The following is a 57,671-nucleotide window of genomic DNA, read 5'->3' on the forward strand; positions in this document are numbered from 1 at the left end:
GCAACTTCATTAGGGATTTATTAATAATGGGTATGAAATTCTGGTTTATCATTTCTTATGGTAGGGTTTTACGTAGTGTATCTAAATGAGGTTTTTTAGTAATTTTAATGTCTTCTTTGATAAGCCTGACCTATAAATGGCTTTATCTCATCTAAAGTTTATTTATAGTTAAAATCTATCTGCTATCACTTTTAAAGTAATTGCCATTCTTGCTAATTCAGTTGCTGATAGAGAATTACTACTAGTATATTTTATTTCTCTCAAAGTTGAATAAAACACCTTAATGTGAGGATAAAGCTTGCTCATTTTTTCATAATAAAAAGAAACATCATCCAGATTTACTCTATTTTCTTCAATATCTAAAAGAGGAATTGCATCTAGCCTGCCTGCCGAACAATAATCTACGAATGGAAGAAGCGTTGAGAGTACTTTTTGCATGAGAGTGCGTCCATAATTTAGCCCGATAATTAATATGAAAGCTAATTTTTACTTTACGTCGCTTTGCTTCTTTCATTAGTTGTAGTGTAAGTATTCCCCAGTTGCTTGACATAGCCGGAGTAATTCCTGAAATATGTAATAGTTCCACATTATGAAATAAATTATCCATTGACCATTCTAAGATATCCATTTCCGAGAAGCTAGAATTGGCGCGATCATAGATGACTGAGGAAGTACGTTCACCAACACCATTTTCCAAAAAACAGAACCCCAGTCTAGGACCATCGAAGATTATTAAATCAGTTGCCACCCCATAATGCTTAAAATGTCTTTTTACAGCTAGCCCCAAAGAATTATCAAGCACCTTGCTAGCAAAAAATAAACTATGGTTAAAATTAGCCAGACTAATCGCTACATTGGCTTCACTACCACCATAATGTACTTGGAACTGATTTCATTCACTTAATCTAGTATCCATACTAGTTGATAACCGTAACATCACTTCACCTAAGGTCAAAACTCCACCCATTTTATTTGTCTCCTCTGATATCCTTAAGACGTTGTATATATTGTTTGGCCAAATTCGTAATTTCATCAAAACCACCGGTTTTAGCAGGTGCTAATAAGTTTCCCCCCACTCCAACAGCAATACTTCCACTTGCAAACCATTGATCCATATTTTCCAAGCTTACACCACCGGTAGGCATGACATTAACCTGCGGTAACGGGGCTTTTATTACACTTACAAAGCTAGGACTAAACGCACTGCCTGGAAAAAGTTTTATTATATCCACACCTGCTTTTAAAGCATTGGATATTTCCTTTATACTCATACACCCTGGAAGATAAGGTATCTGATATAAATTACAACATTCTGCTGTTTTCTGATCAAAGAACGGACTTACAATATATTCAGCTCCAGCCATAATAGCAAGTCTTGCTGTAGTAGCATCTAAAACGGTACCTGCTCCTATTACTATTCCTTCACTGTTTGTATACTTGTCTTTCAATTCACGAATTATTTCTTCTGCATTTGGAATTGTAAAAGTTAATTCTAATCCTGTTATACCTCCCTTAACGAGGGCCTCTGATGTTCTAAAGGCCTCATTTTTTGAATCTGCTCTTATAACAGCAATTACACCACTATTAATTAATTTATTTAAAGTTGCGATCTTTCTCATATGTCCTCCCCTGATAAGTATCTTTTCTATAAATATCTAAAATAAATGCTTGACCACCAAAAGGAAGCCAAGCATTTATTTTCGTGTAATAGATAAGGCTATTTGTTTATAGGCATTTTGATTGGTTCAGAAGTCGCGCCTATCATTACTTTTTTTATAAAGAGGCGTTTAATAATTTATTTAATAATTTTTTAAAAATTCGTTTTCAATCAATATCTAAAATGGAGATGAAATTTTTCATAATGGATGTAACTATCCAATTCTCTTCAAAGTGGCATTGTTAAATGTATTACCACTATGAGATTTTTTCACAGAAAAATACGTAATGAGAAAGGAAGTACTAATAGCTATTACGATGCCAATTAAAGCATACGGAAAATATGGACCTACATATGCAACTAAACTTACGATACTTGATAGGATATATCCATATATCCTAACACCCATCATAGCAAAGAATGTCGCGGCTACTGCGCTGCCGATCGTACAGCCTATAAATGCTTTTCGATTCTTAATCAGCACACCAAATAAAGCTGGTTCTGTAATACCTAACAGGGCAGAAATAGTTGCTGAAAGAATAATAGATTTCTCTGATTTACTAGTAGTTGTAAAGAACATCGCAAACGTTGCACCTGCTATAGCCATATTTGTCATAAACATCATCGGCATTAGCATGTCAAATCCTTTATCTGCGAAGTTTTGGAGTGCGATGGGAGTCATTGCATGATGCACACCAAATACAATTTCAATTGGTCTAAGACCGCCCATGACAACACCAGCTAAGATTGGAGAAATATTAAATAAAGAATCTACCATAAACGCTAATCCCTTACCAACGTAACTTCCTAATGGTCCAGTTACGATTAACGCAAAAGGTAAAGAGATAAGTAAGGTAAATGTAGGAGTGAAAACAGTTCTCAGAACATTAGGCATATACTTATCAACATTTTTTTGAATATAACTTAGTGCCCAAATTGATAAGATAATCGGTATAACATTACCTGCATAGTTAATGACTGGTACTGGGAGCCCTAAAAAATGAATTTGACTTATTTCACCCAATTTAGCAGCATCATTTAAAGTTGGGTACATAAAACCAGCTGCAATAGCAATGGCGAGATACTGATTTGTTTTAAATATTTTGGATGCTGAAGCCGCTATGAAAAATGGTAAGAAATAGAAAACGCTACTTGCAATCAAGTCTAAAATTTTTACTGTTTCAGTATCCGTTGATAGTACTTTTAATGCAATGAGACCTGCTATAATCCCTTTGACCATCCCAGCACCAGCAATAGCCGGAACAATTGGACCAAATACACCTGAAACAACATCCAATAAGCGTGAGAAGAGGCCTTTTTTCTTTTGATTAGCATGGTCATTTTCCTGCACATCATCCATTCCTAGCTCTTCTGCTAATGTAGAATAGTATTTCTGTACGTTTGTCCCCATGATGATTTGATATTGATCGCTTTGTAGCTGTTCACCAATAACCCCATTTAATTGTTTAACCTCATCATGCTCAATTAAAGAATTGTCATATAAATCAAAACGCAACCTAGTCATACAATGCCAAGCTTTCCTGATATTCTTTTTTCCGCCTACATGTTGGATAATTTTTTTTACAGTTTCTTTTTCTTTCATGTTTTCTTCATCTCCTAGAGAAAGAAATTAATAAATTCAAAATCTTTAGATATTAAATTACAATTCGAATTGACATGCCAATGATAACACAGTAAAAATTAATTTGAAAACGCTTCAAAAAGGACCAAAAAAAAACAAGAAACCTTATTCTATCAGAGGTTTCTCCATGTATTTAAAAATAATTGGTACGGTAAATTTTATAAATAAACCTGCTTCCCATACCAAATTGACGCTGTTGTTTTTATTATGTTTTAATTTAAGTATAAATTGCTTCGAGTTGACAATTGCAATTTAAAAAGAGAGGAAGAATCACAGTTGGAACCTACAATTATAACGGATGTAAAATCATTTGTGACTAATCCACATAGACATAACCTTATTGTCGTTAAAATAGAAACAAATAAAGGTATTCATGGATATGGGTGTGCAACTTTTCAACAACGACCTTTAGCTGTACAGGCCATTATTGATGATTATTTAAAACCTCTACTAATAAATCTTGATGCGAATCATATTGAAGACATATGGCAGATGATGATGGTTAATTCTTATTGGAGAAACGGTCCTGTTATTAATAATGCTATTGCTGGTGTAGATATGGCTTTATGGGAAATAAAATCCAAATTAGCCGATATGCCACTTTATCAATTATTTGGAGGAAAGTCCAAAGAGGCTATTGCCGCCTATACGCATGCTGATGGATTGTCACTAGAAGAACTTTTTTCAAATGTTGATTCACTAATCAAAAGAGGATATAAGCATATTCGTTGTCAATTAGGGCTATATGGTGGCAAGAATCAAAATATGCACTTAACACAAGAGTTAAGTGCAGGAGTATACTTTGATCCAGACATCTATATGAAAGATGTCGTGAACATGTTTAAATCTTTACGTGAAAAATACGGTTATGATATTCATTTTCTTCATGATGTTCATGAAAGGTTATTTCCTAACCAAGCACTACAATTAGCAAAAGATCTTGAACCATTTAAACTTTACTTTTTAGAAGATATTTTACCTCCTGATCAAAATGAATGGTTATCTCAATTACGAGCACAGTGTACTACACCCTTAGCAACTGGAGAATTATTTAATAACCCAACTGAGTGGAGAAATCTGATTGTAAATCGTCAAATTGATTTTATCCGCTGCCATGTGTCACAAATTGGAGGAATCACACCTGCACTAAAACTAGCCGCGTTATGTGAAAATTTTGGTGTTCGAATTGCTTGGCATGGACCATCTGATATGACTCCTATTGGAGTTGCGGTAAATACGCACTTAAATATTCATCTTCATACGGCAGCAATACAAGAGATACAAGAACCAGATGAAACGACGAAACGAATGTTTCCTAACTCCGTTGAAGTAGTTGATGGATATATTTATCCTATCGAAAGAGTTGGAATTGGCGTAGATTTTGATGAGGATATGGCCAAAAATTATCCGGTTATTTATCGCGAACACGAATGGACACAGGCACGTATTCCAAATGGAGCTATTCACACACCATAAAGAACAGAGCTTTTTTCTATCATTACCTCTAGAGCACTTACGCTCTAGAGGTGTGTTTAACTAAAAGAAGCTATAGTATATGAGTATATGAATGAAGAAAGCCATTTTATTGAGGTATAAAATGATGAAAAAACGAGATTTTATTGCTAATGATATTCTAAGCAAAATTTATCAAAATAAATACAAAGCAGGTGAAAAGATACCTACAGAAAGGGATCTTGCAAAAAATTATGAGGTTTCGCGATATACAATTCGAGAGGCCTTGAAAAAACTTATGAATATTGGATGCATAAAAATCATTCAAGGATCCGGTGTTTTCGTACATGAAACAAAATATAAAAGCCCATTAATTTACAATTCTCTAACAGAAAAAAAATTCAAAGATATTCAATCTAAAATCATCTATTTTAAAAAAGTTCCACCTGATAATAACTTAGAGAAAATTTTTGATCTAAGTGGTAATCAAACGGATTTATGGGAATATCAACGAGTGCGAATTGTGGACTATCAAAAAGTACAAATTGAGACCACAAGATTACCCTTTTCTTACTTTCCCAAGCTTAATGAAGAAGAAGTGAAAAAATCCGTCCATGATTATGTACAACAATGTAATTATAAAATATCTCACTTTATCACATCCTATAGTTCTGTAAATGTAAATAAAGAGGAAGCTGATATTCTTAATTGTAAAAAAGGAAGCGCTGCGATGAAAATTATTAATAGAGGAATCCTTCAAAACGGCAAAGTATTTGAATATAGCGAAATAATTAACTTGGATTATTCTGTTACCTATTTTACACCATTTAATCCTTATAGTCATAAGAACAGAAAGAATTAAACATTGCTAATAACCCTCTCGTTCCGTTTGAGATGACGGTCTGATGGAAAAACAGATAAAAAAACCTCTAACTTTCCGAGGATAAAATCTGATTTATAAATGAGTGGTTGACACTAACGGATACAAACGCCGTGTTTTTGATAATCCAAACTAGAGTCACTTTTAAGAGGTTCTATCACACAAACAATGAGGCACAGATCCCAATTCTATCAACCTCTCATATGAAAACTCATTTCATATGAGAGGATGAAAAGGATAATTGACAGAGCTCGATTTCATAATATCAAATTTTTAAAATTAGGCTTAACCAGCAAACTATATTTATTTCGTCCTCATTTTTGCTTTCATAGTCTATAAAATTTTTTAAGAGAAGTTTAATTCAACTCCTCTTAAAAAATTGCAGTTATTTATGATACGGTTCACCGTAACGTTGGATAGGGTAAAATAAAATAAAGGGTAGAGGGGAACATCTGTATTACCTTCTACCCTTTCAATATACATTTGACTTGTTTCCTACTACGGCCTAAACATGAATTAGTGGTATGCCACTAAATTGGTCATCTGATGTCGCTCTCATTAGTCCTTTTAACTGGATAGGTGAATTTGTTTTGCTCTTTACATTCACTTTCAATGGAAATGTTGGTGTTGTACTCCTACTTACACCTATAAAAATTGCATTAGCATGTGTACCGTCATTTAATTGAATATTTGAAGTGAAACTATTATTATACATACTTTCGTTTGTAACTTTGAATTCTATTTCGCTTTCATCGTTATCTAACAATATAAGATATCTTGAGATCGGCTCTGCATAAGACTCAGCTTTAAATTCTATGTTTACTTCACTAATAGAAAGCTTTGTTACATACCCTCGTACATTTTCGTATCTTTGTAATCCAGGACTATATGTATTTCTCCCATTAACAACATCAACCATTTGTCTAACTGCATATTCAAGTCCTTTTCCATATACATCAATGTACAATGTTTGTAATAGTATAATGGGCATGAGACAATCATCCAATTTTACAGGTATGAATTTTATACCCGTATTGTTACTTGCTCTCATCAACATATTCTGCCATTCGAGCTGAACCATACTGCTTTGTAAACTGTTTTTGGATACAAAGAAAAAAAAGAATTTACATTCTGATAGTCCTTCAGTCATCTTATCAATGATCCCATCACCTGGCTGTATTGACCAGCTATCGTAAAATATATTTTCTTGACCAAACGTGTTAACAAAGATTTGTGCTATTGGTTCAATTATTTGTTTGTCACTGTGTGTATGACTAAAGAATATCATTGAGTTCCCCAACTCCTGTCCCATATCATTTTGCGCTAGTATCGCACGTAAAACAATAACCTCGCTCATATTCTCTGTAGTTATGTTCATATTCAAGTAATGCTTCTTCTCTATTCTTTAAATGTAGCCAGCCTCCATCACGGAGTAAGCCATTCAACTTTTTATATCTGGAATTACCCTTAGGTATATATGAACAATCATCTTCATGGATCGTGACTTTTTTAGTGGGTATATCAACATTCAACCACATAATATCCCCCCTCCTTATTTATTCAGGTGCTTTATCTTTACCTTCTTCACTTGCTTTTTTCATAATTGTATCTAGCTCGTCTGTCCCTTTTTTATCAATATAATATGCCTGTGCTGTTTTCCCAATTGCATACGTACCTGAGAAAGCCAGTGTGCCGCTCACTGCACTTCCCGCCCCTGGAAATACAAGGTTAAGGAGTTTGCCTCCTTGTTGAGCAAAAGTTCTCAATCCATAACCAAGAGCGCCGACACCACCAATACTAAGTAAAAATTCCTTTGCAGTATCCTTATCAATATCAGATCCACTTAAATACGCAATGAATATTACTAGTATTAATTGTATTGGTACTAGTATCGCTATGTCACTAAACGGAATTGGAGTAAGAGCTATAGTAGAGCTTGCAATAGCAAAACCATTGATAATCAGGTTAGATATTTTTCTAATTGCGGTATCAATCCTTGTTGTCATCATTAAATATATGGAAGCACGAAAATCTATATTATTTTCCAAAAAATCTATTAATTCACCAATATTGTACCTTCCATCAAAATCAATTGTAAGTTCTTGTTGTTCTTGGACGCTTAATAAATGTGGGTCTTCTTTGTTCCATTCTATATAAGTCGATACAGGTATTACCGTTGAACAAGCAACATTTAAGTTCTTGAGTAATTTTTCCATTTGTACTTTTTTATCTTGTATATTTCTTAATTTTGAGCTTGTATATTTTTCGGGCTCTTTTATCCTTGATGGTTCTAAGTCATCAACGTGAGTGAGCACAGTAACCAATGGAATTTCTGTACCGATTTCTTTATATAGCTTCTTAATATAATCTACATCTTCATCCATTCTCGCCCGCTCTGTGGCATCCGATAGAAAAAGAACAGCATCTGGGTCAAAATCCTCGATTGCATTTTTGAAATCTTCCTCTGCCGTAGTTTCTTTTTCATTAGTAGATTCGGCGATCCCCCTTGTATCTATAACTTCAAAAAGTATATCCCCCTCAATTTCATAGTTATATCTACTCAATTGATTCGTTCCGATTTCTACTGGGCTAGTTTTAGCAATGTATTTTCCAAATATCGCATTAATTAAACTGCTTTTTCCAACACCCGTTCTACCTACTAGAATAAGTCTCGGAGGTCTTCTTTCTTTAAATCCAGCGATAACGTCGTTTATTTCTTTATTGCTAAAAATGATTTTCTTCACCTGTTCTTTAGCACCTTCAGGAAGCTTTACAGGAAGTGTTTCTATTAGATTATCTAGGTCGTCATATAGGTTTATTATTCTATTTAATCTTGTTTCAAAAAGTTTCTTATCTATCATTCAAATGCACCCTCCACATTCTTATAATATAGCTCAATATTACCGCACAATAATTACCAATAAATAAAACTTTTTTAGTCAACATACTTAGGCCAGAAATTAAGGAGAGGAATTGACCTCTCCTGCTTTTTATTTATTTAGACTATCCAGGATCACATTTCTCCAAGCTTTTGCGTCAACACCATTAAGATCATCTGTAACAATAAGGCGTTGAGAGAATCTATGTTTCTCGTACCATTTCTTTTTCTTTTCCCAATGCTGACGGTAGCTTGGAACATTTAACATACCAAGATGTTCGATATACCATTCCTCACCGCTGTACTGAAGGGTAAAGTCTGGTCGATAGAATGTTCCATCGTCTGCATATAAAGGAACATCGTATTGGAAAGGAATGTCCTCTTCAAACAGGATGTTAGCAATAATGACTTCATTTTTAGATTGAACCATATGGTCAGAAAGAGTTCGATGTATCTTCCCTTCTTCATACCATTCATCCATATTAAAAAATTCTAATGGGATAGGCTCAAATTCGAAAGTTGATGAGTTAATCTTAATTAGCTCAGATGCTTCTTTCCTGCTCAAACTTAGTAATGGTGATATATCTTCCTCTACGAACAGTGTTGTATGCACTTGAGCCCTTGTAATACCTGTATAAAAGAGTTCCTTTGAAAGTAAACGTTTCTTACTTTTCGGCAGCACAAAGTAGACTCTTTTAAATTCACTTCCTTGGGACTTATGAACCGATATCGCATAAGCTAATTCCAGATTTTCTTCTACGGCCGACTTTGAATCAAAACTTACTCTGTAATGTTCCTTTCGATTGAATAGAACTTGGAACTGTTTTAACCTAAACTTATTCCATAGCCATTTCTTCTTGTCGAATGGATGAACATGGACAAAGCCTAACTCGCCATTAAATACTTGAACTTTTTCATTTGACTTTGTTAGCATATTATAGGCATAGTAAGGGTTTGACTTTGGACGGTTTTTATACTGAATAACTTTGTCAAAATAGCTAACGCCACCGAGGTTGCCTTTGTTTGTTTTTATAGAACCATTAAACACATCTTGAATTAATTGATTAATTGCCTCCGTGCCAAATGCTTCTCCTCTGTAGGGCGAGATGATTTGAAATGCCTCTGCACTTTGATTCCCATCTTCCTGATTAAGCACCCTAAAGTCTTCCCATAGCCGATCTGGGTCTACCTTTTCACCGCTTATTTCCTCGATATCACTAATAATTGTTTGGTATATCTTCCGTTTAAGTTCTTCTCCGTCATTCCAGTATACAACGCTTAAATCTTTATCAATTTTCCCACCTTTTTGTACTTTTTGTAATACTTCCTCAGAATTGATTTCCTTTTCCACATTAGAGCCTTCGGTATAGAGACTGGCAAGCTTTAAAGATATACCGCCGCTTTCTAGCTGCCTGCAATTCGTTTTTAACATTCCTACTGATTCAGGAAATTTATTTTTCAACCAATGTAATATGTCTGCAAAAGGCTTACCCACTCCTATTGGTGGTAGCTGATTGACATCTCCAACAAAAATCAGCCTTTGGACAGTATTCAAGTTTATCGCTTTGAACAGAGTAGCCAACAAATTGACGTCTATCATAGAAGCTTCATCGATGATATATGTGTTTACGTTTGTCTCTACTGTTCCGCCACTTCTCTTAAAAGTCATATTATTATTTAACCAGCCACGCTTGGCTAAGAATGAATGAATCGTCTCGGCAGCCTTGCCTGTTCTCTCCCTTAATCGATCCGCTGCTTTCCCTGTCGGAGCTAATAACTGAAATGTAGTTCCTTCACCGTGTGCTTTCATTATTCCATTAATAATAGATTTAAGTATTGTTGTTTTCCCTGTCCCTGCTTCTCCATGAATAATTGATATTGGCTGTCTAAATATTTGACGACATATCTCAACTTGCTCATTTAATATGCTCTTATATTGATCTGGAGCTTTTTCAAGAATTGGGCTATCAGGGCTGTATAGCATATTCTCCCAATCATCATCTGTAACTGGATACTTGAGGGTTATTTTAGACCGTGATAGCAAAGTGCGGATAACCTTTTCAATTTGTCTTTCTAGTTCATGAACATGTTTTCGATATAAATAAATTGACTGGTCTGTCTTTCTTATATAGAGGCTTTTGGCCAACTCATCTTCATCTACTTCTATATGCCGCATTGTAAAAGAATCTTTTTTATATTCAGGCATGTGTGAAAGGCTTTTGTTTAACTTGTTTAAAATCTGTTTCGCATCTAAGAATGCATGTTGGTTAAACTGCTTTAGCACTTCACAACAGAGTGCTTTTAGTCTTCTTGGGTCATCTGTGTCCATTAAACTTTCTTCCCCTAAGTCTGGAGAAGGAAAAATTCCGTGGTCAATCTTATAAAATGTTATTCTATCATCCGTGTCATCACCGATATATTCTTCGTTTAGTAAATATGGATTTTCAATTATTTCACTTAGAGATGAATATATCCCTGATTCTTCTCTATTCTCACTAACAATTCTTTCAATCTGCTCTTTTGACAGATCGAAACGGGGAAGAACGTCTTTAAGCATAATCCGCTCTTCGTCTTCTTTGATTTTCCAATGTCTTTGTATTTTTTTCAATTCCGCTTTATCAATATTTAAAGAGGCTGGCGTCTCAGCTTTTCCCTCAAGCATGTCAAAAAGCGTTTCTTTGATCTCCCTGATATCTGTTTTGGCGATTTGTGTTTTTATATAGGGAATTGCTTTTGAAAAATTTATGTAGTTCATAGCTGCTGGTAATCCAGGCAAAAGGCCTCGGTGTTCCCATAGCTCATTTATTAAACTACTTAACCAATTTATTCTTTGATTCCAATCTTCAGTGGTATCACCAATCTCTTTAAGAGTATGAGCAATATCTAAAAAACGCTCGATTAGGCCTAAAGCTTCGTCATCACTGAATTTCCGTGTACCATATTTGAAGTTCCGTTGATTTTCGGGAATAAAAGCTAACTTTGAAAGGATTTCTTCATTGTCCATATAACGGTGATAAGGAATTCTCATACCCTCTTCAGCATAATTGGATTGAATGACACGTCCCCACACAAAACCTCCGAATCTATTCAGACTTTCCTCACTTTGGTTTTCGTAGGTCATTTCATCTCCAATTTTCTTTAAGCGAGCCACACCAACCAGGACATATTTTTTATCTTCACCGCTAAAAGGGTTATCATAGTTTGCATAATAGAAAATTAATGACGTACCTTGCTCTAAATCGGCAAAATACTCCCTCATATTTTTAGCTCTTAATTCAGGATCAAATCTTCCATTGCTTTTAGCACTCTCATCATACATAGCCTCATATGGCCATGTACTAATAGAGTATGGTGGCATAGTCCACTTTGCTGTTTTGGTATTATCGTTAAAAAATCCTGGTGGTTCATTCTCCGCAGTAATTTCACGGTCACCAAAAGCATTAATACTATACGAGCATGGGAGAACTTTTGTTAACTCCGCTGCATGCTCTCCGCTGTTTTCTTCTTCCCATTCTAAATTACGTTGACTGGCAATTACATCTCCTGGGTAAGAGTACCTACCCACACAATAAACATTCTCACTCGGATTATTGCATACTCTTCCATTCCATCCATTATCATGCCAGGCAATTCTTACAGATAAGTGATTAGGCAATGAAAACTCCCCCTCATATTGCATCTATTCAAAAAAAATAATCAATATGTTCAATAACACCAGAAATCTCCTTATATTTCCTATTTTACTACAAGTATTTGGTTAGTTCGATTGAATTCTTCATTTAATTTCCATTCTTGGCCTTATAAATACGAAAAGCAGCCCAATGTTTCTTAGGCTGCTCTGTAATACGGAATTGTATGATACTGTAATCATTCTTTATTCAGATACTCTTCTATTTTCATTTTCACTTTTGTTCGAAGGTTCTCATGACCATTTTCAATCTTTGATAAGGTTTCTAGACCAATGCCTAGTTTCCGTGCTAGCTCTCTTTGTGTTAGGCCTTCGGCTTTCCTTTTACAAAAGACGTCCATTGCTAATGATGAAGGCAACTCGTAAGCATCGCTGTCATCATCCCAATCTGGTTCCCAGTCGCCATTCCCTTTATTAAACTCCATGTCCAGGTATTCCTCTATTCCCACTAGCGCTCTGAGTTCTTCTTCTGTTTCATACATGAAACCATGGCATAAATTGCTCTTCATATCATCCGCACCTTTTAGTCAAATTACAAACAGAGTGTATTGTGCTTATCTCGTCTGTTAATTTGAGTAGAACCATTGGGCACAGATAATGCAAGGGTAAAATATGGGTCTATATTCCCATTTTGAATTTTTCATAGCTATTAGCGAGCTTGTATGTGACCCCGTTCTCCAATGCCGCAAAGTGCTTCCGACCACATGTGATCTTCCCATCTTCTTTCAATCGCAGATCCTCCTGGTCAGTGCTCCCCTTTGTTTCAACAACGAAAAATAGAGTTTCTACTCCATCTTTTTCAACCAACACTGCCCAGTCAGGGTTATAATTGCCCAGCGGTGTATCTATTACAAATGATGAAGGGAGCTTAACAAACAACTTAACGTCTTCATCATTGTTAAGCTTTTCTGCAAATGCTCGCTCCACATTGGAATCATAGCGAATATAGTTATAGATAGATTTATCATGTGACACTTCGACTGCATTAGCCTTCATGTAACCGACAAGCTCTTGATGCTCGAATAAAGATTGTTGATAAAATGCATGGTCACCTATACGCTCATATTTAATGCCATCCACAATTAACTTCTTCTTTTCTCTGTTAATGATTTTCATCACAGCTTCCATGAATGCTTGTGGATTTTTTTCAAAGTCTTTCAAGCGTTTGGAGCCAATTAAGATGTCAACAAGTGTACGTCTTTTAAGGTTGGTCTGTTCCTGTAAATAACGGAGGATGTCTGGCAGACGCCGTTTCTCTTCAAGCGCTTCATATACACGCATAGTCTGCCCTTCACCAGACACCCCTGATTGGTCCACTTTCAATAGGGCGTTTTCTCGTTTAATTTTCCTTGCCTTAAATGCATCCAGCTTTTGTATCGCATCTATACAACGGCTCTTAAGTGTATCGGAGTCCAAATCTACTGAGTAAGTCGTTTTGTATTTTATCTGGTTCCACAGTTGATTAAACTCGTCGCTTAGGAGAACTTCTTTATTCAGCTTAATATCCACTTCGTCTTTCTTATTGAAGATTGGCAGCTTCTTTATGGAACTTCTTATGATTCTTTCAATATCCTGCTTTATTTCCTTAAATTCATCTGGAACATCGAAAGTTTCAGCTGCAATTGCTTCCTTCAGCTTGTTCTCAACTTTTCCTTTTTTATCAAGGAATTTTTCTTTAACAAGGAAGGAATACACTTTGGTAGAATAGTCATAGCCTATTTCCTTGGACTCTCCAGTGACCTCATCTGTCAAAGTAATTGAAGAGAAAGATTGTTCTTCAAGGTATCCAAACTTAACACCTGTCTCATCTTCCATTTCCTTCTGAAGCGATTCTGCAAATTGTTGGTACGATTCATTTGCTATTACTGTGAGGACATTGATATTTTCATCATATTGTCTTTGTCCATCTTGATTCACAGATAAGCGCAATCCACGACCAATTTTTTGCCGCTTAGTAAAAGGGTCCTTGGTTTCAACTAAAGTGCATATTTGGAAGACATTTGGGTTATCCCATCCTTCTTTAAGGGCAGAGTGGGAAAAGATAAATCGCAACGGCGTCTCAAAGCTTAGTAGCTTTTCTTTTTCTTTCATGATGAGTTCAAATGCTGATTCATCATCTTTATTCGACCGCAGGCTGCCATCTTTCGCAACTTTACTGTCTTTATAGTTTCCACTCTTATCCTTTGAAAAGTATCCGTCATGAACCTCTTCAGCACTTTGGTTCGAAATATACTGGTCTTCTTCAAAGAGCGATCGATATTTAGGTAACCTAATAAGGGAAGCATACTCTTCTTCAAAAATTTCGGCATACTTTCCTTTTTGCCAAGGTTGTCCTTTTGGATAAACTCGATAGTTTTCTACTTTGTCTATAAAGAAAAGAGTAAGTACTTTGATTCCTTGGTAGACAAGCCTTTTTTCCTTATCCAAATGAGTGCGAATAGCTTCTCTTATTTGATATCTCTTAAGCAGATCATCATCAATACCACCAATTGATTCTCCTAGTTTCAATGCCTTACCGTTTTCAAATTCAACCATTTCGTTTCCAGTATAACAATCGATACCTTCTACAATATATCCACGGTAGAGTTCCCGCTCACCAGATAATAGATATAAGTTGTTCTTATTGTTAGGATTTATTTCTTTTTTCACCCTGGTAACAGAACCATTTTTCTTTTTCTCATCTATTTCCACAGTGGCCTTATATCCGTTTGTATTGGAGACACTCAACAGCTTAATGTATGGGTCGTTATAGTCGTCATCAGAATTGACGGATAGTACTTCAATTTTCTTAACAAGCTTCTTCTCATAAGCATCAACGGGGTCTAGCTTGTACATTAGATTGTATGTGTCCCTATGAGTAGCAGAATACCGCAATTTACAAAGTGGTTTTAATGAAGCGATAGCTTCCTTTGCTTTATCAGTGTTATCAACACTTTGTGGCTCATCAATTATAACGATAGGGTTTGTTTCTTGAATAAATTGGATAGGCTTTTTGCCATTCATTGTGTCTCTTTCACGGTGAATAAGGTTAGCCTTGTTTTCCTTTTCTGGGTCATCAAAGCTTTTCTTAAAGGCGTCAATATTAATAATCATTACTTCAATATTGGAGCTTGTTGCATATTCACGTACCTGTTCCAGTTTGGAAGAATCATATTTAAAGTAGTTACAATGCTGCCCAGGATACTCGTTTGCAAAATGCTCTTCTGTCATCTGCAACGATTTGTATACCCCTTCACGAATTGCCACACTAGGCACAACAATGATGAATTTTGAAAAACCATACATTTTATTTAACTCAAAAATACTTCTAGTATAAACGTATGTTTTTCCCGTTCCTGTTTCCATCTCGACTGTAAAGTTCCAGTCTTGAATACTTGTACTCTTTTTAAGATGATTTCTCACCTGTACCTTTTGAACATTTTCAAGAACTTCCGTTTCAGACAACTCCAGCTTGTTTCCGATTCCTAGCTCTGTAATTTCTTGTCCGACAATATCGCCCATACTAACGGTAAAGTTAGACACTTTTACTGTTTGGCCTTCAAAGATATCCGTAATGGAATGAATGGCATCAAGCTGATATTGTTGTTCATCAAATTTAATCTTCATGTTACCACTCCTTTTTAAATCACTCTAATATCTTCTACACCATAACGCTTAAGGATTTGTTGGGCATTTGTACGTACTCTATCGTCTATAAACCCTTCATCATAGAATACAATTCGGGCTGGTTTTTCTTTTGCCATTTCTTCAATTTCATACAATGTTAAATCTCTTTCTAAACAAACTAGTAAGTAGCCTAATCCAATAGTAAATACAGTCTTTCCTGCAATTTTAGTTTCCTTAATTGGAACTGTTAAATCGATACCATATTTGAGTAAAACCTCGTATACAACATCTTCCTGAGAACGCCCCTCTTTTATTGGTTCAACGAAGTCAAGTAAGCTTCTTTCTAAATTTAGTGACTCTTCATCCCATGTTTTGAGGTTAGTTTCATCCAATTTAAAACATTTAAATCCACTGTCTATTTGCACCACACTATTATTGTGGATCTCATTTTTTATCTTCTCAGCTACACGTCGTATCCGTTCTTTACCTATTTCAGACATATTTAATGGTTTATTTAACAAAGTTAAAAAATCATATGCAGCTTTTTGATCTTTGTTTTTATCGTCCAACAACTCAGGTAGTTGCACCAAAATAAATCTTCTACTTTGACCATCATCAATATTTTGTTGAAGAGTTGCATGTGCCGTTGAACCTGAACCAGCAAAAAAGTCTAGTATTATATCGTCATTTTTAGCATTAGATATTTGTATTAAATTTTTTATTAATTCAGTAGGTTTAGGATTACTAAATATATTTTTTACACCCATTAATTCATATGTTTCATTATTTGCACCTTGATTATGACCGAAATCTTTTGCATCCCACCAGTTATTTGCACATTGTCCCTCTTCTTCTCGTTCAAACTTATAGTATTTTTTTCTTGGAGAACCATCTCCGTTCTTTGGAAAATATATTCTATTGTCATCTAACAACCTTTTATAATTACCATAATCCCCCATCCACTCTCCATCATAAACTACACCTGTTGGTGTAGTAATTACATACTTAGACCCATTCTGATCAGAGCCAACTTTCCAAGGTTTTGATGCCCACTCTCCCCTTGGGTCATTGTCTGGATTACTAAATTCACCAGTAAGGCCGATTTTGCCAACTCCAGATGCTTTTAATTCTGATTTGTTTTTAGCATATACAATTATATGTTCCGCAACTAAACCAATCAGTTTTGTTTTATCGTTAGGTTGGTTATGTCTTCTTCTCCAGTGGATGTGACCTTCAAAATTTTCTTCTCCAAATATTTCATCACATATCTTCCTCAAATTGTGAATTTCTTTATCACTTATACTAATAAAGATTACACCGTCTTCTTTAAGGAGATTTTTTGCGATTTTTAATCTTGGATACATCATATTTAACCATTTAGTATGAAACCTGCCATATGTTTCGGGATTGGATTTCATATTTTCATTATTTTTTATTTTATAGTTTTTAAGATTATCAGAGTAATCATCTTCATATATGAAATCATTTCCTGTATTGTACGGAGGATCAATATATATCATTTTAACTTTATTCCTATACGAGTTTTGCAATACTCTAAGAACCTCGAGATTATCGCCCTCAATATATAAATTTTGGGTATTACTCCAATTTACGCTTTCATCTTTACAAGGAAGAAGTGTACCCGTTGTTTGCTTTTGTGCTAGTTGAATCGCTTCTGTTTTACCATTCCAGGTAAATTCATACCGTTCCTTTTCTTTTTCTACATTTTCACCAAGAGCAAGACGTAACCTATCAATATCGACTTTGTCTTCCGTAAATACTTCTGGAAATAATTCTTTTAGCTTTTCAATATTTTCTTGTACTACATTGAATGTTTTTCCTTCTAATTTCTGCAATTAGCACAACTCCTTAATTTGTTGTAATTGAGTATTGATTTGTTGTTCTTGTCGCTTTATCTTCATGTGCAAATCCATCTTTGCACCAAAATCAAGTTGCCCTTTCTGCTCCTGCTGCAATTGTTCAACTTCCTTACGATGTTTCTGAACATTACTAAATATGTTGACCGCTTCTTTGCGATTGTCTGAACTGGTTGGTATTGTCCCTATTAACTGAATTAATTCTTCACATATTATCCATTGATGAATATCCTCGTAAATGCTATGTAGGTTTTCAAAAGATAAATATGAAACGACCAATGAGTTCAGTAAATTGGAATATGCGGTATTTTCTTCCCTCGGGTTAAACCAGTCGGTAATGGTGGGTTGTTCGACAACAACTTTAGTCTTGTCATTTTTATTAAGTCTTTTGTGACTGGTACTCAAAAGAATCTGACCTTCTGAAGAACCCACTATTAATACGACTGGATTAGGGATAGACTTATGAACAGCACCAATAATCCTATTTATATTTTTGTCCGTTCGAAGCTCAACGTATATCCATACTACTTCTGCATAATTGAATTCGTCATCTTGGTAGATTGGGATATTCATACTCTGTTGATTCATAACACTTAATAGAAAAATCCCCTCTATCTGGGAAGTGAACATTTCCTTCTCGGTTGTGGAAAGGTCCGCTTGTGTAAAAAATGCTTTCTTTGGTATCTTACGGTTTAGCACAGCACGTTGAGGTATCTGCAACCGATTAATCAACCATTCCCTCATTCCATCACCTACTTTATCACTAAAAATGAGATTAATTCAAAGTCTTCCGAGGTTGTAGCTGTATCCTGTAAAAGACTAGAAATTCCGAGACTGAACAATGACTCCATACCTTGCTCTTCTACAATACCGAGAACAAATTCGACTGCCTTGTCTAGTAGATACTTGTAAGTAGACATGTCGTTCATATCCTCTGTTTCTTGTGCGAACTGATGAATCAACTCGTTGAACACGTCCCCTTGACCATTAGCAACTTTACGGAAGAGATCCAGTATCTGCTTTGTCTTTAAATGTCCTAGTCGAACCTCTCCATCCATATTCATATACACCAGATAATATGGATAAAGTGCGCTTGTTTCTTTTACTGGTGCTGCTGCATTGCGTTGTTTGATGCAGAATATTACCCCTGGTTCGGTATCAGAAGACGGAGCCAACTGAAGCGATGTAACTGCATGTAATCCTAGAGGGGCTGTCTCAACTTTCTTCTTATTGGTATCCATGTAATCAAGCAAATCCATTTTAAAGTCGTTCAGGGTCAAATCTGTGATAGAGATTCCTCCAGAAATGTCTTCCAAATCAACAACCTCTTCTTGTAACTGCTTCAGTTGCTTTTTACGGTATTCCAAATCGTTCATTTGCTTCTTTTCATCGTATTCTATTACGTTCTCTTCACCCGTTGCTGAAATATCAAGGAGTACCATTCTGCCACTGACACGTGCTTCTAAATTAATGTACTCATCAAGATCCATGTTCGGCCAGAAGTTCACCAGTTGGATAACATCATTCTTAGAGCCTAAACGATCGATTCGACCAAACCGTTGGATGATTCGGACTGGGTTCCAGTGAATGTCATAATTAATAAGGTAATCACAGTCTTGCAGGTTCTGACCTTCCGAAATGCAGTCGGTAGCAATCAAAATGTCGATCTCATCCCGAATTTTGGAATCTATTTTACTTCTCTCTTTGGATACGGGTGAAAAGTGGGTTAAGATTGCGTTTAAATCTTTCTGGACTCCTTTGAGTGTGGTCTGATTGCCTCCAGAACCTGTTACAAGGGCAGTATTTATCCCATGCTGTTTCGACACCCATTGTGATAACTCACCATATAAATAGCTTGCTGTGTCGGCAAAAGCTGTAAAAATTATGATTTTCTTATTTTCGCCATTGATGGGATGAAGGAGCTTATGGTCAATCATGGATTTAATCTTATTCAATTTGGCATCACGTGGAGCTTGAACTTTTGCTGATTCAATCAGTAGCTGCTCAAGTTTCTCCTTATCATCATGTAAATCTTGCTTCCACTTAATGCGGTCGATATCTTGAAGGAGTACTTTTACTTTCGAACCTATTAGCATGTTTTCCACATCATCATCGTCAACATCGATTTCATTTATATTAATATCGGCATTGGAGTATTGCTGAATATTATCAAGCTTAAGTAACAGATCATCGATTTTCCTCAAAAGAGAAGCTACTGTCATACCAAATGAGTGAATAGAGCTTTCCATCCTTTTAAGTAAGTTAACCCTCATTAAGTGAACTAGACTGCGTTCACGGTCAATTTGTTTAAATACTGAACCGCCTTTTACTTTCTTATCATATTTACGACTATACTCCTCTTGCTTTTCAGGCATTACATACTTTAATGGTGAGTACGCACTTAAATTTAATCTGTTAATGAGCTTATTGACTTCCTTTATTTTAGGGAACTCATTGTACTCATCAATATCGGCATATACATTACTTGGCTTTAATCGTTGTGGGAACTTCCCAATTTCGGACATATCATAGTATTTTTCGATATGTTTTCTTGAACGAGCGATGGTAACTGCATCAAGCAATTTGAAATAATCAAAGTTCAACATTTCCAGGAGATTATCTGATTTTCGCTCTTCTTCATCTAACTTGAGCCATTTATTGAAAGAAAGTTGTGCTTTTCTTAACGTTTGTTCGATACTTTCAATACCTGCTGATTCCAGAGCTTCATCTTTACCTTCCGTAATAAAAGCAACTTGGTTTTTCAAATCATTCATTTTGTTATTTACAGGCGTCGCTGATAGCATTAAGACCTTTGTCTTAACACCTGCTTTAATGATTTGATTCATCAATCTGGAATAGCGAGTTTCCCTGTCATTTCTTGCCTGGTTATTCCTGAAATTATGTGATTCATCAATAACAACTAAATCGTAGTTACTCCAGTTCACAGTAGACAAATTAATATCCCCTGACAAACCGTCTGTACGACTCAAATCGGTATGATTTAACACATCGTAGTTGAAGCGATCAGTAGAGAGGACATTCCTCTTATCATTTTGAGTGTAAATCAGCCAGTTTTCTCTTAATTTTTTGGGGCACAAGACGAGTACTCGGTCATTTCTTAACTCGTAGTACTTAATAACAGCCAGGGCTTCGAACGTCTTCCCCAAACCTACACTATCTGCAATGATACAACCGTTATGCTTTTCCAATTTATCGATAGCTCCGAGAACACCATCTTTTTGGAACTTATAAAGCTTATTCCAGATTGTGGTGTCTTTAAAGCCTGTTTTTGATTTTACAATCGCATCCTCATCGAATTCTTCCAGGTAGTCACTGAAAATATTATATAGCGTGACATAGTAAAGAAACTCTGGAGAGTGATTTTCATAAATTGCTGCGATTCTTTCCAGCACTTCCTCTTTTACCTCTTCAACGATAGCATCGTTCTTCCACACTTCATTGAACCACTGAATATACTGCTTTGTAGATAGAGGTTCGTCCATTAGTGAATTCATATGAAGACTGGGTGAGTATGTATAGCCTAACCCGCTGCTGGTAAAATCCGAGCTTCCTTGAATAGCCACAGATGAACCATCTTTATTTTCAATATGGAACAAGCGATTCTGTGTTAATGGTGATGTCAAGGACTTCATCTTTACTTTTGAACTTATCCAATCAGCACATTCTTTAGCGATTTTCGCCTGTGTAAGTTCATTCCGCATCTTAATTTCGAGTTCTGAACCAGACAACTTTTTCTCTCGATCTGACTTATCAATGTCTGTAGTGCCTTGTGTATGTTTTTCTGAAGTAAAGGTAGGGTCGATAAATAAAAACCGTACCTCATTCACCTTCATTAATTCCTTCTTTAAAGCCTTGAACGCATATATCGTAAAGTAGGATGACATGATCGCTACCTTGGCATCTTTTTTAAAATATGGTTTCAATGCATCTCCCACAATACCAGACCTTTTGTTATCTAACATTTTTCCTATCATCCTTACACCTCCAAAAAATAAAAATATAACTATTCTACTACTTTTATTCTACAAGACTTTCTATCAAGGATAAATCAATTTTACAAAAATAGTAATCTCTATTCTAACCGATTTGTAATATGTAAAAAAATGTAAACCTTATATAGTGAAAAATATTGAAATTTTTTGACCCCAGGCAATGTATTGTATGAAAGGTTTGTACGTTGATTGGTGCCCACCCGTTCCTTCGAAAGGAGGTGAAGCTTCTGTTGCCATCAAGAAGGAACGATTAACTATTGAAAGGAGGTGAGTCAAATGGAAAAGCAGCATAAAAATACTGTAAAGTCATTAATTGTTAAGAATGGTTACTGGACTGGCTTTCTTGTAGCTAACAAAGTGAATCCTGTTCATGTTAAGGGTTGTTGGCAATTAGGATTTAGAGTAAAGGTATCTAGCATAGAAGAACTTGATAAAGCCATTAATAGGTTTGCGTACTACAACTGTAATCGTGAATTAGGGAATCGTGTATCCTTCTATAAAAAGTAGAAGGCTTTTCTTGTAAGGAAAATCGAAATGTGGGAGTGAACTTACAATGCTTGGAGAAAATGGTGTCTATCGTAATGTGATACCCATTAGGGAAAGAAATGTAAAAGTGAGTCTAGTACCAAGTCTAGCTATCTCCTTAGCTGAAGCTAAAGAAAGAATAGATCTGCTAGAGCAATTTGTAAAAGAAATGATGAAAAAAGGCTTGGATTACGGAATGATTGAAGGCTTTCGGAAGCCCACGCTTTTAAAACCTGGGGCAGAGAAGCTTTGTGACATCTTCGGTTTTTCCAAACATGTAGACATTATTAACCGTATGGAAAACTGGGAGAAAGGAATTTTTGCTTATGAAGTGAAAGTGACTCTAGTTAGCAAACAAACAGGTTATATGGAAGCAGAAGGGATTGGGACTTGCAACAACAAAGAACAACCTTTTATTGACCAAGACCCTTTTAGCCTTGTAAATACACTACTTAAGATGGCTAAGAAAAGAGCGTTGATTGATGCTGTACTCTCAGCTACAAGAGCAAGTGGACTATTTACACAAGATATTGAGGACTTATCTATGGAGAACCCAATAAACAAAGGAGGTGAGGCACCAGCCACTGATAAGCAACTACTAATGATTTTCAGAACAGTATCAGAGTTGAATATGCGTCCAGAAGTCGCAAAAGAAATGATGCAAATGATGTTTCAAGTTGATCACAGCACTAAGCTCACAAAACAACAAGCATCCTCTTTCATACAAGACTTGTTACTGTTGAAAATCAAACCTTAATGGAGGTGAGAATGTATGGAATCAGTTAATACCTTGAATCAATGAAGCTCTATGAGTGCAGCACGCATTCATAGGGCTATTTTTTTGCAAAAAAAAGATGAGCCGCTGGAATGGACTCATCAGTAACAATATCAACTAGCTATATCATACAGAAAAAATCTATATCAATCAATTGGGGAGGCGTTCATTCGTCTCTCCTTTTTCATTTCAATTATTAGGAGGAAAAAAATAATGACTACTCAATTCGATAAATTTACATTTAAACTATTGCTGGCTACCACAATCCGTGAAAAGGATGACAGCTACATCGTTAGTGAAATCTTTACCCGCTTCCCTTCAATTCAGGAGTTATTGGATGTTACTGAGGAAGAGCTTCTATCTATTAAAGGTATTGGAAAAATCAAAGCTCAGCAAATTATCGCAGCATTAAGGCTGGCGAGATTAAATCCAACTACGGCAGAGGAAAGATATGCTATCCGTTCACCACGGGATGCATACGATTACCTTAAAGACATGCAGTATCTGACTCGTGAGGAATTCGTTTGCTTAGGACTGAACACGAAGAATGAAATATTGTTTAGACAAACAGTCTTCACTGGCTCTCTTAACGCATCAATCGTTCATCCAAGAGAAACCTTTCTGCCATTAATAAAAAGAAGTTGCGCTAGTTGTATTGTGGCTCATAACCATCCATCAGGACAGCCAGACCCTTCAAGGGAAGACATTGATGTTACGAAACGTCTTGCAGAGGTCGGAAAAGTAGTCGGAATTGAATTGCTTGATCACATAATAATTGGTCATGAAAAGTATGTCAGCTTAAAAGAAAAAGGTTATTTGTAAGAATTATTGTGGGGGCTATCTATATCCAGTTAGCCCTCTATAAATAATATGTCAGCGAAGAATATCTGATTTCTATTAAAATTACACCACCCTTCATACAATCTCCTTCCAAAAGTTGCATAAACCGCTATGTGACAGGACTTTCTAATCCAAGATCACTTTATTACAGAATGTCTTTCATGGTACATCTAAGGTGGGGCTTGCTACTGTTCTAGTGAAAAAGTGCCGATTAAACCTATTAAAATGATAAAATAATGCCGATTAAAAATCATCTATAAACCCTTCTATAACAATGAATCTAAGGTTAAAATAGCCTTTTACCCTTTTAGTATTTATAACTATTTATGCATGCTGTCCTTAAACTGAATCATCTTGAGCAGAGAACATCCTTTTGTTAGCTTATTCAAATTAGAAAAACCCACCACCAAAAAGTAACTGCGTGGTAGAGACAATAGGCATGAGCGTAAAAGCGAAATGCCACTTACCAAACGTAGTGAAGGTAATTCAGATATTACATGCGTGATTCCACTAGAGAACTATACATCCATGATGGTGAATGGGAGTGGATACGACAATGAATCCATCCAGCCTTATAAAATGAAAGTTACTTCGTTCTAGCCAAGGAGCTCTTCTTTTAAAGATGCCGTTTGCCCACATAGAGTGTGGAGGACTGGTCTATGCCCCGCAGTTGTTTATCCATTAAGGCAGCAACCATATCCTCTCGCTAATTGTGGAGGATCTCTAACTCATTGTGCAGTTGTTTAGTTTATTAAGTGACCTTCTTTGAATGGGCTTTCTTAGCAATATCACATCTTTCAATTAATAGGTTCATCTTTGCTTTAATGTCTCTTTCTGAGTCATATTTCATTTGTCGGTGTAGATTAGCGAAATATCCCATCACTTTTGCATAGACATCTCCTTCTTCATTTCCTCTGGAGACAAGCTGTGGATGGATGTAGAAAATCTTCTTTGTTAATGGGCTTCCTGCTGGTCCGTCTTCATATAGTATGCCTGCATTTCCTAGCGCTTTAATATAGGCTTTCGTTGTCTGTTCACTGTCACCCATTCGTTGAGCTATGTCTTTAACCCTGAGTGGTACCAATTTATCAGGATTCTTTTCGTATGGGTCCTGAGCTATTATGAGCGTGTTAAAGTCAATGAAAAGACTTAACTTCAATAGAAATCCCAACTCTTTAGCATCCAATTTATCTTGAATATAGCGCCCAGTTTTTTTGTAGAGCCGTGTAAATGGAGCTTTGTTTCCTTTCGTGTTACCTATTCTTACGAACATTGGATTAACAATGTACTCTTGATCTTTCTTAGAACCACTCTTAATGATTAACCCAAGTTCCTCTAATCGATTAAGTACCTTCCGAAGTTGACGGTCCCCAAGACCAGTAATGGTTCTTAGCTCTTTCAGTTTCATTGATTTTCCATCTTTAATTAAGACACCATCTTTGTCCCATTGAAGATAGAGCACCAATTTATAGAATGTCCCTACTTCTGCATGATTCATCTGAAAATACAGGTCGTGAACTGTATGGAACTCTATAACATGTTCATATCTTTTCTTGAACTTTTTCTGAAATCCTGCTATTTGGTTTTTATTTCGAACATCATACTTGCTACCAATTTCTTTACGGGCTTGTTCAGCTGTAAGAGCTCCATCTACTGCCTGCTCTAATATTTCTGTAAGTTGTGACTTACTCATAAGATTTCCTCCTTTCCTGGACAAGACTAAGTGCATGCCTTTGTATAAAAGATATCAAGTTATATCCGTTTAAGCAAGTATTATTAATATTACTTGCAATAACGCATTGGCAGTGATAATCTTGAAACAAATACAAAAAAGGAAGTGATTTCATGACGGATTTAAAGATGTACAGAGTGGAAGAAAATGATTTAATGTATCTCAAAAACGAAAACTTAGGTGGGCGTTTAAAGTGGATAAGGGAGAAAGCAAATGAATATAACAGTCCTTTATTCACGGTTTATCGACTTGCAGAAAGCATTTCAGTCGCTCAATCAACAATATCCCGTATTGAGTCGGGTACTCAACCAAGAGTCGATCTACTCGAAAAGATTGCTGCACAATTAGGAGTCTCTATCGCTGTGTTTACAGATTCCTATTACGAAGATGGGGGAAAACCTTTTACCATTTGTGAAAAGAAAGACAGTAATCTACAAGGTTCAACAAAGAGAACCTTTAGCTTGCTCGACACTCAATATGAGGCAACCCTTTCATTATCAATAAAAACACATGAAGGGCTTGACTATAAAAACATTGAAGAAACAGTTTTTCTATCCCCAATTGAACATGAGGAATTCGCTGATGAAGTGAATGCACTTATTTCAAAGGTAAGAAACAGACGAAAAAACTGGAAGACCAAACAGGCTTCTTTTGAAAAGCTGTTTAGCAGAAAGGAGGAATAGATATGGCAGCAAATCACTCATCAAATCATACTAACAAGCCAATAGCCAAAACCCCTGATACTACTAATTATCAGGAAGAGCTTTTTATGAATGCGTTCATTAAAATTGCCAAAAAGGGGATTTCTGACTGGGAACACTTAAGAAAAACAAAGGGAAATGATGGGTAGCATTCCCCCTTTGATATCGATCTTCATAAACCACTTATGAAAAATACAAGGAGGATAATAATATGTACGAAATTGAACAAGCCTTTGATAAATATAAAGGAATAAGCATCGAATCTTTATATGATATTTTACGCTCCATGGTAGAAAAAGCTGACGCTGATCAGTTGGATACCTCAGAAAAAGATTCACTTTTGAAGGATATTGATGTGCTCCATGCCTATATTTTGTTGTTACTAGGGATGGAACACCATTCTTTAGAAATGCTAGTAGCTAACCATCCAGAGGTATATGACCAGGTATTTAATGTAGGAAACCACATTCGGAGTTTAATCTAATCATGAAGAGGTGTAAAAGCCTCTTCCATTTTTATTTAGGAGGTATTCAAAAAATGATAAAAACATTGCAAGCAGTAATGTATGCTCGGGTTAGTACAGAAGAACAAGCAACTGAGGGCTATAGTATTAAAGCCCAGAAGGACTTATTAAGCTCGTATGCAGAGAAACATAACCTCATAATCGTTTCGGAGTATATCGATGAAGGAAAAAGCGGAAAAAGTATTGATGGCCGCCCTCAAATGATGCGCTTATTAGAGGATGCCAAACAGAAGAAATTTGAAGCAGTCGTTGTTTACAAGCTGGACAGATTAGCTAGGAAAACACGAGATTCATTGGAAATAGTAGAAACTTTAGGGAGCCATGGCGTGCAACTCATAAGTTTGTCTGAAAACATAGACACCACGACTCCACATGGAAAGATGTTTTATACGGTATTAAGCTCGTTGGCTGAAATGGAGAGGGAGCAAATTGTAGGTAGAGTAAAAATGGGAATGACCCAAAGAGCAAAGGAAGGAAAATGGAATGGCGGACAATGCTTTGGATATGACGCTAAAGAAAAGAAGCTATCAGTAAATGAAGCTGAAGCGAAAATTGTAAAAGAAATATTTGAATACGCTGATCAAGGTTTCGGTTACAAAAAAATTGTAGGTATTCTCAATCGGAAAGGATACACCACAAAGAGAGGAAACGTCTTCTCTATCGGTACACTGAAAGGGATCTTGGATAATCCCGTTTATATCGGGCAAGTTCGCTTTAATCAATATGAGAATTGGGCAGAAAAGAGACGTTCAGGTAAAAATAAAGATGCCATTATAGTTGAAGGACAACATGAAGCAATCATTCCTGAAGACTTATGGGAAAGGGTACAGCAGAAGCGCTCTGCTCGATCATACAAAGCTGTACAGTCAGATCAACCTTATATTCTCACCAAGCTTATTCGCTGCCCACAGTGCGGTGCAGGAATGGTGGCTGGCAAATCAAAAGGGGCGAATAAAACATATCGATATTATAAATGCGGTACCTTTCATAATAAGGGAGCCTCTGAATGCTCTGCTAATAGTATCAATGCAGATAGGGCAGAACGTCAGGTCCTTGAGGAATTCAAACGCATTGTAACTGAATCACAATTCCTTCAACGATTGGTCTATAAAATGAATAATGAAAGAGAAAATGCCAAACAACCACTCTTGGAGGAAAAGAAACACTTAGAATCTGAATTAAATAAATGTGAAAGGTATATCTCCAATATCACTGATAAATTAATGAAAGACCCTGATTTGATGACTACCTTTGCTGAAAAATTAAAAGAGCAACAACAAGCCAAACTTGCTTATCAGCAGCAACTAGAAGAAACCGAAGAAAAGCTATCAAATACAACGAGTAAACCAATCGACCTTATGGCGTTGCTTTACCTTGTAAGAAATCTCGATAGTATTTTAGAGCAGGCAGATAGCGCAGAAAAGAAAGAACTCCTTCGGATGATTATTAAAGAAATAGAAATCACGCCTACGGCTCCCTCTCGAAAAGAAGGAAGACAAATAAACAAGATACATTTGCACTTTGATTTCACGCCAGCTGGTGTAAAAAAAAAGTCAAAAGACCTCATAAGGAAGATGGGAAGCTATGCTCATGATAATAAAGTTGATTTATCAGCTTTAGATAAGCATAATCCAACGGATAAAGAGATAAGGGACACATTGAAGTCCCTTTCTATTTTACCCTCACTTATGATACGGTTCCCCCCGATTAATCCGAAACGCCCGATACACCTGCTCCAATAAAATCAATCGCATAAGCTGGTGAGGAAAGGTCATTTTTGAAAACGATAGCTTGTCATTGGAGCGCTTTAGCACTTGATCACTTAGGCCAAGAGATCCGCCAATGACAAAGGCGATTTTGCTTTTTCCGTATGTCGCTAGCTTGTCTAGGTCGGCTGCGAGCTCTTCAGATGATTTTTGTTTGCCTTGAATGGCTAGTGCAATGACGTGGGTGTCATCTGAGATTTTGGCGAGAATGCGTTCGCCTTCTTTCACTTTCACTTGCTCCATTTCAGATTCGCTTAAATTTTCAGGCGCTTTTTCATCTGGTAATTCAATAATGTCGATTTTTGCGTAAGGTCCTAATCGCTTTGTAAATTCTGCGATGCCTTGCTTTAAATATTTTTCTTTTAATTTTCCAATCGTTACAATTGAGATATTCACAGTTAATCCCCGCTTTACAAACATGTTATCAACAGAACTTATCCACATATCCACATTTTATATCCACATGTTGTATGAGAATATTAGTTCCCTACTACATATATCGCTTCATTCGAACAATATTCACATGTGGATGACTGTTGTTCATTTTCGATTTTTTCAAATACTGGTGCTAGTTCAATCTCGTCTACGACAATGTCTAGCGCTAATTCAATATGTTCTTCACAGCAATAGATTTTCATCTCTTTCCCTCCTTTTCAGGACTGTCAGAAAAAAGACCACAGGGGGAATTATCCCCCTGTGGATATCTTTACATTTTTTGTTCCGTTAACGTCAGCTCGACTTTGTTTTCTTGTCCTTGACGATAATAGGTCACTTCAATCTTATCGCCAATTTCTTTTTGTGTATACAAGTACTTGCGAAGCGCGACGACATCTGGAATTTTTTCTCCGTCAAATGCGACGATGACATCATACTCTTTCATTCCTGCTTTTGCAGCTGGTGATAAAGGCTCTAATCCTAGCACCGCTACACCCTCTACGACGTTTTCTGGTAATTTTAATGTTTCTTTTAAGTGATAGCCTGAAATTTCATTAAGTGATAACGTACTAACACCAATGTAAGGACGACGAACCTCACCAAACTTTTCTAAGTCATTGATGATTGGCTCTGCAATGTTAATCGGAATCGCGAGTCCAATCCCTTCAACTTCTTGCTGAGCGATTTTCATGGAGTTAATCCCAATTAACACCCCATCAATATTAATAAGTGCGCCACCACTATTACCTGGGTTAATCGCTGCATCCGTCTGAATAACCTCTGCTTGCCAATCTGGTGTTCCATCTTGGTTTAAATCCTGTGGAATGACTCGGTTTACCCCTGACACCACGCCTTGCGTAACAGACCCTGAGAACTGTAATCCTAGAGGGTTACCAATGGCAATAACGGGCTCACCTGCTTTTAATACATCTGAATCGCCAAACTGCATAACTTTTGATACATGATTTGAATCAATTTCTAATACAGCAAGATCGGTTAGTTGATCACTACCTAATGGCCGAGCCGGAACGCGTGACCCATCTGCTAGACTCACTTCTACTTGAGTGGCTCCTTGTATAACATGGTGATTGGTCACAATGTACGCTTTATCACCAGCTTTTTTATAAATAACGCCTGAGCCTGTTCCTGCATCTGTCCGCTCTTCGTTCCAAAAGCTTCGGGATTGTTGAATGTTCACAACCCCTACAACCGCTTCATTTACTTGATCAACTGCTTTTGTCACACTCGTTGTCACATCAACCGCGACTTTTTTTTGAATGACCTCTCCGTCTTCGTTTCTAACCGTTTCATTTTGAGCCTCATTGCCTGGCATCATTTCTGTGTTAGATAAGAAAGGAGACGCTACTGCTACAATCAGTCCACCGACAATGGCTCCTATTAATGCGGGAAGAAAGCCACCTCTTCCTCTTCTCTTTGGCTTTTGTTCGTACTCTTCATCATAGTAACCCACTCTTGTGATCAACCCTTTCAAAATAAGTGATTGTTGTAAGAGTTTAGCGATTTTTCCTTCAATTATATGTGATAGATTCTAACCACTGTTAGTTTCGACGTTCTTTTAACTCTCTATACATACACTAATTGAGTCGGTTGCTTCGGATCGGTATCATGTAGTGTGAAACGTTCATCAATTCCAAGGTCCTTCTCTTGCAGCACTTGATGAACGGACATTCTGGCAATCTCTTTCATGTTGTTATCTTGACTTAAATGGGCTAAATAAATGCGCTTTGTTTTATCTCCGATGACATCAGCTAGCGCTAGTCCCGCATCTTCATTTGAAACGTGTCCTAAATCACTCAAGATTCTGCGCTTCACACTCCACGGATAACGGCCCATCCGAAGCATTTCAACATCGTGATTGCTTTCAAAAATAAACACATCACTGTTATCAATGATTCCCTTCATGCGGTCACTTACGTATCCTGTGTCTGTAATGAGCGTTAGCTTTTTGTTGTCTTGGTGAAAAGAGAAAAACATGGGCTCTGCTGCATCGTGTGAGACACCAAACGATTCAACAGAGATGCCTCCAAATGCTTGCACAGTACCTGTTGGAAAAATGAATTTTTGATCAGGCGCAATGGTTCCAATGAGCCCTTCCATCGCAGACCATGTTTTTTCATTCGCATAAATAGGAACGTTATATTTTCGTGCTAATACCCCAATCCCCTTAATATGATCACTATGCTCATGTGTTACTAAAATGCCAGATAGATCTCGAACGTTGCGATTAATTTGTTGAAATAGTGCTTCCATTTGCTTACCGCTTAATCCCGCGTCAACAAGCAATGAGTGATTCTCATCACTAACAAAGATCGCATTTCCTGTGCTCCCACTTGCTAGCACACTAAAATGCAAGCTCATGCTTCTCACTCCAATATTTAATTAGTTCGTTTACTTAAAATTTGTCCTTCGAATGCATTTACAAAATAATGCTCCTCTTCATTCACAATAATGTGCCACGTAGGAACCAACACTTGTGAACTAGAGACCGGCAGATCAAATGTATAATAGCCTAATGATACTTTTGTGATTTTACTGCCTGGCTTTAACTCGTCTTTGAAAAACAAATTTTCGAGCGCTTTAATAGGCGTTAATATCTCTTGATCATCATCCATCTTTTCAATATCTTTTAATAGCTTTTGCTCATACGACACCATTTCATTCTTATCATTTAAATGAACAATGAGCATCGCGTTCGTATTGTCGTAAATTAACTTATCAGCATGCTTTTGATAAAAGATAATGACATTTGCTTCTTTATTTACGTGCCATAACGCATAGGAGCTTCCTGCGAAGATGTACTCCTTGAGAAACTGGTTTAATCGAAATGAGGTATTGTTAGAAGGCAAAGGAATGGGCTCTTCAAATACTCCCTGAATTTCATAATCACTTAAGAACTCAATTTTTTGACCCTTTAGCTTTGTTAAATCCTCTTCAATAAAGTTCAAGCTTCTCGCATTGAGATACGTCTTCTTCTCGACACTCTTTGGTAATTCCTCATACGTAATATTCTCTTGTGCTAGCTGCTCTTCGACGCTTGCTTCTGTAATGAAATCCAAATCATTTTGATTTTTTTTCACCATAAATTGATAAGCTAAAAACAAATCAAGAATTAAAAAGGTAATGATAAAGACGGTTTTTGTTTTATTCCAATCCATCCGCTTTACCTCCTAATTCCTTCTCCATAATCACTTGAAACCACTTTTTGTCATACACGTAAAACCATGCAGGCTCTAATGAAATATTGGTTAAATTAAGAGTCTCATTAACCTCTTCATTTCCCTCCACACTTTCACCTTTTACAAACGAATAACCAACCACTAAGTCTTCAAGTAACTCTTTTTGAAAGTTTGGATGCTTTTTTTCGATAAATTCAATGATCTCTTCACCAGAAGAAAGTGTTACCTGGTACGAATCTAGCGGAAATTTAACCACTCGATACAGCGATCGCTTGTAATTTAAAAGCTCCATACTGCCCCAACGCTGATAAATCTCAGTCAGTCCTTGAGAATTGAAAACAGGATAGTTTTTCTCATGAAAACGGTAAATGATTTCTCTTGTATTAGGATTCCAGCTCGCAAAACGATAAGACTTATCAATCCACCCGCCATGATCATTCATAAAGGTGAAGCTACGGTTCAGTAAATTATTATTTTCAGGACCTTCCGTATTAGAATTAACTAGGCTTGTATACTCAATCATATTGGTTTGGGTATTCACATCTAGTACACGTGGTCCATCGGTGTATAAATCGCGATTCATGAGCGATTCTTTTTTTACATATTCCGTACTGTTGAAAAGAGCTTTCCAAAATTTCTCGACCTCAATCGTATCAATGTAATACTGCACGTGATTTAACTTTTGCGGCTCTTTTGGTAGGAAGATTTTACGCACATCTTTTATATCATACGAAACATATGGCTTGTATGTGGATTTCAACTCCGCTTTTAGCTGCTGAAAGGTTGCTTTATTGAAGTTTTCAACCGTTGCCTCAAACACTCTACGTTTGTCATAGTCAATAAAGTAAGCCGTAACGAACTGAGATTGCTGATTCTTTAAACTAAACAAAATGCGGTCAAAGTAAGCATTTGGAACCGATTGTTCTTTCACTTGAAACATCAATTGAAAGACTTTAAACGATATTCGATCAGGATACATCACTTCAATTCCATCTCGGTCATGCACAAACGATAGAAAATCCTCTTCGAACAACGCCGTATTCATAGGTCTAACCTTAGAAAAGCCCCATTTTTTCATATCTTCCATAAAGCTTTTCACATTCTCGTCCTCGGTTGAGCCAACAATGTGTGATGAATGATGATACACAATTTTAGATGGAATAATATGCTCTTCTAGTTTTCTCTCTTCCGTTGTCACAACATCTTGTAAAAATTGAGTATTATCTACCACATCATAGGCTGGCTGATAGGTCCATAAATTCCATGTTAACACTAAGCTAATTCCAACAAGGAAAAACAATAATACCGTTTTTACACTTTCTACTTTCATGCCCATTCATCCCCATCTTCATCTTCAACAGGAAGAGTGAAGTAAATCGTGGTACCAAAACCTTCTTTACTTTCTGCCCAAATGCGACCCTCGTGAGCGACAATAATCTCCTTCGCAATGGCTAGGCCTAATCCTGTACCACCTAGCTTACGCGTTCTCGCTTTATCCACTCGGTAAAAACGCTCAAAAATCTTCGTCACATTAGCTTGAGGAATCCCCATTCCTTCGTCTTTTACGCTAATCAATACATCAACGTCTCGCTTTTCAAGTGAAAACGTAATTGCTCCACCCTCAGGAGAATACTTAATAGCGTTAGATATAATGTTATCAAGTACTTGTGTAATTTTATCTTGATCAATCGATACATAGACTGGATGCTTAGGTAAATTACGTGTAAACGAAATGCTTTGTTCAATTGTCATCTCAAAACGATCAATCACATGGTGATAGAAGTCTACAAAATTAATATAATCCGTTGCAAATCGATAATCTTCGCTATCTAACTTTGATAATTGAAGCAAATCATTTACAAGACGAATCATCCTCTCCGTCTCTGTTTGCGTGACATTTAAAAACTTAGGCGCAATGTCTTTATCTTCCCAAGCACCATCGGCTAATGCTTCAAGGTAGCTTCTCATCGTAGTTAGCGGTGTACGTAACTCATGTGAAACATTCGCTACGAACTCTCGACGCTCTTGATCAATTTTTTCTTGCTCTGTAATGTCATGTAAAACGAGAATAATTCCGTTTACAAACCCTGTTTCTTTTTGAATAGCTGAGACCGTTGCACGTAAAATAAACGGCTCTGCATTTGTACTAAAATCTAAAATCAAGGAATCTTGATTTTCAAGAATACTTTCAAACGTATGTGTTTCTTCTAAGCCAAGTAAAGTTACAACTGGTTCTGATAAAACCGTTTCACGTGAAACATTCAACATATCTGCAGCAGGATCATTAATTAAGATGACTCTTCCTTTACGATCTGTTGCAATCACTCCATCTGTCATGTGAGCTAGGACAGAGCTCAACTTTCGACGCTCTCCCTCTGTTGTCGCTTGTGCCTCTTGAAGCTTGCGCGTTAAGTTATTAAATGTTAACGCAAGCTGTCCAATCTCATCATAGCCGTATACTTTTGCTTTTCGTGAGAAGTTTCCTTTCGCCATTTCAAGCGCTTGCTTTCTCATCTCAGACATTGGTCGTGTAATGGTTTGTGCAAGGAGAACCCCGAGTATAGCCGTAATAACTAAGGCGATCATTGTGCCGGTTACAAAAATGCTATTAATATCTCGCATCTGGTTGTAAATCGGCTCCATCGTTGCCTTTAAATAAATGGCTCCCACAATCTCATCTTGCGTTCCAATAGGAATAGGAGCAGTAATAATCCTCATTCTTTTTCCCGTTTGAGGATCGACTACTACTCTTTCCGATTTCGTTCCGACTAAAAGCGCACGTTTTACATTAATTTCAGTCGTTCGCTTTCCAAGAATGCGCTGTGGATATTCATGAGAGGTTCCAATCACTCGCCTGTTTTGATCGATAACTCGAACCTCTGAAATATCTTTTGAGACAACATCTTGAAGAATCGTACGAATATCTTGCTCTAACGTAGTGGTTCCTTCATCGCGCTTTTTCTTCATCTCTTGATCAATGTTATACGAAAGAAAACTAATCCGTTCATCTAAAGACTCCGAGAAGTTGGTCACAAGCTCTTTTTCAAGCTGTCTCACAAAGTACACGCCAATAATTTGCATGGCGATCAAAATGAGTAACACATAAATAAGCACAAATTTTAAATGAATAGATTGTAAAAACCGAACTTTCTTCATCTTAATTACTCCTGTTCAGGATTGCGCAAATAATAGCCCACTCCTCGTCTTGTCACAATCCACGCTGGGTGACTTGGGTTGTCCTCAATTTTCTCACGTAGACGTCTTACCGTTACATCAACCGTACGTACATCACCAAAATAGTCATAGCCCCATACGGTTTGAAGCAGATGCTCACGCGTCATGACTTGACCAATATGCTTGGCAAGATAATGAAGCAATTCAAATTCTCGATGTGTTAATTCAATCGTTTCCCCGCGCTTTGACACAATGTAAGCATCTGGATGAATAACAAGCGAGCCAATCGCAATCTCATTTGTTTCGTTTTCTTCTGTTGCGTTTGCTACTTGCTGATGTCTTCTTAAATTTGCTTTTACACGCGCTAACAATTCTCTTGTACTAAAAGGCTTCGTCACATAATCGTCGGCCCCTAATTCTAACCCTAATACTTTATCTATTTCAGAATCCTTCGCTGTTAACATAATAATCGGCATGTCATATTTTTTTCGTACTTCTCGACATACTTCCATTCCATCTTTTTGCGGTAACATAATATCCAATAAAATGAGCTCTGGCTGAACCTCTTCCACTTTCTCTAGCGCGTCTGCACCATCGTAAGCGCAAAATACTTCATATCCTTCTTTTTGTAAGTTGAATTTTAAAATATCTGCGATTGGCTTTTCATCGTCAACCACTAAAATACGTTTATCCATAATTATCGTTCTCCTTTATTGTTAAGAAACCCCTAAAAAATAAGATGTTATCACTAATTTTTCAATACATCATTTTTATTATACTTGATAATTGAATAATCGTCATATCTTCAACGTATTTACCCCAAAACAAAAAGCATGACTCATAAAGTCATGCTTTTTTGATGGCTCGGGACGGAATCGAACCGCCGACACATGGATTTTCAGTCCATTGCTCTACCGACTGAGCTACCGAGCCCAATTGTTATGTATGAAATGTATATAATGGCGGTCCCGACGGGAATCGAACCCGCGATCTCCTGCGTGACAGGCAGGCATGTTAACCGCTACACCACGGGACCTTACAACTATGTATGATAAAAAAAGATGACCCATACGGGATTCGAACCCGTGTTACCGCCGTGAAAGGGCGGTGTCTTAACCGCTTGACCAATGGGCCGTATTATTTTATCGAAAGTGAGCCATGAAGGACTCGAACCTTCGACCCTCTGATTAAAAGTCAGATGCTCTACCAACTGAGCTAATGGCTCGTATTACGCTATCAGCGACAAAAATAATATTATCATAGATTATTAATCTAGCGCAAGAGGTTTTTTAGTTTTTTTTGAAGATACAAGCTTTTTTCTTTACATACAAAAGGTAGCGGCACTTGGCCACTACCTTTTTATTCTTTTAGCTATATACACTGCGAAGGACATTTGTTTGAGAACGATCTGGCCCTACAGAGAAAATAGATAAAGGAATTCCTGTTAATTGAGACACACGCTCTAAATAGTGACGAGCATTTTCAGGAAGTTCAGCTAATGATTTCACACCTGTGATATCTTCCGTCCAACCTGGTAACTCTTCGTATACAGGCTCACATTCAGCTAACACTTTTAAGCTTGCTGGGAACTCTTCCATGACTTCCCCTTTGTAACGATACGCTACGCAAATTTTCAGTGTTTCGATTCCTGTTAACACATCAATTGAATTTAGAGATAAATCCGTGATGCCACTTACGCGACGAGCATGACGAACAACAACACTATCAAACCAACCTACACGACGAGGACGTCCTGTTGTTGTACCGTACTCACGACCAACTTCACGAATTTGGTGACCAATTTCATTATCTAGCTCCGTTGGGAATGGACCATCTCCTACACGTGTTGTATATGCTTTTGATACACCAACAACATGGTTAATCTTTGATGGACCTACACCAGAACCGATTGTTACACCACCAGCAACAGGGTTAGAAGACGTTACAAACGGATATGTTCCTTGGTCAATATCTAACATAACCCCTTGTGCACCTTCAAATAAGACACGCTTGCCTTCATCTAATGCATCATTTAAGACAACAGATGTATCACATACGTATTGAGCAACTTGTTGACCGTACTCATAATACTCATCTAAAATATCTTCTAATTTAAATCCTTCTACTTCATACATTTTCTCTAGAAGGCGGTTTTTCTCTGCTAAGTTATGTGCTAACTTTGCTTCAAACACTTCACGATCTAGTAAATCTGCGATTCGAATTCCGACACGCGCAGCTTTGTCCATATAAGCTGGGCCAATCCCTTTTTTCGTTGTCCCAATCTTATTTGCACCTTTACGCTCTTCTTCTACTTCATCTAATTTCAAGTGATAAGGTAAAATCACATGTGCACGATTACTGATACGCAGATTATTCGTTGTCACATTGCGATCATGCAAGTATTTTAACTCTTGTACAAGTGCTTTTGGATCAACAACCATACCGTTCCCAATTACACATGCTTTATCTTTATAAAAAATACCTGAAGGAATTAAGTGTAACTTATATGTTTCACCATCAAATTTAATCGTATGACCAGCGTTATTACCACCTTGATAGCGAGCAATAACCTCTGCATTTTCAGATAGGAAATCAGTGATCTTCCCTTTACCTTCATCTCCCCATTGTGTTCCTACTACAACTACAGAAGACATAAATTAAGCACCTCCGCTTAGTAAATCACAGATTACTACAATATAATTTAACCGTTATTAAGTGTAACAATTCACTATAGTAAAGTCAACAAAATCCGAACAATTAAATCATATTAAAGTTTATCTATCGTATTTTAACGAACTTATCTACATTTGAATGAGAAAAAGGGGAGGCCTTACGTATGAAAACGAAAAAAATGTGCACACGAAACATCCCTTGCCTCTCTAACCATTGATTAAACGTAGATGTAAGAGACAAGGGATAGTATGAGTTGTTTTAAATAGAGGCTTTTTGACACAGTCCCTAAGCACCTGGCGGAATACCAGAGTCATCAAATCGCCGCTCTAAATTCACAAACTTATTGTATTCTTTCACAAATGCTAATTGAACGGTTCCTACAGGACCATTACGCTGCTTTGCAATAATGATCTCAATGATATTTTTATCTTCCGATTCTTTATCATAATAATCATCACGGTATAGGAACGCCACAATATCCGCATCCTGCTCAATACTTCCTGATTCACGAATATCAGACATCATTGGACGCTTATCTTGTCTAGACTCTACTCCACGAGAAAGCTGTGATAATGCGATTACTGGAACATCTAGCTCACGCGCTAATCCTTTTAACGCACGGGAAATCTCTGATACTTCCTGTTGGCGGTTCTCGCCGCCGCGGCCGCTACCTTGGATAAGCTGTAGGTAGTCAATAAGAATCATCCCTAAGCCACCTTCTTGCTTCAGACGTCTGCATTTAGAACGAATATCACCTACACGTATCCCTGGCGTATCATCAATATAGATACCCGCATTCGATAAAGACCCCATGGCCATCGTTAGCTTTCCCCAGTCATCTGACGTTAAAGACCCTGTACGTAAATTTTGTGCATTAATATTTCCTTCTGCACAAAGCATCCTCATGACAAGCTGCTGTGCGCCCATCTCTAAACTAAAGATGGCGACATTTTCGTCTGTTTTTGTAGCCACGTTTTGGGCAATGTTTAAGGCAAAGGCCGTTTTACCTACTGATGGACGGGCAGCCACAATAATTAAATCACTACGTTGAAATCCTGCTGTCATACGATCTAATTCAGCGAATCCAGTTGGAATACCTGTAATATCACCTTTTCGATTATGAAGCTGCTCAATGTTGTCATAGGTTTGAACCAATACGTCTTTAATGTTCTGAAAGACGCCTGTATTTTTACGTTGAGCAACCTCTAAAATATTTTTCTCCGCTTCATTTAATAAAACTTCTACTTCATCTTCTCTTGCGTACCCCTCAGAAGCAATATGTGTAGCTGTACGAATTAACCTTCTTAAGATAGACTTCTCTTCCACAATCTTGGCGTAATACTCGAGGTTTGCCGCTGTTGGCACGGCATTCGCTAAGTCACTTAGATACGAAACGCCACCAATTTCTTCAAGAATCTTTTGATCAGCTAGTTCTGATGTCACTGTCACTAAGTCTACCGGTTCGCCTTTATCAGCAAGGGTTAGCATACAGTTAAAGATTTTCTGATGTGCAGCTCGATAAAAATCTTCTGGTATCAGCAGCTCGGATGCTAATGTTAAGGAAGATGGTTCTAAGAAGATTGCCCCTAGTACAGCTTGTTCAGCTTCAATATTTTGGGGCGGAAGACGGTCTGCTAAAAGATCACTCATAGTTTCTTTGCCCCTCTTCATCCTGTTTAATTAGATGCTTCTTTTTCCAAAAAGCCACCTTGACGATACGAAAAGAAAAGAGCCAGACCCTCCCTTACAATAACTAGTCTTTGAATAAAAAGTAAGTACTGGATATTGTTAAATTGGAGAATCAGGCACTTCATTGACTCATCGTTTGTTTATCATGGTTTCTTATTGTTCTGTTACATGCACTTTCACTGTCGCTGTTACTTCCGGATGAAGTTTAACCGGAACATTTGTATACCCAAGTGCACGAATGGCGTCATTCATTTCAATTTTGCGCTTATCAATTTTAATTTTATGCTTCTTTTGAAGCTCATCCGCAATTTGTTTACTCGTAATTGAGCCAAATAAACGGCCACCTTCTCCAGATTTCGCTTTTAACTCAACTGTTAGCTTCTCTAATTCTTCTTTTAACTCTTTGCTTTTCTCTAGCTCTTCTGCCGCTTCTTGCTTTGCTTTATTTTTTTGTGCTTCTAAGGCTTTTAAGTTCCCACCTGTCGCTTCAACTGCTAAGCCTTGCTTAAGCAAAAAGTTATGCGCATAGCCATCTGCTACGTTTTTTGTTTCTCCTTTTTTCCCTTTACCTTTTACATCTTTCAAGAAAATTACTTTCATGATTTTTTGCCTCCTTCTAAATAATCATCTATTACTTTCTTTAATCGCTCTTCCGCTTCATGGAGAGTAAGGTTATTTAACTGTGTCGCTGCATTTGTTAAATGACCGCCACCTTGTAAGCCCTCCATAATCACCTGAACGTTAATGTCACCTAATGAACGAGCACTAATCCCTACTTGCTGATCACGCCTTTTTGAAATAACAAATGAAGCACCGACACCGCTAATGCCTAACAACGTGTCAGCAGCTTGTGCAATGAGTACGTGATCGTAGGTTTCATCTTCTTCGCCTTTTGAAATTGCAATGCCATCTCGATAAATCTCTGCATTTTCAATAAACCTTGCTCGCTGAACATACTGATTCAAATCTTCTTTTAAGAACTTTTGAACAAGAACCGTATCTGCTCCTTGAGAGCGTAAAAATGATGCAGCATCAAACGTACGTGAACCTGTTCGTAACGTAAAGCTCTTTGTATCAACAATGATACCTGCTAAAAGAGCCGTAGCTTCTAGCATATCAATTTTAAAGCGCTTTGGTTGATATTCAAGTAACTCTGTCACCAGTTCAGCCGTAGACGAAGCATAAGGTTCCATATAGACAAGCAGAGGATCTTCAATAAATTCCTCTCCCCTACGATGATGATCAATAACAATGATATTCTCTATCTTGTTAATTAACCGCTCTTCGATGACAAGAGATGGTTTATGTGTATCAACAACAACTAATAATGTATCATCTGTTAAAATATTTAACGCTTCTTCTGGCGTAATAAAACGAGACCATAAATCTGGCTTCTTCTTAATCTCTTCAAGCAATCTTTGAACGCCTGTGTCGATTTGATTCATATCTAACACAATAAATCCTTCTTTTTGATTCACTTGTGCTACTTTTAAAATCCCAATCGCTGAACCTATCGCATCCATGTCAGGGAATTTGTGACCCATGATAATCACTTTACCACTCTCTGTCACAAGTTCTTTTAGTGCATGTGAAATGACTCGCGCTCTTACTCTTGTACGCTTTTCCATTGGGTTGGTTTTTCCACCGTAAAACTTGACCTTACCGTTTGGTTGTTTAATCGCGACTTGGTCACCACCACGACCTAATGCTAAATCTAAGCTCGATTGTGCCAATGCTCCAAGCTCTGGTAAAGTAGAGCCGCCCGTTCCTACCCCTACACTTAATGTGAGAGGGATGCTTTGCTTCGATGTCTCTTCTCGTACTTTATCTAAAATAGAGAACTTACTTCTTTCTAACTGAATGAGAATTTGCTCATTCATAACCGCAATAAACTTATCAGATGATGTTCGTTTAATAAACACACCTGACTCGTTGGCCCAATTGTTAATCAGCGATGTCACTTGACTATTTAAATTACTTTTAAGCTGATCATCCATTCCTTGAGTTAACTCATCATAATTATCTAGAAAAATAATAGCTAATACTGTTCGTTCATCTTCATATAACTTTTCAATTTCTGTTTGTTCAGTTATATCAAAGAAATAAAGTAGTCGTTCTTCTCGCTTAATAATGACTTTAAACTTTCGATCATGAAGTGTGACGACTTCTGACTCCACTTCTTGCTTAATCAGTGGGATTAGGCTCTCGGCGACATCATACAATGAACGGCCTACAAGCGTATCTTCTGCAAAGCATGATGCAAGAAATGGATTGGTCCACTCTACTTGAAAGTCTTCATTAAAGAGCATAATTCCAATAGGCATCTCCATTAATGCCTCTTCCCCTACTTTCTTCAATCGATGAGAAAGCATAGAGATATACGATTCGAACTCGTTGAACATTATTCGCTCCATCTTAACAAATAAGGCTAGAAAAGTAAAAAGCAATAAAAACCCTACTGCTCCTACGATCCAATTATGATAAGTAACAATACCCGTTAAAATCAAGGTAAGGCTATAAAGCAAATAAAATGGATAGCGAATCAAGTTCTTTTTTGTAAAGACAGGCATCCATTTCAGCTCCTAATCTTTGAGTTAATCAACGTACTATTTTTATTATTTCTGTTGCTTCTTTCGTAAATCAAAACCTAAATCAATTATACCTAAGATGCGGACAAATTGAAGAAAAATCGGAATAATTAATGATAGGACAATGACGACAATCGGAATGACTTTTGAATATCCTTTTTGACGACAAAAATAGAAGATAAACGAATACCCCTGAATTAAGATGAGTGTTTGTAACACCATCAATAAGTTCACAACAGCAATATATAAAAATGAACCAGTTTCCATACTAAAAAATGATAAAATAAGCACTAATAAATAGTACCAAAGAATGCTTTTTGGTAACTGTAGCTGATGAAATGGTGGAAAACGCTCCACTTCATAACGCATTCTTTTTAAAATAGGTGCTGTAATTAGCTGCGTAATAAACGCAAATACAAACGAAACCATCACAATTAAAGATGGAAACATGTACTTAATGAGATCTAACGCCTGTTCAAATTGCTTCATCTGCGCTTCATTTGGCGTCTGCCCCATCATTTCTAATGTATGTTTTGACATCGCAATGGATTCACTTAATGCTTGCTCCATTACTTCCATTAAGTTGATGTTGAGTACGACATTTACTAGTACATAGAGTAGTAATAACGTCATACTAAATGCAACCGTTCCACCTAAAAGAATGATATACCGACTTCGTTGCTGCTTGTATAAATACCCCATAAACACACCGCTCATCCCAAAAGCAACTACCATTGGTAATGCGACTACACGCCCAAAAAGAACGCCTAGCAACAATGACACAATGAAAAAGACAATAGCCTTTTTCAACCCATGGCGAACAGTAAAAATGATAAATGGAACAGCTAAACTAAGCATAAATAACTGACCAATTATCGGTATGTATAATGAAAAGAGCAATAGCCCAACAAAAATGGCTAATAACATCGCTCCTTCTGTAATAAATCGTGTTCCTTTCACAACTCCACCTCATATGTTATAAGCTATTTCTTATTTTATCGGTTCGTTGCGTGATAATCAAATGTTTGCCAAGGAAATAATAATGTAAAAAAAGACAGTAAGGGATTCCCTACTGTCTCTCATATACATCTCAACTATTATTCGCCTGAAACGTATGGTAATAAAGCCATTTGACGAGCACGTTTGATAGCGATAGTTAATTTACGTTGGTATTTTGCATTCGTACCTGTTACACGACGAGGTAAGATTTTACCACGCTCAGAAACGAATTTTTTTAGTAAATCCACATCTTTGTAATCGATATGTGTAATGCCGTTAGCTGTAAAGAAACAAACTTTACGACGCTTTGCACGACCACCTTTGCGACCTGCCATCCGAATACGCCTCCTTCCGTTTTATGTTATGTTATATCCGAAATGTATACTCGAAAGATGAGTTCTTAAAAAGGTAAGTCGTCATCTGAAATGTCAATTGGTTGACCATCATTTGCAAATGGATCATCATCAACACGAGTATAACCTTGATTACCTGAGTTACGGTTCTGATTATCCCCAAATGGGAAGCCTTGTCCTGATCCACCTGAACCTTGGCCTTGGCCTTGTCCAGCAAAGCTATTTCTTTGCATGTTATCATTGCCACCAGATTTAGGCTCTAAGAACTGTACGCTTTCCGCTAAAACTTCTGTAACATAAACACGACGACCGTCTTGTCCTTCAAAGTTACGAGTTTGTACACGACCATCTACACCAGCTAAACTACCTTTTTTCAAAAAGTTCGCCACATTTTCAGCAGGACGACGCCATACTACGCAGTTAATGAAATCTGCTTCACGTTCACCTTGCTGATTTGTAAACGAGCGGTTTACAGCTAATGTGAAGGTTGCGACAGCTACTCCATTTGGCGTATAACGTAATTCAGGATCTTTTGTCAAGCGCCCTACTAGAATTACGCGATTCATCATCAGAACCACTCCTTAAGGAATTAAAACTTTTTTATTTAAACAATTAATTATTCTGCTTCTTTAACAACGATATGACGGATGATGTCTTCGCTGATTTTAGCAAGACGATCAAATTCTTGAATAGCTTCGTTACCTGACGCTACGTTAAGAATCATGTAGAAACCGTCGCGGAAATCGTTGATTTCATAAGCTAAACGACGTTTACCCCATTCTTTTACGTTTGAGATTTCTGCGCCATTGTCAGTTAAAACGCCATTAAAACGCTCAACTAAAGCTTTTTTAGCCTCATCATCAATGTTTGGACGGATGATATACATAACTTCGTATTTTTTCATCACTGTCACCTCCTTTTGGTCTAACGGCCCTCTGAGGGGCAAGGAGCAATAAAATATCACTCACAAATTAAGATTATAGCACAAGGTCATAGCCAAAGCAATATCATCTTAACAATTAAACGAACTCTTTCATTCCGATGGTTTCTATGCTGATTATGGATTGTAAATAGGATGAAATGCTAACATAAATGGAAGATCACTGCATCTACTTTCATTTATCTATCATCTTTGGAATGTTCGACTATTATTTTATATGGATAATTATAACACAAGAACATACGTTTGTATATTATGAGCGTTGAACTTTACCTTTTTTATTAAAAGAAGCTGATTTTTCATAAAAAAACTCTAGGACGAATCCTAGAGTTTAACTGTTTTACAATTTATTTATTAAACATTGAATCTAAAGTGCATAACATCGCCGTCTTTTACGATGTATTCTTTTCCTTCTAGTCTTACTTTTCCAGCCTCACGAGCAGCGCCCATTGAACCATTTGTAACAAGCTCTTCATAAGCGACTGTCTCAGCACGAATAAATCCACGTTCAAAGTCTGTATGAATAATTCCCGCACATTCAGGTGCTTTCATACCTTTTTTAAACGTCCACGCTCGTACTTCTTGCTCACCAGCAGTGAAATACGTAGCTAAACCAAGAAGCTGGTAAGAAGCTTTGATTAATTGATCTAATCCAGACTCTTCAATTCCTAGCTCTTCTAAGAACATGTCCTTTTCTTCGCCTTCTAGTTCAGCAATTTCCGATTCAATTTTTGCACATACAACAATTACTTCAGCACCCTCTTTTGAAGCATATTCACGAACTTGTGCTACGTATTCGTTATTTGAAGCATCTGCTACTTCGTCTTCTCCTACGTTCGCTACATAAAGAATCGGCTTAATTGTTAATAGATGTAATTGTTTTACAAGACGTAATTGCTCATCTGTGAACGAAACGGCACGAGCTGGTTGATCGCTTTCAAACGCGTCTTTTAATTTCACTAAAATTTCATGCTCATACATTGCGTCTTTATCTTTTTGCTTTGCCATTTTTTCTACTCGGCTAAGTCGCTTCTCTACCGTTTCTAAGTCTGCTAAAATTAACTCTAAGTTAATGGTTTCAATATCTGAAATTGGATCTACTTTTCCCGAAACGTGTGTGATGTTTTCATCAACAAAGCAGCGAACAACTTGACAAATTGCATCTACTTCACGAATGTGAGATAAGAATTTGTTTCCTAGTCCTTCTCCTTTGCTGGCACCTTTTACAATTCCTGCGATATCTGTAAATTCAAAAGCAGTTGGAATTGTTTTTTTAGGTTTCACTAACTCTGTTAATTTTTGTAAACGCTCATCTGGAACCTCAACAATTCCTACGTTTGGATCAATTGTACAGAAAGGGTAGTTCGCTGATTCTGCACCCGCTTGTGTAATTGCGTTAAATAACGTTGATTTCCCGACATTCGGAAGACCAACAATACCCGCTGTTAAAGCCATATCTATTTCACTCCTCTTTTATAATCCGAAAACAAGTTAACCTTTCACAATTATAGTGAGTCATATTTAAAAAGACAAGCACTATTCACTTACCTATCATTTACAATCTTTATCGAAAGCGTAAAAAAAACATGAGGTCATTCCTCATGCTTAATTAAGACTTTCTTCATCTTTCGCGCAAAATCACGTCTTGGAATTAACACGCTATGGCCGCATCCTTCACATTTAATTCGTATATCCATTCCCATACGAATAATCTTCCAGCGGTTTTCACCACAAGGGTGGGCTTTTTTCATTTCTACAACGTCTAATAAACCAAATTCTTTTTCAATCATCTTCCTACCCCTCGCTTACGATTACTCATTCATTCTCGTTTGTTTCGCACTTATTTCTTCTGTACGATTATACATAACCATTCGTGGAAATGGAATCTCAATGCCATGCTCATTTAATCGAACGCGAATGTCTTTTCTTAGCATTCTAGCAATGAAAAAATGACGCATCGGTTTTACTTCACTAATGACGCGAATGACGAGCTCAGAAGGACCTAACGTTTGAATACCTAGGATCTCTGGAGGTTTGACCATATCCTCATATTTCTCAGGCAATTCCTCAAGAAGGTCAGCGATTACTTTTTCCGCTTTTTGAATATCTTCTTCATATGAGATACTCACATCAACAAAAGCTACACTATTATGGATTGAAAAGTTCGTAACCTCAATGATGCTTCCATTAGGTAAGATATTGAGCTCTCCTGTCCAACTTTTAATTTTCGTCGTGCGTAACCCAATTTCCTCAACCGTTCCTTCAAATGAGCCAACCCTTACATAATCTCCTACTGAAAACTGATCTTCAAAAATAATAAAGAATCCAGTGATAATGTCTCGTACGAGATTCTGAGCGCCAAAACCTACCGCTAAGCCAACAATACCAGCACCCGCTAACAAAGCCGTTATATTAATGCTCATTGCTTCTAAAATCATCACAAGCGCGATAAAGTAGACCGCATACGTAAAGACATTTTGTACAAGCTTCATTAACGTAGCTTCTCGACGTTCTGAAATACGAAGAGGACTTTTTGTTCTTACTTCAAAAATTTTATTCAACATAGCCTTTCCTATACGAATAAAGAACGTAGCTACTAAAAGGATGAACAAAATTTTAATTACGGAAAACCCGATCTGTTGCCATGTGCTTTCATTAAACAACGATTTCATTATTGAACTAAATTCATTTTGTAATGACTGTATCATTCATTGTTCCTACCTTATGTTGTAAGTATGTTATGTGTTTTATTTTAACAACTTTCTTTTATATTTTGTAGCGATTTACAATTGGATATAACAAAATAGCGGTTAATAAATATAAATTCAACAATCCATAAATAGGATAAAGAATTGAGATGAGTGTTGAGAAGCCAAAGGTTGTAAAGGGTAGCATGAGTAAAAGAAGAATTGAAGCTAAGAGCCATAGCGGCATTTTTGTACATCCTTTAAATCGAGTCGTTAACCCAAGAATGCCCGATACAGCTGTTGTATAAATTGCAATGAGCAACAGGCCCGTCATAAACACTAGCATAAAATACGGGAAATGCTTCAAAATGGCAAACAGAGGGATTTCGTATAATGGTAGTGATTCAGCAACTTGCATTAATGACTCATTATAAATAAATGAGATAGCTCCTAAAATTAAGCCACTTCCAATGCTTGCAATCCCAATTTCTCCTCGATCTTTAATTTGATTTCCTACCGCAGATAACACAGCTACAAGTGGTAAGATGTTAAGTGATGTAAATGTAAAAGCAGCAGGCCAATTTGCTTGCGCCGTCCATTCTAGTGCCCAAGGCTTGTCATTATCAAACATAAAGATAAACAATACACCTATTAACCCTATGATTAAAACCGGAATAATCATAGCATTCATCGTAATCATGCCATTTAATCCTTTTAGAAAAACCAATACGACAAAAATGGAAAAAAGAACAATTCCCACCCAATAAGGAACGTGAAACGTCTCCAACGTCGCCCCTCCACCTGCTAGCATGACAACTGTTGTCGTAAACAGATATAAAATAATTAGCACATCATAAATATGACTCCATTTTTTCCCCACCAACACATGTAAGACAGGCAAGAAGTGCTCTGTTTTTTGCTTATAGCTAATGGTCATAATGGTATAGCAGCACACCGAAAAGATAACGGTAAATAGAATAATAGCCAGTCCACTTTCTTCGCCGAAAAATTGCCATAATTCACGTCCAGATGCATATCCTGCTCCAATCATTGTTCCCATAATTAAAAACATCCATTTAAAACCAGACTTCCACATTCATTCTCCTCCAAACTATCTAATATATGTATAGATTTCTATAAATCTTCGTATACTGTTACTACTATGTAAAAGGAGTGGGCACTATGAACGTAAAATCCTCCTTCTTTGAGAGGAATCGAGATCCGATCCGTATTCCCCATGATGAACTAGATGCTTTGACTACTTTAAAAGAAAGCTTGCTATCGTTTCTACCTACCTCTCTAGATAAACAAATTGTCGTCGTATGTATTGGAACAGATCGTCTAACTGGTGATTCATTAGGCCCACTGGTTGGAACGAAGCTAAAAGAGAAAGGCGTATCCTCTTTTCATATATATGGGACATTAGAGGAACCTATTCATGCTGTTAATTTAAAAGAAACATTGAAACATATTCATAAAGCACACCATAATCCTTTTGTCATTGGGATTGATGCATGTCTTGGAAAGATGAAAAGTGTGGGTATGGTTTCAATGGCTGGCGGGCCTGTAAAGCCTGGAGCAGGTGTAAATAAAGATTTACCACCTGTAGGAAATATGCACATTACAGGGATTGTAAATGTCAGTGGATTTATGGAGTTTTTTGTTCTTCAAAATACCAGACTCTTTCTGGTGATGAAAATGGCAGATTTAATTGCAGACTGTATTTATGAAGCGAGCGAAGATGCCTCAAGAAAAAAGCCAAGCCGCTCTATTTTTCTAAACTTACGTAAATCGAAGCAATAAAAAAGATTGTCCTAATGAAGAACGCATTCTTTAGGACAATCTTTTTATTGGCTTTACATTATGACTTTGTTACTTTCTGAAGCATATCTAGTAATCTATTTAAATCTTCGGGTGAAAAAAACTCAATTTCAATTTTCCCCTTTTTCTTCTGCTGCGTAATGTGTACGGATGTTCCAAATGTTTCACGTAACTTTGCTTCACTTTCCTTCACAAATACGTTCTTTTCTGGCTTTTTCTTTGTTTCACGTGAAACATAGTCATTTAATTGAGCGATATATTCTTCTAGTTGGCGCACACTCAACTGATTTTCCACTACTTTTTGCGCCACGTTCAATATCGTTTCTTTTTTCTTTAAACCAAGTAACGCTCTTCCGTGTCCCATCGATAGCTTTCCATCTGATACAAGCTGTTGAATAGGATCAGGAAGATTAAGCAGGCGTAGATGATTCGCAATATGAGGACGACTTTTTCCTAGTCGATTCGCTAATTGTTCTTGTGTCATATCCAATTTTTGAATCAGCGTTTGATAAGCAATTGCCTCTTCAATAGGTGTTAAATCTTCTCGTTGTAGGTTTTCTAAAAGAGCTAATTCCATCATTTGTTGTTCGGAAAACTCTCGAACAATTACAGGAACCGTCTCTAACGCAGCCTCTTTCGCTGCACGAAATCTTCTTTCACCTGCAACAATTTCAAATCCTTTTATGCTTTTGCGCACAATGATAGGCTGTAAAATACCGTGTTGTAAAATTGATTGTTTTAATTCTTGAATCGCTTCAGGTTGAAAGGTTTTACGAGGTTGATATGGGTTAGGTCTTAACTCATGAAGAGCAACTTCTTTAATTGAGTCTTCACTTTGTACATCCAATCCAGAAAATAATGCATTAATGCCCTTCCCTAATCCTTTCGCCACTATACATCACTTCCTTTGCAAGTTCCATATAAACTTCGGCTCCTCTAGATCTTGCATCATATAGAATAATAGGTTCACCGTGACTTGGTGCTTCACTTAGACGAACATTTCGAGGAATTATCGTTCGGTATACGCGATCTTGAAAGTATTTCTTCACTTCTGCTGTCACCTGTAATCCTAAATTGGTTCTTGCATCTAGCATCGTTAATAAAACTCCTTCAATTCGGAGATGATGATTCAAATGCTTTTGCACTAAACGAACGGTATTCAAAAGCTGACTTAGTCCTTCTAATGCATAATACTCACATTGAACAGGAATTAAAACAGAGTCTGATGCTGTTAATGCATTAATAGTTAACAAGCCTAGAGATGGCGGACAATCAATAATAACATAATCAAATTGATCTTTCACGGCTTCTAGTGCTCGCTTTAGACGAACTTCTCGAGAAATAGTTGAAACTAATTCAATTTCTGCACCCGCTAATTGAATGGTTGCAGGAATAATAGATAGATTATCAACAGCTGTACCGCAAATAACATCTCTCGCACTCATGTCTTCTACAATGACATTGTAAATACACTCATCTACTTCAGCTTTATCAATACCTACGCCGCTCGTCGCATTCCCTTGAGGATCTCCGTCTACAAGTAGCACTTTCTTGCCTTGATGCGCTAAGCATGCTCCTAAGTTTACTGCAGTGGTGGTTTTTCCAACTCCACCTTTTTGATTGGCAATTGCAATAATCTTGCCCACGGTGTCACCTACCTTCATTTGCATAAAGTCTATTAATCTACCACCTATTCTATCAATAAATTGCGAATTTTTTTACTATTTTACAAAAAAACCTCATCATAATAAAAGATGAGGATTATTCACGACATTATTTCTTAGGAATTTTAATAGTAAATTGATAGTATTCTTCAAACTCTTCTTCTTCAGAATCAAATGAAATTCCACTATCGTTTACCATCGAAAGTGATTGGCGAATGGTATTCATTGCAATTCGAGCATCTTTAGTAAATGCTTTTCGCTTTGCTTTTTTCTTCGTTGTTTGATTTTCTAACAACTTCGCCACACGTTCCTCACTTTGCTTTACATTCAGCTGCTTTTCTAAAATTTCCGTTAACACCATAAGCTGCTTTTCTAAATCTTTTAACGGAATGAGAGCACGTGCATGTCGTTCTGTTATTAACTTTTTCTTAATGGCTTCTTGCACTTCATTTGGAAGTTTTAACAATCGAAGCTTATTAGCAATCGTAGACTGTCCTTTTCCAAGGCGCTGTGCCAATGCTTCTTGTGTTAAGTTATGTAACTCTATTAATTTAGCATAGGCTATTGCTTCCTCAATGGCCGTTAGCTCTTCACGTTGTAAGTTTTCAATTAAAGCAACAGAAGCTGTTTCTGTATCATTAAAATGTTTTACAATTGCAGGAATTGTCTCCCAACCGAGCGTTTGTACAGCTCTCCAACGGCGCTCTCCGGCAATAAGCTCATATGACTGTTCATCAATTGGACGTACGACAATTGGTTGAATAATACCATGTGTGCGAATTGTTAGCGCTAACTCTTCAATTTTGCTTTCGTTAAACACTGTACGCGGCTGATAACGGTTTGGAATGATGCTTGAAACTTCGATTTGTCTCACTTCATCTCGTATCACTTCTTCTTCGTTTTCACTTTCGATTGGCTGTTCAACGTCTATATCATCTTGAACTTTATCTTTTAAGTTAAAAAAACGGGAAAAAGCAGACTTCATAATCCTACACCACCTTTAGGAAAATCCCACCATAAATTAGTTCTCTATTCTTTTGTTTTTTCCTGCTTACTCTTACGAAATTCTAAAAGTAGATAGATGTTTCATGTGAAACATCTATCTACTCCTTTTCTCTATTCAAGGGGCATTTTAACTGGTGTACCTGGTTTTCTCGGATACTTTTTAGGCGTCTTTTTTACCTTATCGATAAAAATGATATAGCGCTCGCTATTTTCTATAGGCAATTGGAAATGTTCAATTCGATTAAGTTTTCCGCCTAAGACCTGCATTGACTTTTCGCCTTTTTCGAGCTCTTCAGGTGCAGATGCTCCTTTCATTGCGATAAAAAGACCGTTTTCTTTTACAAGAGGTAAACAAAATTCATTTAATACTGAAATACGTGCAACGGCTCTTGCTGTTACCACATCATAAGATTCACGAATGAGCTCTTTCTTTCCAAATGTCTCTGCTCGATCATGATAAAGCGATACATTTTCAAGCTTTAACGCTTCCACTAAAGTTGATAAAAATGTAATGCGCTTTTGAAGTGAATCCACAATCGTCACGTGAAGATGTGGAAAGCAAATCTTTAAAGGGATACTCGGAAAGCCCGCTCCTGCTCCCACATCACAAACTGTTTGAACAGATGAAAAATCATGAAAGAATGCAGCTGAAACGGAATCATAAAAGTGCTTTTCAAGAACTTCGCCATATTCTGTAATCGCCGTTAAGTTCATTTTCTCGTTCCATTCAACGAGTAACTTGTGGTACATATTAAACTGTTCAATTTGTTGAGACGAAAGGATAATCCCCTTCGCCTCAAGTGATTGTTGAAACTGTTCTATATTCATATGTCTTCCCTTTCACATTGAAAATTAGCTGTTCTATTCGTTTGATACTTTTGCAATACGACCTTGTTCAATATACACAAGTAAAATAGACACATCTGCAGGATTAACACCCGAAATACGAGACGCTTGTGCAACCGTAAGTGGACGTACCTCTTTTAGCTTTTGTCTCGCTTCAGATGCAAGTCCATTAATCGCATCATAATCAATGTTATCTGGAATTTTTTTATCTTCAAGCTTCTTTAAACGTTCTACTTGTTGTAAAGACTTTTGGATATATCCTTCATATTTCGTTTGAATTTCTACTTGTTCAGCTACATCTGCATCAATTTCCATCTCTGCTGGAGCTAACTTATAAATATGTTCATATGTCATTTCAGGACGCTTTAATAAGTCAAGTGCCTTAATTCCATCTTTTAATTCACTTCCGCCTGCTTCCTTGATTACTTCTTGCACTTCAGGAGACGGTTTGATAGTGAAAGCAGCTAAACGCGCTTTCTCTTTCTCGATTAGCTCTTTCTTCGTTTGGAAGCGAGCATAACGATCGTCTGATACTAATCCAATCTCACGTCCGATTTCTGTTAAACGTAAATCTGCATTGTCATGACGAAGTAATAAGCGGTACTCCGCTCTAGATGTTAACAAGCGATAAGGCTCGTTAGTCCCTTTCGTTACTAAATCGTCAATTAAAACGCCAATATACGCATCAGAACGACTAAGGATAAGCTCGTCTTCTCCTAGTGCTCGTCTTGCAGCATTAATTCCTGCCATTAACCCTTGACCTGCTGCTTCTTCATAACCAGACGTTCCATTAATTTGGCCTGCCGTATATAGGTTTTTCACTACTTTGGTTTCAAGCGTTGGCCAAAGTTGTGTAGGAACAACTGCATCATACTCAATCGCATAGCCTGCACGCATCATTTGTACGTTCTCAAGCCCTGGAATAGTTGATAAAATTTTACGTTGTACTTCCTCTGGTAAGCTTGTTGAGAGCCCTTGCACATACACTTCTTGCGTGTTACGTCCTTCTGGCTCTAAGAAGATTTGGTGTCTTGGCTTATCATTAAAACGCACGACTTTATCTTCAATTGATGGACAATAGCGAGGACCTGTTCCTTTAATCATCCCTGAATACATTGGCGATAAATGCAAGTTATCATCAATAATTTGATGCGTTTTTTCGCTCGTATAGGTTAACCAGCACGGTAGCTGATCCGTAATATACTCTGTTGTTTCGTATGAAAACGCACGTGGCACATCATCACCAGGCTGAATTTCTGTTTTACTATAGTCAATTGTATGGCTATTCACACGAGGCGGTGTTCCTGTCTTAAAGCGTACAAGGTCAAATCCAAGTTCTTCTAAATGCTCTGATAATTGAACAGAAGGCTGTTGATTATTTGGACCGCTAGAATATTTTAATTGGCCAAGGATAATTTCTCCACGTAGAAACGTCCCTGTCGTAATAACGACCGTCTTCGCTTTATATGTCGCACCGGTTTGTGTGATTACACCTTTACACTCGCCATCCTCAACAATTAAGCGCTCAACCATTCCTTGTAGCAACGTTAAGTTTTCTTCGTTTTCTAACGTTTTCTTTAGTTCATGCTGGTAAAGGAATTTATCTGCTTGTGCACGTAATGCTCGAACAGCAGGACCTTTCCCTGTATTTAACATTCTCATTTGAATATGCGTTTTGTCGATGTTTTTACCCATCTCTCCGCCTAACGCATCAATTTCACGCACAACAATTCCTTTAGCCGGTCCGCCTACAGACGGATTACATGGCATAAACGCAACCATATCTAAGTTAATGGTAATGGCTAATGTCTTAGCCCCCATACGAGCTGAAGCTAACGCCGCTTCACACCCTGCATGTCCGGCACCAATAACAATTACATCATAATCTCCACCATGATAGTGCATGTCTGTACCTCCTTTTTATTTTCCTAAGCAGAATTGTGAGAATAACTGATCAATCAAGCTTTCATGAACGGATTCTCCAATAACTTCTCCTAGTAGTTCCCATGTTCTCGTTAAATCAATTTGAACAATATCAATTGGAATGCCACTTTCAATGCCCGAAATGGCTTCATCAATCGAAGACTGTGCTTGTGTAAGAAGCGCAATATGCCTTGTGTTTGAAACATACGTTAAATCTTGTGACTCCACTGATCCTTCAAAGAATAACGCTGCGATTGCTTCTTCTAACTGATCAATTCCTTCTTCACGTAAAAGTGACGTTGTTACAACAGGATGTCCTTCTGCTAATTCAGTCACTTTTTCAAGGTTAATTTTTTGTGGTAAATCTGTTTTATTGACAATCACAATATAATCCATACCTTTTACAGCTTCAAACAAGCGCTCATCCTCTTCTGTGAAATCATCATGAAAGTTCAACACAAGCAAGATTAAATCAGCTTCTTTTAAATATTGACGAGAGCGCTCTACTCCAATACGTTCTACAATATCTTCTGTTTCTCGAATTCCAGCAGTGTCAACTAAACGTAAAGGTACGCCTCTAACATTGACATACTCCTCAATCACATCACGTGTTGTCCCTGGAATATCTGTTACAATTGCTTTTGTATCTTGTACTAGACTATTTAAGAGCGAGGATTTCCCTACATTCGGACGCCCTACAATGACCGTTGCTAATCCTTCTCGTAAAATCTTTCCTTGCTGAGAGGTTTGAAGTAGTTGAGCAATTTCATCTCTTACTTTCGTTGCCTTTTCAATAAGAATAGAATGTGTCATTTCTTCAACATCATCGTACTCTGGATAATCAATGTTTACTTCTACGTGCGCTAGTGTTTCTAAAATCTCCTGGCGAAGCTTACGAATCAAATTAGATAAGCGTCCCTCCATTTGATTTATCGCCACATTCATCGCTTTATCTGTTTTTGCACGAATGAGATCCATGACCGCTTCTGCTTGTGATAAATCAATACGACCATTTAAAAAGGCTCGTTTTGTAAACTCACCTGGCTCCGCTAAACGAGCACCATTGGCTAATACAAGCTGTAAGACACGATTTACCGATACAATTCCACCGTGACAATTAATTTCAACGATATCCTCTCTCGTAAAGGTTCTCGGTCCTTTCATGACTGACATCATTACTTCTTCAATCGTTTCATCTGTTTTTGGATCAACAATATGACCATAATGAATCGTATGAGAAGGAACGTCTAATAAGTTTTTATTACCAGGGCTTTTAAAAATCGCATTAGCAATTGTGAATGCTTCATCTCCACTTAAGCGAACAATCGCTATAGCACCCTCTCCCATCGGAGTCGAGATGGCTGCAATTGTATCAAAATCTAACATCAGCCTTCACCTCATTTCCTTTCCACTTGCAATTTTATCTATTTCAACACGAATTGTTACTACTATCGTTTACCGTTTTATGAAAACAAAAACATTGAGTCTTTAAAATAAAGTAGATTACACCAAATAAATAGGATACCATATTTTAAGCAAATTCAACATCATTAACTTCTTTAAATTATTCACAGCCAATTGGTTTATAACAGTATTATTTTAACTTATCCACATGTGAATAACAATTCTGACTAGCCTCTTCTTTTATTCCAAATCTTGTTGTCGTGTCACCTAAGCTATTCAACAAAAAAAGCCCTAGCGTTACCTAGGGCTTTTTAAAATAGGCTCGATTACAACATTTCGATTCGGCTCTCGTCCAGCAGATGATGAGCGAACAGAAGAATGATGAGCCAGTGAATGATGAATGATTTTTCTCTCATAAGAAGGCATAGGCTCAAGATGAACCACTTTACCTGTTTTGATCACCTTTTTAGCCATTTTCACAGCTAAATCTTCTAAAATGGCTTTTCTTTTTTCACGATAGCCTTCAGGATTCAGCATAATTGTTATATAATGGGAACTATAACGATTAGCTACGAGTTGAGTCAACACTTGTAATGCATTAATGGTTTGTCCTCTTTTTCCAATTAGAACCCCAAGTCCTTCACCACTAATTTTAAATTCACATGCTCTTGCACGTTGAATAACTTCGACCTCAATCTCTACATTCATCTCTTTACTTACACGCTTTAAAAATTTCTCTGCTTCTTCAATTGGATCTTGTAATTTTTCAATCCTTACAACAGCAGGTTTTGATTTAAAAATCCCAAGGAAGCCTTTTTTTCCTTCTTCAACCACTTCTATTTTTACTTGATCTCTCGAAACTCCTAGTTGAGCTAAACCATGTTTGACTGCTTCATCGACCGTTTGACCAGTAGCAGTTAGTTGGTTCACTTTTTAGCTCCCCCTAATTCCTGTTTTTTTTGACCTAAATCAGGACCTTTAATAAAGTAAGTTTGAGCAATCATAAATAAGTTACCTACTACCCAATATAAAGATAGAGCTGCTGGGAAGTTAATGGCAAAGATAACAATCATAATTGGCATAATCCAAAGCATCATCGCCATTTGTGGGTTTTGATTAGCAGAGCCTGCCATCATCATTTTTTGTTGAATGAACGTAGTAACACCCGCAATGATTGGTAAAGCAAAGTACGGATCTCTCGTTCCTAAATCAAACCATAAGAATGTATGATTAGCGATTTCTTCTGTACGCGTAATCGCATGGAAGAACCCAATTAAAATTGGCATTTGAATTAAAATTGGTAAACAACCCGCTAGCGGATTTACATTGTGTGTTTGAAACAACTGCATTGTTTCTTGTTGAAGCTTTTGTTGGGTTTTAGCATCCTTTGAGCTGTGCTTTTCTTTTAGCTTCTGCATTTCTGGTTGTAATGCCTGCATGGCTTTTGTATTTTGCATTTGTTTAATCATTAAAGGTAGAATAAGTAAACGGATTAAGAGTGTTACCACAATAATAGATAATCCATAGTCACCAAAAAGATTTGCAAAATACGTAATTAACCATGATAACGGATAAACGACATATTCGTTCCAAAACCCTTTACTTTCCGATGTAATTGGCTGGTTAATTTCTGTACATCCAGCTAACACTGTTAATGATAGGATAAGGACAAGTCCTAATAATAACTTCTTTCTCAATCTTCATTTCCTCCTTTTGCT

At 37.0% G+C, this 57,671-nt stretch carries 51 protein-coding genes and 4 tRNA genes; 10 read left to right on the top strand and 45 right to left on the bottom strand.

Going from position 1 to position 57,671, the window contains the following annotated elements:
* Window positions 1-168: 168 nt before the first annotated feature.
* The 4 genes from JOC83_RS14895 to JOC83_RS14910 form a co-directional block, all read right to left on the bottom strand.
* Window positions 169-438: a hypothetical protein gene (locus JOC83_RS14895; protein ID WP_205188178.1), complete on the bottom strand. Its 270-nt coding sequence runs from the start codon at window positions 436-438 to the stop codon at window positions 169-171.
* A complete protein-coding gene (locus tag JOC83_RS20350; protein ID WP_205188241.1) occupies window positions 353-847 on the bottom strand; it encodes a PfkB family carbohydrate kinase in 495 nt (164 codons plus the stop codon). Before JOC83_RS20350 ends, JOC83_RS14895 begins: the two co-directional genes overlap by 86 nt.
* A gap of 121 nt (window positions 848-968) precedes the next feature.
* A complete protein-coding gene (locus JOC83_RS14905; RefSeq protein ID WP_205188179.1) occupies window positions 969-1,619 on the bottom strand; it encodes a bifunctional 4-hydroxy-2-oxoglutarate aldolase/2-dehydro-3-deoxy-phosphogluconate aldolase in 651 nt (216 codons plus the stop codon).
* A 252-nt stretch (window positions 1,620-1,871) separates the two neighbouring features.
* Window positions 1,872-3,260: a PTS transporter subunit EIIC gene (locus JOC83_RS14910; protein ID WP_205188180.1), complete on the bottom strand. Its 1,389-nt coding sequence runs from the start codon at window positions 3,258-3,260 to the stop codon at window positions 1,872-1,874.
* Between the two features lie 315 nt (window positions 3,261-3,575).
* On the opposite strand from JOC83_RS14910, the gene JOC83_RS14915 reads away from it, so the two are divergent.
* The gene (locus JOC83_RS14915; RefSeq protein WP_205188181.1) at window positions 3,576-4,775 is read left to right on the top strand and encodes an enolase C-terminal domain-like protein; all 1,200 of its coding nucleotides are present in this window, start codon (window positions 3,576-3,578) and stop codon (window positions 4,773-4,775) included.
* A gap of 91 nt (window positions 4,776-4,866) precedes the next feature.
* The gene (locus tag JOC83_RS14920; RefSeq protein WP_239583553.1) at window positions 4,867-5,613 is read left to right on the top strand and encodes a GntR family transcriptional regulator; all 747 of its coding nucleotides are present in this window, start codon (window positions 4,867-4,869) and stop codon (window positions 5,611-5,613) included.
* 523 nt (window positions 5,614-6,136) lie between these two features.
* Here the strand turns inward: JOC83_RS14920 and JOC83_RS14925 are convergent.
* The 8 genes from JOC83_RS14925 to JOC83_RS14960 all read right to left on the bottom strand — a co-directional run bounded on the left by JOC83_RS14925 (window position 6,137) and on the right by JOC83_RS14960 (window position 21,675).
* The gene (locus JOC83_RS14925) at window positions 6,137-7,009 is read right to left on the bottom strand and encodes a toll/interleukin-1 receptor domain-containing protein (RefSeq protein ID WP_239583568.1); all 873 of its coding nucleotides are present in this window, start codon (window positions 7,007-7,009) and stop codon (window positions 6,137-6,139) included.
* A 178-nt stretch (window positions 7,010-7,187) separates the two neighbouring features.
* The gene (locus tag JOC83_RS14930; protein ID WP_205188183.1) at window positions 7,188-8,492 is read right to left on the bottom strand and encodes a GTPase; all 1,305 of its coding nucleotides are present in this window, start codon (window positions 8,490-8,492) and stop codon (window positions 7,188-7,190) included.
* Between the two features lie 129 nt (window positions 8,493-8,621).
* Window positions 8,622-12,164, bottom strand: coding sequence for an AAA family ATPase (locus JOC83_RS14935; RefSeq protein ID WP_205188184.1), 3,543 nt, complete (start codon window positions 12,162-12,164; stop codon window positions 8,622-8,624).
* A 212-nt stretch (window positions 12,165-12,376) separates the two neighbouring features.
* Window positions 12,377-12,706: a helix-turn-helix domain-containing protein gene (locus JOC83_RS14940; protein ID WP_205188185.1), complete on the bottom strand. Its 330-nt coding sequence runs from the start codon at window positions 12,704-12,706 to the stop codon at window positions 12,377-12,379.
* Window positions 12,707-12,815: 109 nt separating this feature from the next.
* Window positions 12,816-15,803 (bottom strand): type III restriction-modification system endonuclease, encoded by a 2,988-nt coding sequence (locus JOC83_RS14945; protein ID WP_205188186.1) that lies wholly within the window; start codon window positions 15,801-15,803, stop codon window positions 12,816-12,818.
* Window positions 15,804-15,817: 14 nt separating this feature from the next.
* Complete coding sequence (locus JOC83_RS14950) at window positions 15,818-17,659, bottom strand: site-specific DNA-methyltransferase (RefSeq protein WP_205188187.1); 1,842 nt, start codon at window positions 17,657-17,659, stop codon at window positions 15,818-15,820.
* Window positions 17,660-18,424 carry a DUF4391 domain-containing protein gene (locus JOC83_RS14955; RefSeq protein WP_205188188.1) on the bottom strand — a complete coding sequence of 255 codons (765 nt, stop codon included), beginning with the start codon at window positions 18,422-18,424 and terminating at the stop codon, window positions 17,660-17,662.
* Between the two features lie 8 nt (window positions 18,425-18,432).
* Complete coding sequence (locus JOC83_RS14960) at window positions 18,433-21,675, bottom strand: helicase-related protein (RefSeq protein ID WP_205188189.1); 3,243 nt, start codon at window positions 21,673-21,675, stop codon at window positions 18,433-18,435.
* A gap of 294 nt (window positions 21,676-21,969) precedes the next feature.
* On the opposite strand from JOC83_RS14960, the gene JOC83_RS14965 reads away from it, so the two are divergent.
* The 3 genes from JOC83_RS14965 (at window position 21,970) to radC (ending at window position 23,815) form a co-directional block, all read left to right on the top strand.
* Window positions 21,970-22,200 (top strand): hypothetical protein, encoded by a 231-nt coding sequence (locus JOC83_RS14965; protein ID WP_205188190.1) that lies wholly within the window; start codon window positions 21,970-21,972, stop codon window positions 22,198-22,200.
* Between the two features lie 46 nt (window positions 22,201-22,246).
* Window positions 22,247-22,975 (top strand): hypothetical protein, encoded by a 729-nt coding sequence (locus JOC83_RS14970; RefSeq protein ID WP_205188191.1) that lies wholly within the window; start codon window positions 22,247-22,249, stop codon window positions 22,973-22,975.
* Window positions 22,976-23,206: 231 nt separating this feature from the next.
* On the top strand, window positions 23,207-23,815 hold the full coding sequence (gene radC / locus JOC83_RS14975) for a RadC family protein (protein WP_205188192.1): 609 nt from the start codon (window positions 23,207-23,209) through the stop codon (window positions 23,813-23,815).
* A 769-nt stretch (window positions 23,816-24,584) separates the two neighbouring features.
* Here the strand turns inward: radC and JOC83_RS14980 are convergent.
* Window positions 24,585-25,526: a hypothetical protein gene (locus tag JOC83_RS14980; protein ID WP_205188193.1), complete on the bottom strand. Its 942-nt coding sequence runs from the start codon at window positions 25,524-25,526 to the stop codon at window positions 24,585-24,587.
* 152 nt (window positions 25,527-25,678) lie between these two features.
* On the opposite strand from JOC83_RS14980, the gene JOC83_RS14985 reads away from it, so the two are divergent.
* The 4 genes from JOC83_RS14985 to JOC83_RS15000 all read left to right on the top strand — a co-directional run bounded on the left by JOC83_RS14985 (window position 25,679) and on the right by JOC83_RS15000 (window position 28,531).
* Window positions 25,679-26,248, top strand: coding sequence for a helix-turn-helix domain-containing protein (locus JOC83_RS14985; RefSeq protein WP_205188194.1), 570 nt, complete (start codon window positions 25,679-25,681; stop codon window positions 26,246-26,248).
* Between the two features lie 2 nt (window positions 26,249-26,250).
* Window positions 26,251-26,415, top strand: coding sequence for a hypothetical protein (locus JOC83_RS14990; RefSeq protein ID WP_205188195.1), 165 nt, complete (start codon window positions 26,251-26,253; stop codon window positions 26,413-26,415).
* Between the two features lie 62 nt (window positions 26,416-26,477).
* Entirely contained in the window at window positions 26,478-26,750 is a 273-nt protein-coding gene (locus JOC83_RS14995; RefSeq protein ID WP_205188196.1) for a hypothetical protein, read from the top strand.
* A gap of 53 nt (window positions 26,751-26,803) precedes the next feature.
* Window positions 26,804-28,531, top strand: a complete 1,728-nt coding sequence (locus tag JOC83_RS15000; protein ID WP_205188197.1) for a recombinase family protein — start codon at window positions 26,804-26,806, stop codon at window positions 28,529-28,531.
* On the opposite strand, the gene rlmH is transcribed toward JOC83_RS15000, so the two are convergent.
* From rlmH to JOC83_RS15120, 24 genes are all read right to left on the bottom strand, one after another.
* Window positions 28,472-28,951 (bottom strand): 23S rRNA (pseudouridine(1915)-N(3))-methyltransferase RlmH, encoded by a 480-nt coding sequence (rlmH, locus tag JOC83_RS15005; protein WP_205188243.1) that lies wholly within the window; start codon window positions 28,949-28,951, stop codon window positions 28,472-28,474. The genes JOC83_RS15000 and rlmH overlap by 60 nt on opposite strands.
* A gap of 83 nt (window positions 28,952-29,034) precedes the next feature.
* Window positions 29,035-29,193 (bottom strand): CxxH/CxxC protein, encoded by a 159-nt coding sequence (locus JOC83_RS15010; RefSeq protein WP_205188198.1) that lies wholly within the window; start codon window positions 29,191-29,193, stop codon window positions 29,035-29,037.
* Between the two features lie 68 nt (window positions 29,194-29,261).
* A complete protein-coding gene (locus JOC83_RS15015) occupies window positions 29,262-30,461 on the bottom strand; it encodes a trypsin-like peptidase domain-containing protein (RefSeq protein WP_205188199.1) in 1,200 nt (399 codons plus the stop codon).
* A gap of 113 nt (window positions 30,462-30,574) precedes the next feature.
* Window positions 30,575-31,369, bottom strand: coding sequence for an MBL fold metallo-hydrolase (locus tag JOC83_RS15020; RefSeq protein WP_205188200.1), 795 nt, complete (start codon window positions 31,367-31,369; stop codon window positions 30,575-30,577).
* A gap of 17 nt (window positions 31,370-31,386) precedes the next feature.
* Window positions 31,387-32,166, bottom strand: a complete 780-nt coding sequence (locus tag JOC83_RS15025) for a two-component system regulatory protein YycI (RefSeq protein WP_205188201.1) — start codon at window positions 32,164-32,166, stop codon at window positions 31,387-31,389.
* Window positions 32,153-33,517: a YycH family regulatory protein gene (locus JOC83_RS15030; protein ID WP_205188202.1), complete on the bottom strand. Its 1,365-nt coding sequence runs from the start codon at window positions 33,515-33,517 to the stop codon at window positions 32,153-32,155. The genes JOC83_RS15025 and JOC83_RS15030 overlap by 14 nt, the downstream gene beginning before the upstream one ends.
* On the bottom strand, window positions 33,514-35,343 hold the full coding sequence (gene walK, locus JOC83_RS15035) for a cell wall metabolism sensor histidine kinase WalK (RefSeq protein WP_205188203.1): 1,830 nt from the start codon (window positions 35,341-35,343) through the stop codon (window positions 33,514-33,516). Before walK ends, JOC83_RS15030 begins: the two co-directional genes overlap by 4 nt.
* 5 nt (window positions 35,344-35,348) lie before the next feature.
* The gene (gene yycF / locus JOC83_RS15040; RefSeq protein WP_338038932.1) at window positions 35,349-36,059 is read right to left on the bottom strand and encodes a response regulator YycF; all 711 of its coding nucleotides are present in this window, start codon (window positions 36,057-36,059) and stop codon (window positions 35,349-35,351) included.
* A 162-nt stretch (window positions 36,060-36,221) separates the two neighbouring features.
* Window positions 36,222-36,294: transfer RNA gene (locus JOC83_RS15045), tRNA-Phe, on the bottom strand.
* Between the two features lie 27 nt (window positions 36,295-36,321).
* Window positions 36,322-36,397 (bottom strand) — tRNA-Asp (locus JOC83_RS15050).
* Window positions 36,398-36,423: 26 nt separating this feature from the next.
* Window positions 36,424-36,495, bottom strand: a tRNA-Glu gene (locus JOC83_RS15055).
* Between the two features lie 18 nt (window positions 36,496-36,513).
* A tRNA-Lys gene (locus JOC83_RS15060) sits at window positions 36,514-36,586 on the bottom strand.
* Window positions 36,587-36,728: 142 nt separating this feature from the next.
* Window positions 36,729-38,015 (bottom strand): adenylosuccinate synthase, encoded by a 1,287-nt coding sequence (locus JOC83_RS15065; protein WP_205188205.1) that lies wholly within the window; start codon window positions 38,013-38,015, stop codon window positions 36,729-36,731.
* Window positions 38,016-38,319: 304 nt separating this feature from the next.
* Complete coding sequence (dnaB, locus tag JOC83_RS15070) at window positions 38,320-39,684, bottom strand: replicative DNA helicase (RefSeq protein ID WP_205188206.1); 1,365 nt, start codon at window positions 39,682-39,684, stop codon at window positions 38,320-38,322.
* A 192-nt stretch (window positions 39,685-39,876) separates the two neighbouring features.
* Window positions 39,877-40,323, bottom strand: a complete 447-nt coding sequence (gene rplI, locus JOC83_RS15075; protein ID WP_205188207.1) for a 50S ribosomal protein L9 — start codon at window positions 40,321-40,323, stop codon at window positions 39,877-39,879.
* The gene (locus JOC83_RS15080) at window positions 40,320-42,293 is read right to left on the bottom strand and encodes a DHH family phosphoesterase (RefSeq protein ID WP_205188208.1); all 1,974 of its coding nucleotides are present in this window, start codon (window positions 42,291-42,293) and stop codon (window positions 40,320-40,322) included. Before JOC83_RS15080 ends, rplI begins: the two co-directional genes overlap by 4 nt.
* A 45-nt stretch (window positions 42,294-42,338) precedes the next feature.
* On the bottom strand, window positions 42,339-43,271 hold the full coding sequence (locus JOC83_RS15085) for a YybS family protein (RefSeq protein ID WP_205188209.1): 933 nt from the start codon (window positions 43,269-43,271) through the stop codon (window positions 42,339-42,341).
* Between the two features lie 137 nt (window positions 43,272-43,408).
* Window positions 43,409-43,645, bottom strand: a complete 237-nt coding sequence (rpsR, locus tag JOC83_RS15090; protein ID WP_110114500.1) for a 30S ribosomal protein S18 — start codon at window positions 43,643-43,645, stop codon at window positions 43,409-43,411.
* A gap of 65 nt (window positions 43,646-43,710) precedes the next feature.
* Window positions 43,711-44,232, bottom strand: a complete 522-nt coding sequence (gene ssb, locus JOC83_RS15095) for a single-stranded DNA-binding protein (protein WP_205188210.1) — start codon at window positions 44,230-44,232, stop codon at window positions 43,711-43,713.
* Window positions 44,233-44,279: 47 nt separating this feature from the next.
* Complete coding sequence (gene rpsF / locus JOC83_RS15100; RefSeq protein WP_205188211.1) at window positions 44,280-44,567, bottom strand: 30S ribosomal protein S6; 288 nt, start codon at window positions 44,565-44,567, stop codon at window positions 44,280-44,282.
* A gap of 390 nt (window positions 44,568-44,957) precedes the next feature.
* Window positions 44,958-46,058: a redox-regulated ATPase YchF gene (gene ychF, locus JOC83_RS15105; protein ID WP_205188212.1), complete on the bottom strand. Its 1,101-nt coding sequence runs from the start codon at window positions 46,056-46,058 to the stop codon at window positions 44,958-44,960.
* Between the two features lie 137 nt (window positions 46,059-46,195).
* Complete coding sequence (locus tag JOC83_RS15110) at window positions 46,196-46,393, bottom strand: DUF951 domain-containing protein (RefSeq protein WP_205188213.1); 198 nt, start codon at window positions 46,391-46,393, stop codon at window positions 46,196-46,198.
* Window positions 46,394-46,414: 21 nt separating this feature from the next.
* Entirely contained in the window at window positions 46,415-47,311 is an 897-nt protein-coding gene (locus tag JOC83_RS15115; protein WP_205188214.1) for a mechanosensitive ion channel family protein, read from the bottom strand.
* Between the two features lie 58 nt (window positions 47,312-47,369).
* A complete protein-coding gene (locus tag JOC83_RS15120) occupies window positions 47,370-48,386 on the bottom strand; it encodes a YkvI family membrane protein (protein WP_205188215.1) in 1,017 nt (338 codons plus the stop codon).
* 86 nt (window positions 48,387-48,472) lie between these two features.
* Between JOC83_RS15120 and yyaC the strand changes: the two genes are divergently transcribed.
* Window positions 48,473-49,093, top strand: a complete 621-nt coding sequence (yyaC, locus tag JOC83_RS15125) for a spore protease YyaC (protein ID WP_205188216.1) — start codon at window positions 48,473-48,475, stop codon at window positions 49,091-49,093.
* 58 nt (window positions 49,094-49,151) lie between these two features.
* On the opposite strand, the gene JOC83_RS15130 is transcribed toward yyaC, so the two are convergent.
* The 8 genes from JOC83_RS15130 to spoIIIJ form a co-directional block, all read right to left on the bottom strand.
* A complete protein-coding gene (locus tag JOC83_RS15130) occupies window positions 49,152-50,003 on the bottom strand; it encodes a ParB/RepB/Spo0J family partition protein (protein WP_205188217.1) in 852 nt (283 codons plus the stop codon).
* A complete protein-coding gene (locus JOC83_RS15135; protein ID WP_205188218.1) occupies window positions 49,975-50,757 on the bottom strand; it encodes an AAA family ATPase in 783 nt (260 codons plus the stop codon). The genes JOC83_RS15130 and JOC83_RS15135 overlap by 29 nt, the downstream gene beginning before the upstream one ends.
* Window positions 50,758-50,884: 127 nt before the next feature.
* On the bottom strand, window positions 50,885-51,760 hold the full coding sequence (noc, locus tag JOC83_RS15140; protein WP_205188219.1) for a nucleoid occlusion protein: 876 nt from the start codon (window positions 51,758-51,760) through the stop codon (window positions 50,885-50,887).
* Window positions 51,761-51,891: 131 nt separating this feature from the next.
* The gene (rsmG, locus tag JOC83_RS15145; protein WP_205188220.1) at window positions 51,892-52,608 is read right to left on the bottom strand and encodes a 16S rRNA (guanine(527)-N(7))-methyltransferase RsmG; all 717 of its coding nucleotides are present in this window, start codon (window positions 52,606-52,608) and stop codon (window positions 51,892-51,894) included.
* A gap of 33 nt (window positions 52,609-52,641) precedes the next feature.
* The gene (gene mnmG / locus JOC83_RS15150; RefSeq protein ID WP_205188221.1) at window positions 52,642-54,531 is read right to left on the bottom strand and encodes a tRNA uridine-5-carboxymethylaminomethyl(34) synthesis enzyme MnmG; all 1,890 of its coding nucleotides are present in this window, start codon (window positions 54,529-54,531) and stop codon (window positions 52,642-52,644) included.
* Between the two features lie 15 nt (window positions 54,532-54,546).
* The gene (gene mnmE, locus JOC83_RS15155) at window positions 54,547-55,935 is read right to left on the bottom strand and encodes a tRNA uridine-5-carboxymethylaminomethyl(34) synthesis GTPase MnmE (RefSeq protein ID WP_205188222.1); all 1,389 of its coding nucleotides are present in this window, start codon (window positions 55,933-55,935) and stop codon (window positions 54,547-54,549) included.
* Between the two features lie 315 nt (window positions 55,936-56,250).
* Window positions 56,251-56,883 carry an RNA-binding cell elongation regulator Jag/EloR gene (jag, locus tag JOC83_RS15160; RefSeq protein WP_205188223.1) on the bottom strand — a complete coding sequence of 211 codons (633 nt, stop codon included), beginning with the start codon at window positions 56,881-56,883 and terminating at the stop codon, window positions 56,251-56,253.
* The gene (spoIIIJ, locus tag JOC83_RS15165; RefSeq protein WP_205188224.1) at window positions 56,880-57,650 is read right to left on the bottom strand and encodes a YidC family membrane integrase SpoIIIJ; all 771 of its coding nucleotides are present in this window, start codon (window positions 57,648-57,650) and stop codon (window positions 56,880-56,882) included. The genes jag and spoIIIJ overlap by 4 nt, the downstream gene beginning before the upstream one ends.
* Window positions 57,651-57,671: the final 21 nt, after the last annotated feature.

Source organism: Priestia iocasae (assembly GCF_016909075.1).
Classification (GTDB): domain Bacteria; phylum Bacillota; class Bacilli; order Bacillales; family Bacillaceae_H; genus Priestia; species Priestia iocasae.

Bases quoted from the DNA above. Each gene is read 5' to 3' on its own strand.
- JOC83_RS14895 (WP_205188178.1), bottom strand. From the start codon at position 438: ATGCAAAAAGTACTCTCAACGCTTCTTCCATTCGTAGATTATTGTTCG.
- JOC83_RS14905 (WP_205188179.1), bottom strand. From the start codon at position 1,619: ATGAGAAAGATCGCAACTTTAAATAAATTAATTAATAGTGGTGTAATT.
- JOC83_RS14910 (WP_205188180.1), bottom strand. From the start codon at position 3,260: ATGAAAGAAAAAGAAACTGTAAAAAAAATTATCCAACATGTAGGCGGA.
- JOC83_RS14920 (WP_239583553.1), top strand. From the start codon at position 4,867: ATGAAGAAAGCCATTTTATTGAGGTATAAAATGATGAAAAAACGAGAT.
- JOC83_RS14925 (WP_239583568.1), bottom strand. From the start codon at position 7,009: ATGAACATAACTACAGAGAATATGAGCGAGGTTATTGTTTTACGTGCG.
- JOC83_RS14930 (WP_205188183.1), bottom strand. From the start codon at position 8,492: ATGATAGATAAGAAACTTTTTGAAACAAGATTAAATAGAATAATAAAC.
- JOC83_RS14940 (WP_205188185.1), bottom strand. From the start codon at position 12,706: ATGAAGAGCAATTTATGCCATGGTTTCATGTATGAAACAGAAGAAGAA.
- JOC83_RS14945 (WP_205188186.1), bottom strand. From the start codon at position 15,803: ATGAAGATTAAATTTGATGAACAACAATATCAGCTTGATGCCATTCAT.
- JOC83_RS14955 (WP_205188188.1), bottom strand. From the start codon at position 18,424: ATGAGGGAATGGTTGATTAATCGGTTGCAGATACCTCAACGTGCTGTG.
- JOC83_RS14960 (WP_205188189.1), bottom strand. From the start codon at position 21,675: ATGATAGGAAAAATGTTAGATAACAAAAGGTCTGGTATTGTGGGAGAT.
- JOC83_RS14965 (WP_205188190.1), top strand. From the start codon at position 21,970: ATGGAAAAGCAGCATAAAAATACTGTAAAGTCATTAATTGTTAAGAAT.
- JOC83_RS14970 (WP_205188191.1), top strand. From the start codon at position 22,247: ATGCTTGGAGAAAATGGTGTCTATCGTAATGTGATACCCATTAGGGAA.
- radC (WP_205188192.1), top strand. From the start codon at position 23,207: ATGACTACTCAATTCGATAAATTTACATTTAAACTATTGCTGGCTACC.
- JOC83_RS14980 (WP_205188193.1), bottom strand. From the start codon at position 25,526: ATGAGTAAGTCACAACTTACAGAAATATTAGAGCAGGCAGTAGATGGA.
- JOC83_RS14985 (WP_205188194.1), top strand. From the start codon at position 25,679: ATGACGGATTTAAAGATGTACAGAGTGGAAGAAAATGATTTAATGTAT.
- JOC83_RS14990 (WP_205188195.1), top strand. From the start codon at position 26,251: ATGGCAGCAAATCACTCATCAAATCATACTAACAAGCCAATAGCCAAA.
- JOC83_RS14995 (WP_205188196.1), top strand. From the start codon at position 26,478: ATGTACGAAATTGAACAAGCCTTTGATAAATATAAAGGAATAAGCATC.
- JOC83_RS15000 (WP_205188197.1), top strand. From the start codon at position 26,804: ATGATAAAAACATTGCAAGCAGTAATGTATGCTCGGGTTAGTACAGAA.
- JOC83_RS15010 (WP_205188198.1), bottom strand. From the start codon at position 29,193: ATGAAAATCTATTGCTGTGAAGAACATATTGAATTAGCGCTAGACATT.
- JOC83_RS15020 (WP_205188200.1), bottom strand. From the start codon at position 31,369: ATGAGCTTGCATTTTAGTGTGCTAGCAAGTGGGAGCACAGGAAATGCG.
- JOC83_RS15025 (WP_205188201.1), bottom strand. From the start codon at position 32,166: ATGGATTGGAATAAAACAAAAACCGTCTTTATCATTACCTTTTTAATT.
- JOC83_RS15030 (WP_205188202.1), bottom strand. From the start codon at position 33,517: ATGAAAGTAGAAAGTGTAAAAACGGTATTATTGTTTTTCCTTGTTGGA.
- walK (WP_205188203.1), bottom strand. From the start codon at position 35,343: ATGAAGAAAGTTCGGTTTTTACAATCTATTCATTTAAAATTTGTGCTT.
- JOC83_RS15065 (WP_205188205.1), bottom strand. From the start codon at position 38,015: ATGTCTTCTGTAGTTGTAGTAGGAACACAATGGGGAGATGAAGGTAAA.
- dnaB (WP_205188206.1), bottom strand. From the start codon at position 39,684: ATGAGTGATCTTTTAGCAGACCGTCTTCCGCCCCAAAATATTGAAGCT.
- rplI (WP_205188207.1), bottom strand. From the start codon at position 40,323: ATGAAAGTAATTTTCTTGAAAGATGTAAAAGGTAAAGGGAAAAAAGGA.
- JOC83_RS15080 (WP_205188208.1), bottom strand. From the start codon at position 42,293: ATGCCTGTCTTTACAAAAAAGAACTTGATTCGCTATCCATTTTATTTG.
- rpsR (WP_110114500.1), bottom strand. From the start codon at position 43,645: ATGGCAGGTCGCAAAGGTGGTCGTGCAAAGCGTCGTAAAGTTTGTTTC.
- ssb (WP_205188210.1), bottom strand. From the start codon at position 44,232: ATGATGAATCGCGTAATTCTAGTAGGGCGCTTGACAAAAGATCCTGAA.
- rpsF (WP_205188211.1), bottom strand. From the start codon at position 44,567: ATGAAAAAATACGAAGTTATGTATATCATCCGTCCAAACATTGATGAT.
- ychF (WP_205188212.1), bottom strand. From the start codon at position 46,058: ATGGCTTTAACAGCGGGTATTGTTGGTCTTCCGAATGTCGGGAAATCA.
- JOC83_RS15110 (WP_205188213.1), bottom strand. From the start codon at position 46,393: ATGATTGAAAAAGAATTTGGTTTATTAGACGTTGTAGAAATGAAAAAA.
- JOC83_RS15115 (WP_205188214.1), bottom strand. From the start codon at position 47,311: ATGATACAGTCATTACAAAATGAATTTAGTTCAATAATGAAATCGTTG.
- JOC83_RS15120 (WP_205188215.1), bottom strand. From the start codon at position 48,386: ATGTGGAAGTCTGGTTTTAAATGGATGTTTTTAATTATGGGAACAATG.
- yyaC (WP_205188216.1), top strand. From the start codon at position 48,473: ATGAACGTAAAATCCTCCTTCTTTGAGAGGAATCGAGATCCGATCCGT.
- noc (WP_205188219.1), bottom strand. From the start codon at position 51,760: ATGAAGTCTGCTTTTTCCCGTTTTTTTAACTTAAAAGATAAAGTTCAA.
- rsmG (WP_205188220.1), bottom strand. From the start codon at position 52,608: ATGAATATAGAACAGTTTCAACAATCACTTGAGGCGAAGGGGATTATC.
- mnmG (WP_205188221.1), bottom strand. From the start codon at position 54,531: ATGCACTATCATGGTGGAGATTATGATGTAATTGTTATTGGTGCCGGA.
- mnmE (WP_205188222.1), bottom strand. From the start codon at position 55,935: ATGTTAGATTTTGATACAATTGCAGCCATCTCGACTCCGATGGGAGAG.